Below are 57,671 nucleotides of genomic sequence, written 5' to 3' on the forward strand. Positions count from 1 at the left end.
TCTTAGTGTACTTTTGCTTCCTTTCTCATTTTAAATCTAACCATAACAAATCTAAAGGAGCGTAGTCGAAGGCCAAACCACATTAGCTATTAAATTACCCTGCGAGAAAATTAAAATGATATTAGAAGCAGCATTACTCCATGTAAAACCCAGCCACGAACAACAGTTCGAACATGATTTTGCCATTGCCGGCCAATATATAAGTGTCATTAATGGTTACAAAGGGCATAGCTTACATAAATGCATGGAGCAAGAAAATAAATACTTGTTGCTGGTCAACTGGGAAACTCTCGAAGATCACACGATCGGCTTCAGGCAATCAGCTGAATATTTGGAATGGAAGAAACTGCTCCATCATTATTACGATCCTTTTCCGGTTGTCGAGCATTTTGAAAAGGTATTGGAAAATTAACGAAAAAGCCATCCCTGTTTTCTAAGGACGGCTATTTCGTTAAACTCTTCTATTCAAAATTACTGATTCACTATTTTCATTCCTGCTTCATTATACCGGTCTCCGGCAACAGCGCCTTTTGGTAAAATGGCTTCTAATGTTTTTAAGTCCTCCGCAGTTAAATGCACATTCAGGGCTGCGACGTTTTCTTCCAGATATTTGATTCGTTTGGTGCCAGGTATAGGGAATATATGATCACCATGAGCCATTACCCAAGCCAAAGCCAACTGCGAAGGTTTACAGCCTTTTTCCATCGCCAATTCTTCAATTTTGAAGACGAGTTGCAGATTCTTGTCAAAGTTTTCTCCCTGGAAACGAGGCGAAACTCTTCGGTAATCATCTTTGGCCAGGTCTTCGAACTTCTTTATTTGTCCGGTTAAAAAGCCTCTTCCCAGCGGACTGTAAGCTACAAATGCAACACCCAGCTCTTTACAAGTTTCTAGTAACCCATCTTCCGGGTCGCGGCTCCATAGTGAATATTCGCTTTGTACAGCGGTAATTGGATGAACTGCATGTGCTTTGCGTAAAGTGTCTGCAGAAACTTCAGATAACCCTATTCCTTTGACTTTGCCTTGTTTTACCAGTTGTCCCATTGCTTCAACAGTCACTTCAATAGGAGTGGCCGGATCTTGTCGGTGCAAATAGTACAGATCGATCACCTCCACCTGAAGCCGTTTTAAACTTGCTTCACAAGCTGAGAAAACATAATCAGGTTTTCCATTAATGCCGCGTTTTGTTGGATCATTCGGGTCGCGTTGTATGCCGAATTTGGTTGCCAGCGTGATGTTATTTCTAATTCCTTTGAGTGCTTTTGAAAGTAATTCCTCATTATGAAATGGGCCGTACATATCAGCGGTGTCCCAAAACGTCACTCCTAAATCATAGGCTCTTTGTAGTGTTTTAAGCGAAGTTTCATCATCTTTTGCACCATAAAACTCACTCATCCCCATGCATCCTAGTCCCAGTTCAGAAGCTGTTAACCCTTGACTGCCCAATGCTTTTGTTTTCATGTTTAATGGAAGTTTTTAGTTTAAAACATAGTTAACAGCTGTCTCCTTTAATATGTTTTGGTATAGAATTAAATAAATGCTATTTCTTATTTTGAACTTTTATTGATTCTGATTAAATGAGAAGATCATTAGTTTACCTGTTAGTCGTGTTTACAATTCTGTCTGGGTGTAAAAAATCAAATGAGGATGGTAATAATTATATAGAGGCCAAACCATTGTTTTTTGCACTTCATAATGGTAGCTGGTTGGATAATAAATGGATTAGAGATCCTAAAAATCTCATTGCTATACATGAAACCCTAAAAAATGTGGGTTACATGAATCTGTTAGATGATGAATTTCTTTTTGATGAAAACATAAATATTCATGATATCTATATAAATAAACAATTCGGTCAATTGCTGGATAGCCTTCAGCTTACATATAGCCAAAAAAGTATTACTAAAAAATACTATCGCGAATTTTGGGAAAGACGTAAGAAAGAGAGAAATGACAGTATAGTATTTGTGATTATTAAAGACATAAACTTTGCACTAAAAAACAAGCTAGGATCAGGAGTCTTATCAATCGATTCGAAGCCAGAATTGGTCAACGATACTTTATATCATTTGTTAAATATAGAATATCGTTCCGACTCGCTTAATGAACAATTAGCATTGAAAGATTTTGAAACACTCCGAAAGTTGGGGTTTCACCAATCCGCTTATAACTTACTTTTTAATCGCTACAAGTATCAAGACCTTAAGTGGAATAGGGATAGTTTAAAGAAAACCTTAAAACATTCAAAGTCCTATTCCGAAGTATGGTTTCAGGATGATACTAAATGATATTGTTCTTATACCGTCATTGAAAATAAGCGTGTTTCAGGTTGTTTGCGAGTCAGCCTCAGGTCAAAGGCCATGCAAATGTTTCGTACAAAAGGAACACCTTCGGTGGTTATTGATAATCCATTCCGGGTAAAAGTAAGTAACCCGTCTTCTTCCATTTCTTTCAGCGACAGAATAACTGTAGGTAATTCGGGGAACTGCAGCTCATGGCTTTCCCAGGAAGTTTGGAGCGTGCACATCAGGTTTAGGATATGCTTCCGAATGATCAGGTCTTCGTTGTTAAGTAAATGTCCTCTATATATTGGGAGTTGGTTTTGTTCAATTAAGGCGTAATATTCTTCAAGCGTTTTTACATTTTGGGCAAAGGCAAACCATGAATCACTAATCGATGAAACACCCAAGCCGATCATTAATTGCGTTTTTGAAGAAGTATAACCCATAAAATTACGGTGAAGCTTTTTGTTTTGCAGCGAAGTATATAAGCTATCTGTTTTCAAAGCGAAATGGTCCATGCCAATTTCGGCGTAGCCATTTTCTTCAAGTAATAATTTACCAAGGTTATAGAGCGAACGCTTTTCGTCATCTTTTGGTAGGTCGTTTTCATCAAAACCACGTTGTCCGTTGCCTTTAATCCAAGGAACATGGGCGTAGCTGTAAAAAGCAATTCTATCAGGTTTTAATAAGTTGGTTTTCTCAATAGTTTCGGCTATGCTTAAGCGGGTTTGCTTCGGTAATCCGAAAACCAGGTCGTGGCCAATTGACTCATAACCAATTTCGCGCGCCCAGTTATGTACACGCTCTACATTTTCAAATGGTTGAATACGATGAATAGCTTTTTGAATTACCGGGTCGTAATCCTGAACACCAAAACTTACTCTCTTAAACCCAAGGTCATAAAGTGTTTGCAAATGCTCTCGAGTGGTATTATTCGGATGCCCTTCAAAACTAAAGTCCCATTCAGTACTTCTGTCGGCCAGTTCAAATAAACCGTTGATAAGTTTTTTTAGTTGCTCAGGAGCGAAAAAGGTGGGAGTGCCCCCTCCTAAATGAATTTCTTTAATGATAGGCCTGCCTCCAAACAAATCAACATATAGCTTCCATTCTTTGAGCAGCGCGTTAATATAAGGCGACTCGACAGTATGATTGGTGGTTATGCGTTTGTTGCAGCCGCAAAAAGTACAAAGGCTCTCACAAAATGGCAGGTGGATATAGAGGCTGATGCCTTCAGTTGAATTGCTTTGTTTAAATGCTTGATTTACTGATAATTTCCAGTCTTCAGCAGTGAATTGAAGTTCGTCCCAATAGGGTACAGTTGGGTAACTGGTATATCGTGGCCCTGGTACATTATATTTTTGGATAAGTTGATGATTCATAATACTTTATTAATATTCTTTCAAAAATCAGGCATCTGCAAAAAATAAAAACTGATAAAAATCATATTTAACGGTTTTTACAAATAAATGATTGTTAGTTGGACCAATACTCGAATGCATATTTTCCTTAAATTCGGCAGCTAGGTTAAAATCGAATGTTTTCATATATACTTAATAAATCTTTTTACGGCTTATTGGTGATGCTGGGCATTGTGGTGGCGGTCTTCTTTCTGTTCAATATTTTGCCTTCCGACCCTGCCCGTATGACTATGGGACAACGGGCCGATGTTCAGTCATTGGAGGCGGTGAGAAAAGAACTAGGACTCGATAAGCCAATGCCGGTTCAGTTTGTCTTGTTTTTAAATGATGTCTCTCCCATTGGGATTCATGGTGCTGATTCAACGAGTCAGGCTAAATATCATTATCAAAAACTTTTTTCGGTAGGTAAAGAGGATGTGTTGGCCTTGAAATGGCCTTACCTGCGCCGATCTTATCAAACCAAAAAGGAAGTATCTGAAATATTAAAAGAAGCGATTCCTAATACACTCGTTTTGGCGGTTACAGCGATGGTTTTCGCATCGGTTTTAGGAATAGCTTTGGGCGTGGTTTCGGCTATTAAAAAAGATACCTGGATTGACAAAGCCTCCATTGGTTTTTCGATCATTGGAATTTCAGCGCCTTCTTTCTTCGCTGGGATCATCATCGCCTGGCTGTTTGGCTTTGTTCTAAGCGATTACACAGGCTTAAACATGTCGGGAAGTTTACATAATTATGATCCGTTTAAAGGCGAAGTGTTAACCTTGAAGAATCTGTGGCTGCCGATGATCACCTTGGGTTTGCGTCCTTTAGCCATTATTGTGCAGTTAACACGCAGTTCAATGTTGGATGTATTGGCAATGGATTACATCCGAACAGCACGAGCCAAAGGGTTAAGCAATTATTCGGTAGTGGTAAAACATGCCCTTAGAAATGCGCTTAACCCGGTAGTTACGGCTATTTCTGGATGGTTCGCATCGTTAATTGCAGGTTCGTTTTTTATCGAATATATCTTCGGTTACAATGGCTTGGGGAAAGCTACCGTTGATGCCTTAGGACTGGCTGATTTTCCGGTGGTAATGGGGTCTATTCTTTTCTGCGGATTTATTTTCGTGGTGCTTAATATATTGGTTGATGTGCTTTACGGTGTGCTTGATCCGAGGGTGAGGGTGAGGTAAGAGCAATTTTAAAATTTAAAATCAAAATCAAAAATTGAAAATATTCTTAATTGGCTTTATGGGAGCCGGAAAAACCACTTTCGGCAAGCGACTGGCAAAAAAATTAGACTTCCCATTTTTTGACCTTGATCATTTAATTGAAGATATCACTGGCGGCTCGGTTGCCGATTATTTTGCCAAGAATGGTGAGGCGCAGTTCCGTGATTTTGAGAAGGAGGTTCTACAAAAACATGATTTCCCGGAAAACTTTGTGCTGTCGACCGGTGGTGGTGCCCCTTGTTTTCACGATAACATGGAGTGGATGAATAAAGCCGGCAAAACAATTTACCTGCAACTATCTCCTAAAGCTATAGCCGGCCGTTTAGAAAATGCCAAAGAAGAGCGTCCCTTAATTAAAGGTTTAAAAGGAGATGAACTGGTGCAGTTTATTGAACAACGGTTAGCTGCCCGCGAAGATTTTTATAAACAGGCCCATTTTATTGTTGATGGTTTAAGCGTTAATCCTGATGCCGTGATTGAGTTGTTAACGCGGCAGTGGTAGGGTAACAGGTTAACGGTGGTGGTATAAGTTTGTGGGACTTGAACGGAAGGCTGACTGACCTTCAGGTACTAACGGTTGGAACGAGAATCAACTGTGTCGAATGTCTTTAATTTGGTTACGCCGCATCGAACTATGTTAATGTTGTTTTCAATGAGCCTTTAACTAGTTTACTCTTTGCCAATAAACACTATGCTTAACTTTATGAAAAATACTTTACCTATATCTTTCATTTTTTGGTGACAATTTTGGCTCATGAAATCAAGCTGATAAAAAAGATCAACCTAAAAAAGAAAGCTCACAACCCAAAGAAAGGAGCCTGATGAAAATGATAATTCTGGGCTGCCAGAGCCACAATTTATCACTGACCCGGAACAAAAAAGATTGTTTTGGAATCTATCAAAATTTTAACTTAAAGTTCAATTGGCTTTTAAGGATTGAGCAGATAGTCGACAAGTGGTTGCTGAACACTCCTACTTCCATGCAAGGCCTAAAAGCAGTATATTTGATTAAAAGCAATAGATATATGTCCACTGTAGAATTGAGAAGACTGCTTATCGAGAAAATCAAAACAACTGAAAATAAGGAACTTCTTCAAGAGGTCTATCGACTGCTTGACCTTGAGGAAAGGGATATAGTGAAATACGATCTATCGGATGTTCAAAGGAACGCTATTAATGAGGCAAAAGAACAAATTAAGACAGGTCGGTTTTTGACAAATGATCAGGCCGATAATGAAATCGACGAATGGCTAAACAAGTAATATGGTCTTTTCGAGCACAATCAGATAGAAAGGAAATTTTGGATTATTGGCGGCAAAGGAACAAATCAACATCTTACTGCAAAAAGTTAAATCAGTTATTTAAAGAATCAATTAAGATTATCGCTGATTTTCCAAAAATCGGAAGGTCTACCAACGATTTCAATATCAGAGTGAAGATCGTTAAAGATTACTTGATCATCTACGAGGAAACTGCAACTCAAATATTGATCTTAACAATTTGGGATGGCCGTCAAGATCCCGAAAAGCTTCATAAAATTCTCAAGTAAAGACATTCTGCCTTAATCTTGTATCATTACTTGGATAAAATTATGGTGTCCACCCTAAACTGTCTTCCATGATCGCTGCATAAAAAACAATTCGCGTTCTGTTTAGGAGAGAGTAGCCATCCACTAAACAGAATGCGAATTTTATTAAGATTAACTGCGTGGTTTGAATTTTACTACTGAATTACTAATAGGCTTTATGGTACGCAAATATGCGTAGATAGCTGCCAGATCCTCATCTTTCATTTTCGCATACATGGTCCACGGCATCATAGAGTTGAAATCGGTTTCTGCAACTGGTTTTGCAATAGAGGAACTATCTCTAAACAACTTGAATTTATTCAAGAATTGCTCTTGCGTCCATGAACCAATTCCTGTTTTCGTATCGGGAGTAATGTTGGCCGTAGATAAAACCCCTCCTGGCATTTCAAATGTGCGTCCTCCGGCAAAGTCCATTCCTTCAAGATATTCGCCTTTAATAAGTTGTGTATGGCAATCGAAGCAGGATGCCGCAGTTACCAGGTACTTACCATATTTTATTTGATCGGCAGGTGAAGGCATTTTTTGAAGGTTCGCCTTAGCTGGAATGGTATTGATGATAAAGTTCATCGGGAAATCTGATTCCGATTCTGGAACAGAATTCTCAATAGACGGCAAAGTTCTCAGATAGGCAATGACCGATTTTATATCTTCTTCATCCAGTTTACCATAATTTGCATGAGGCATAACCGGGAAGATTGGCTTTCCATTTTTACGCACGCCTGTGGTTATGGCTCTGAAAACTTCTCCATCGGTCCAGTTGCCAATACCTGCAGGGGTAATGTTTGCGGCAAAATAGGTGCCTGGGAACCCCATTGTATGATTAAACTCATCACCACCTTGTCCTAAGGTGCCGGGAGTTACGGGACCCGAAAACTTGCTCCAATCACGTTTGCTGTGGCAATCCATACATACCATTACTGCGGTTGCCAAATACTCACCGCGTTTAATACGCTCAGGAGTAAGTTCAACTTTCATTTCTTGTGGCGGGCCAACGTTTGGTAAGGCCGTTTTTACATATACCCCCATACCTATTACTGCTACAACAACAAAGAGGAGTATAAAACCCAAGACTTTAAATACTTTTTTCATATAGATTGATTTATAGAAGTTTATGGAATTAAAATACAGTTTCAAGTTTAATATTCAAATTAATAGGCAGTTTTTTGCTCAATAGGATTATAATTTAAGTCGATAGACCATAGTCAATGGATCATACTGCTTGACTAATCTATAGATCATTGACTATCGACGATGGACAGTTAACTAGTGTTTAGAACCAGGCAGGCCATAACTTCTGACTCGATCAGGTCCATGGACTATCGACTATGGGCCAACAAATGCTTTATCTACAATCCTTCATTAAGGTTGAATAAAAGTGTTGTAAAACATCCTCGAATTCTCATTTTTGCACCATGATTGATACCGCCCGGGAAGTGCTGAAAAAGCACTTTGGTTATGATGAGTTCCGCCCGCTCCAAAATGAAATTATCGCTTCTATTCTAGCTAAAAATGATACGCTGGTATTAATGCCTACCGGAGGAGGTAAGTCCATTTGTTTCCAGGTGCCGGCATTGGTGATGGAGGGTTTGTGTGTGGTGGTTTCGCCGCTGATCTCGCTGATGAAGGATCAGGTGGATGCTCTTCGGATAAACGGGGTTGGTGCGGCTTATCTTAACAGTAGCCAGGAGTTTCAGGAGGAAGATCAGGTAATTGAGCAATGTTTAAACGGTGAAATTAAACTGCTTTATCTGTCGCCGGAGAAGCTGAAGTCAAGCATTCCGATGTTGGTCCGATTCAATATTCAACTTATTGCCATCGATGAGGCGCATTGTATTTCATCATGGGGGCATGATTTCAGGCCTGAGTATACCCAGTTGAATATTTTAAAGGAGCGTTTTCCTGATGTTCCCATTGTGGCCCTTACCGCTACCGCTGATAAGGTAACTCGCAAAGACATCATTCATCAGCTAAAACTTAAACGTCCCAACGTATTTGTGGCCTCGTTCGATAGGCCCAATCTTAGTCTTGAGATTAAAGGAGGTGTAAAAGGCAAAGAAAAGGATCGTGAAATTATCAGCTTTGTTCATCGTAAACGGCAGCAATCGGGCATTATTTATTGTCTTAGTCGACGTATTACTGAAGATTTATCGGAGAAACTGGTAGCAAGTGGCATTAATGCAGCAGCTTATCATGCCGGTATGAGTGCTGATGAGCGAAACGAAACCCAGGACGATTTTATCAACGACCGTATTCAAGTGGTGTGTGCAACGGTGGCTTTTGGCATGGGGATCGATAAGTCGAATGTTCGTTGGGTGATTCATTATAACCTGCCTAAAAATATTGAAAGTTATTACCAGGAAATAGGCCGTGCCGGAAGGGATGGGTTGAAAAGTGAAACCATACTTTATTACAGTTTAAGCGATTTGGTTTTGCTAACGCAGTTTGCCGAACAGGGCCAGCAGCGAGAGCTTAACATCGAAAAGCTACGCAGAATGCAGCAGTTGGCTGAAGCGGATATTTGCAGACGAAAGATCTTGATCAATTACTTTGGAGAAGCGTTTGAACAGGATTGTGGAAACTGTGACGTATGTGCTAATCCGCGCAAACATTTTGATGGAACAACTCTGATACAAAAAGCCTTGTCGGCTTTGTTCCGTATTAACGAACCGGTAGGCGTTAACATGTTAATTGATGTGTTGCGCGGATCACACAAGCAAGAATTAATAGAAAAGGGCTTCGATAAAATAAAAACCTATGGAGCGGGCAGTGAACTCAGCTTTAATCATTGGCAGCAATTTATTATGCAAATGCTGAATCTTGGTATCCTTGAAATGGCCTATGACGAAGGTTTTAGTCTGAAAAGCACAACCATGGGTAAAGAAATTCTGTTCGGAAAGAAAACCACCAATTTGGTTTATCCGGTGGTTCGAGAGGTGAAGAAAACAAAAGTGGTTTCGCTAGATGAACAAGAACGCTTACCTGCTCAAACGCCGGATGAGAAATTATTTGATGACCTGAGACGGTTAAGGCGTGAATTTGCCGAGAGGGAAGATGTGCCGGCCTATGCCATTTTTAATGACGCAACACTAGAACGCATGGTTTCTGAAAAGCCTCAAACGGAAACAGCCTTCTTAAGTATATCGGGGGTAGGGCAACGGAAACTGGAAAAGTACGGGCAAAAGTTTATGGAGGCAATTACGCTTCATATTAATCGTGGTCCCAGATCGCAACGTTCAAAAGGCGATACTTTTAAAGAAACCTTGCATTTATTACAACAACATTTTTCGCCAGAAAGAATTGCGATGGTACGTAAGATGAATATCCAAACGGTTTATTCACACATTGCGCAGTTGTATAAAATAGGGGCCGAAGTTGATCTCTTAAAGTTTGTTTCTATGGATGAAATAGAAAAGGTCCGCCTGGCTCAAAAAGCAATTGGAAAGTCAGAACAGCTTAAAGATTATTATGATTTTCTTAATCATGCAATTGATTATTATAAGATCAGATTGGCGTTAAGCTGGTTGGAAAGGAACGAAGATGTGTAAGTTGTTGAATAAAACCCTTTTTTAACGGGTTTTGCTTAAATTTAATTAACACCAATCTATCACTCTCTATGAAATCGCTCCGGTTGTTGTTCACAATTGTTGTATTATGCTATTACACCACCGTGTTTGCACAGCAAAAAACAGTGGATAGCGCCCAAACCTCCGCTATAAAAAGCCTTGAAAAACGACTAGACGAACAAGAAGAATTTAAGAAAAGGGTAAGTGAGGAGGTTAGTGATCAGTTTAAAGGCGAGCTATCCAAATGGTTGCTCATTATTGGCGGTGCTGTCACTGTTTTGGGTTACTTCGGAATAAAGGAATTTGATAAATACCTTACACGGGGCATCGAAAAGAAGATCGATATGCTCACTACGGAAAAGTTTAAAGAACAATTCGAATCACTCTCTGAACGTTTGGATCGTCTTTATAAACTTTTTACCCTTCGACTGAATCTTGATGAAATACGAAGAAGCGCCGAGGATAAGGAAAAACCCAAGTATCCTAAAATTGAAGAAACCATGGCCCTTGTTGATGAAGCGATGCAGTTGGGCGATGATACCTTTGCCGCATACGTCATCGATCGACTAGTGCCTATTCATTTTGCACAGAGTCAGTACGAAAGTCTCGATAAAATTTGGGTAAGATATAGCGATCGGATAAAATTCAGCGACTCAACCTATGCCAATATTGCCATAGCCTATATGGGGCTTTATATTGAAACCACGGTTCCACGTAATAAAGAACTATGTATAGTGGCTTGTGATAAAGCAAATGAAGTGATCTATGACTATGGTGTTCCTGTGGCTGTAAAACTTATGATTTATATGATTGATTATGATCGCAGTTATGTAGATGAAGAAAAGGAACTGGAGAAAACAAACGCCATAAAACTGTTGCGCCGGGTATCAACCGGTACACTTAATGTAATGGCCTATGAAACCTTCAACTATATCGATATTAGCAAGGATAAACCTTACTCAAAAAAATATGTAGAGCTTTTGTATAAGGTAGCTCCTGATGAAATGAAGGAACTTAAAGCAAAATATGAAGCTCATTTGAAGGCCTCGGGCATAACCCCTCCGGAGGCTGACAAGCAAATTGATGATGCTAATATCGAGAGTATTGTTTCGTCGATTACAAAAGGACAAAAACCAACGCTGGCTCAACTTGATACGCTGATTAACTCATTGTTAAAACTTGAAGATAAAGCGCAAATATTGCCTGCATTGCGAAACCTTGCGCAGTTGTTATATGTAAACTGGCATTATGATGAGCTTTACCATCTTTGGAAAAAGAATCTTCCCGAGTTAAATACTGATTTTCAAATTCTCTATTACTTTTCAGCTGCATTTATCGGAAAATACCTGAAAACAAAAGATAAAGTGTTCAGAAAAGAAACCTGGGATACCACCGAACGATGTCTTGTAGCTTTGCCTGATGCAGGTGGTCCAATGGCTATTAGAATTGCACTAGAGGCAGTTGATTACAAAAAAACAACCAGCAAAAAAGCTAAGGATGACCATCTGCTTAAAGCAAAGGAAATTGCTGCGGTGATAAACTCTTCAGCAGCCAAAGAGACTTCACAGGAGGCATTTGGGTATATCGAAGATTTGAATATTACCTATCCGGAAGAAAAGTTGGTAGAGGTAATATGGAAAATGATCCCGGATGAAATGGAGGCGATGAAGAAGCTCGCGACGGTCTGAAATTTTCATAATCGGGAGATGGGGCCTTTATTTGAGATAATCCCATTTCAAGTTTCATGCCTATTCATATGTTAAGTTGCTTTATCAACTCATTCAAAATGAACCGGACTTTGGAGCCTTCAGATTATTATATCCCGACTGGAAATAGATGGACTTGTTATCAATGCATTAGATAATGTAGTTGTTTAATAAAAACCATAAATTGGAAGAAAAATTGAAATATGAAAAGGGAAAAGGCATTGGAAGCTATCAGAGAACTTCCTCAAGAATTTGATTTGGAAGTGCTTATGGAAAAACTTGTTTTCATGGAAAAGGTTGAAGAAGGGTTAAAACAACTTGACAAAGGAGAGGTGATTGATCATTCAAAGGTTAAGGAAATGATCAAGAAATGGTAAAAGTTGTTTGGACGGATTTGGCATTAGCCGATTTAAAATCTATTCACGAATACATTTCAAAGGACTCAAAATTTTATGCTGATAGATACGTTGATAAACTCATCAAAAGGGTTGATCAATTAGAAAATTATCCTCAATCAGGAAGAATGGTTCCTGAGTTCAGTAAGGAATACATAAGAGAACTGATAGAAGGTAGCTATAGGATTATTTTTATAGTTGAGGCAGATCGGATAGGAATTATTCGAGTACATCATTCGGCTCAACAATTGAAAAATATCTAATGGTGGGCCAGCAGCTAACGATATAGATGTACTCCGTTGGCTGCGATAGACAACGGAGTACGTCTATCATAGTCCAGTCAGTAATATTTATGTACTGCTTACTGGAGACTGCTGACGGCAGTTACCTTATGCCTTTTCTTCCCAAACCTGGGCGATATTTACAATGGTTTCAACAGCTTTGTTCATATCCTGTATTGATACCCATTCGTGTTTTGAGTGAAATGCATGTTCACCGGCAAAAATGTTAGGGCAAGGCAATCCCATGAAAGATAATCGAGATCCATCAGTGCCACCTCTGATACTTTGTAACTTAGGATCCAATCCACTTCTGCGAATACCTTCCAATGCGTTCTCAATTACCTGTGGATGTAAGTCCAGCACTTCTTTAAAATTTCGGTATTGCTCGCTAATTTTTATCTCGTATTTTGAAAAAGGATAGTTGGCAATCACTTTATCAGCAATTTGCTTAATTACTTCTTCGTGTTTAGCCAGATTAGCCGTTAAATGATCGCGAATGATAAAGCTAATGCTTGCCTGTTCAACGGTCCCGCCAAACTCCACCGGATGAACAAAACCTTCTTTGTCTTCAGTAGTTTCAGGCGATAAATGATCTTTAGGTAAAGCTGATATTATTTCACCGGCAATTTTAATGGCACTTTCCATTTTGCCTTTTGCAAAACCAGGGTGAGAGCTTACTCCGTGAATGGTTATTTTCAATCCATCGGCGGAGAATGTTTCATTTTCTAACGAACCTAAAGTCTCTCCATCAATCGTATAACCAAAGTCGGCACCCAGTTTCTTCATGTCAACGTTATTCACACCACGGCCTACCTCTTCATCAGGTGTAAACAGAATCCTGATTTTTCCATGCTTAACTTCAGGATGAGTTATGAAATAGTTGGCAGCGTCCATTATCTCAGCAACACCTGCTTTGTTGTCGGCACCTAATAAGGTTGTTCCGCTGGCGGTAATAATATCATTGCCAATTTGCTCGGCAAGGTCAGGATGATCCGCTTTTTTAATTACCTGGCTTTGGTCGTCGGGTAATATTAAATCTTCTCCCTGGTAGTTTTTGTGGACAATTGGTTTTACTCCTTCGCCGCTACAATCAGGTGAGGTGTCAACATGTGAACAGAAACATAAAACAGGGACTGTTTTATCGGTTGTAGCAGGGATAGTGGCATAAACATATCCGAAGTCATCTAAATGAGCATCGTCAATGCCCATAGCTTTTAGTTCCTCTACCAAAATACGGCTCAGGTTTTTTTGCTTTTCGGTAGTTGGGGAAGCGTTTGAATGTGGATCAGATTGGGTATCTACCTGCACATAGCGCATAAAGCGTTCTGCTGCGGTGAATTTATAATTGTTCATAAGGTTATAAATTAGATTGAAGAAAAAAGAGCAAAGAAACAAGGTCTTATGGTAAATGACTTGTTCTTCACTCTTATTCTTTGATCAGTTAAAATTATTCTTTTAATATTTTGGAAGCAATTACGCTAAATACACAGCGTCTTCTTGTCCTTCAACTCCTAAAACGACATCAATATGCTCTTGCGCAACGGTTGAGAGTTCGAGTCCTACAAAGTCATTGTGAATTGGAAACAGTTTGTGACTGCGATCAACAAGTACAACCGTACGAACTTTTTTGGTCGGAATGTTTAAGAATAAACCTAAACCATAAACCAAGGTACGGCCAGTATTTAAAACATCATCAACAACGACAATCACTTTGTTTTTACATTCATCAATAGAAATATCGGTTGTAGCATTTAATGAGCTGCTGGTTTTCTCGAGCTCAACGTTTACCAATTGTACTTTCAAGCCACCAATCGACTCTATGACCTTTTTTAAGCGCTGTGCCAGTGTGTTTCCACGAGGTACAATTCCGGCAAGTACTATTTCAGTTTCTTCAAAATTATCTTCCAGAATTTGAATGGCGATACGATCGATTTTTTGCTGGATCTGTTTTTTGTCGAGAATCTTTATTCTTTCGGGCATATGTTCGATTTAAGAAATAAAAATAAAGGTTAAAAGGTCAATTGGCAACAGTGCTGATAAGTTACTATTTATAAGGATAGAATACGAAGTTGGCACCTTGTGGAACCACTACAAACAAGCACATGTATTGCTTTGGGTCCTTAAAATTGTTTACAAAGTATTCCTGACGTTCTTTGGCAATAACATTTTTCTCAATAAACTCCTCCAATGTTGAAGCATTGATATTCCATGAAGTTTTCAGTTCGTTCTTATCCAGGATTGTTTGTCCAAGACTTGCCTCATGCTGATGAGCCACAAATATCGGGAAGTCGGAAAGCTTTGCGTCGATAATGTCGAATGCTACTTCTCTGATTACCTCGTTGTATAATTGAAGATCTTTTTCCAGTCCTATTAATGGACTAGGACTTTGTGGTTGTTGTTCTTTTTCTAGCTCCATGTCAATTATTTTCTTTTTAGCAGTACCACGTTTTCAACATGTACTGTTTGCGGGAACATATCTACAGGCTGAATTTTTACAACGTCATATTTTTCGTTTAGCAAGGCCAGGTCGCGGGCTTGTGTTGCAGGGTTACAGCTTACATAAACCACTTTTTCTGGTTCCATCTCATTAATGCGGGCAACTACATCGGCATGCATTCCGGCTCTTGGAGGATCGGTGATAACAACATCAGGTTTTCCATGCTGAGCGATGAATTCAGTGTTTAACACATCTTTCATGTCGCCTGCATAAAATAAAGTATTATCAATGCCGTTTATTGCCGAGTTGATTTTAGCATCTTCAATAGCATCAGGCACGTATTCAACACCAATCACTTGTTTTACATTGCGAGCCACAAAATTGGCAATAGTACCAGCCCCTGTATATAAATCATATACTAATTCGTGACCTTTTAAGTCGGCAAAATCGCGAGTGATCTTATATAAATTGTAAGCTTGCTCTGAATTAGTTTGATAGAATGATTTTGGAGAGATCTTGAACTTTATTCCCTCCATCTCTTCAAAAATATGATCACGTCCTTTAAAGGTTATTACCTCCTGGTCGAAAATAGTATCGTTGCGCTTCTGATTAATAATGTATAGTAATGAAGTGATCTGTGGGAAAAGCTCATTTACATGATTCATCAATCCATTTATTTTCTTCTCGCTGTTTTCAGCAAATACAACGATAACCATCAATTCACCGGTGCTAGCGGTACGAATGATCAAGTTGCGAAGTAAGCCTTTATGCTCTCTTAAATCATAAAATGAAAGATGGTGTTTCAGCGCATAGCTTCTTACCTCATTTCGTATTTGGTTCGATGGTTCTTGTTGAAGGTAACAATGTTCTATATCAATGATCTTATCAAAACGTAACGGAACGTGAAAGCCCAATGCATCGGTCTGTTCAAGGTTGTCGCGGTTTTCCATATCTTCTTCCGTAAGCCAGCGCTTATTAGAAAAAGTGAATTCCATTTTATTGCGGTAATAGGAGGTTTTCTCTGAACCAAAAATAGGAATAAGATTTTCTGTACTAACACCACCAATGCGCTCCAAAGCATCAACAACCTGCTTTTGTTTAAACTTGAGTTGTGCTTCATAGCTTAAATGTTGCCATTTACAGCCGCCGCAAACACCAAAATGTGAGCAGAATGGTTCCGATCTGTATTCAGAAGCTTTGTGAAGTACATTAATTTTGCCTTCAAAAAGCTGTTTCTTTTTATAATTTACATTAATATCCACCACATCGCCTGGTACTGCCTTGTCAACAAAGATTACCCGGTCGTCATGTTTGCCTATAGCACGCCCATCATGAGCAATGTCTACTATCTCTACCCCTTGCGCTATGTAGGGTTCAAACTTCTTTTTTGCCATCAGGCTGCAAAAGTACGACTTCACCCCTAAATCCCCTAAAGGGGATGTCTATTATTTTATATAACCATCTCATTTGAAGGTTTATCGAATTCTTCTTTAGTGTTTTGGGCGAAAGTATCCAATTATGAATATGGAATAAAACGATCATAATTCTTATTTCAAGCGCGCAACACTCCAATAGGCGGTAAGCTACTCCCCTTTAGGGGCTGGGGGCAATAAAAAAACCCCGTCAACATTTCTGTTATACGGGGCTCAACCTAAACCAATTTATCTATGAAACTTTACAATTTGAACAGTTTAATTATGAAACGCCAAAAACCAACTTTTGGTTTGCTATAGAACTCAAATTTTTTTTCGAGTTCTAGCGAGAAGTCTTTAAGCTCGCGTTTCATAAGTTTGAACCTTAATTCATGATACAAAAATAGGGTATTTATACCGAAAACTAAAATGGTACAAAGGTAAAATTTATGTAAAACTTTGGCGATAAATGTAATAAAGCCTATACAAAGGCTCCTCTGATCAGATACGGGAGGATTTCATTCCGGAAAATAATGAAGTTTTTTTTCACATCAGCATCTGTTACAGAGGTGAATGCGAATGAAAACACGATGTTTTTACTAGCCGAAACTAAAAAATAGATACTTTTTGCGTGGTCGCTTCCAGCCTGAATATTTCTGACTTTCAGTACCATACTCATAATCAGGCTTTCTATTTCGGTAGAAAGATTTTTAAGAAAGGCCTGGGCATTTACTGATTCACGGATAAAACCCCAGCCGATAAACTCATTGCATGCAGTATAAGTTAATCGGCTGGTTTTTAATATTAAATCTGAAATTTCTTCGGTACTTAATCTGGGTTGACTAGCGTCAACGCTGTCGGCAAGTTCCTGAATATGTTTCTCAAGGTAATCCATAATGATCGCGTTGAGAATAAGTTCCTTGCTTTCAAAATATTTATAGATGGTGGCTTTGGCCAGATTAGCTTTGGCGGCAATTTCGTTCACGCTCGTTTTATGGTAACCATAACGGCGAAAAAGATGTTGAGCAGCGTTTTTTATGCTAATTGATATTTTATCTACGTCCATCTATTAAAATTTCCTTAAATAACTTCTGACTGGAATTGTTTAAGGAAACGAACATCGTTCTCAAAAAACAGTCGTAAATCTTTAATTTGATATTTGAGCATGGTGATGCGTTCAATACCCATACCAAAAGCAAAACCGGTATATTTTTTCGAGTCGATCCCGCAGTTTTCCAACACATTCGGGTCAACCATTCCGCATCCTAAGATTTCTACCCAGCCGCTGTATTTACAAACATTACAGCCTTCACCTCCGCAAATCATACAAGTTACATCCATTTCGGCTGATGGTTCCGTGAATGGGAAGAACGATGGACGGAAACGAACCTCGGTGCCTTTTCCGTACAGTTCCTGCACAAAATAGTATAACGTTTGTTTCAAATCAGCAAATGAAACATTCTCATCAACGTATAAACCTTCAACTTGGTGGAATATACAATGTGCACGAGCTGAAATGGCTTCGTTACGAAATACACGACCTGGCATAATGGCGCGGAAAGGAGGCTTTCCGTTCTCCATCATACGTACCTGTACCGATGAGGTATGTGTACGTAATGCAATATCTCCCTTGTCAGAACCGGTATCTTTTTTAATAAAGAAGGTGTCCTGCATGTCGCGGGCAGGGTGCTCTTCAGGGAAGTTCAAAGCAGTGAAATTATGCCAATCGTCTTCAATTTCCGGTCCCTCGGCCACGTTAAAGCCAATACGCGAGAATATCTCCGTAATTTCTTTACGCACCAATGAAATTGGATGGCGAGAGCCAATATTTACAGGGTTACCCGGTAAGGTTAAATCAATGCCGCTTTGTTGTTGCTGATGGTTTTCGAATTGTTCTTTAAAATCGTTCACCTTTGCTTCAGCAGCCTGCTTGCATTCATTTAATACTTTTCCTAAAGCGCGTTTCTCTTCAGGGGTGGTTTGTTTAAATTCTTCAAACAAATCACCAATAATTCCTTTTCTACCTAAAAACTTAATACGGAACTGTTCCAGTTCGTCGGCTGTTGTCGGAGTGAACGCGTTGATCTCCGTTATGTAACCCTCAATTTTCGATTGCATGCGGCAAAGATAAAATTTTTAAACATCCCTGTATAAATCAATAAGTCATAAAATAAACCAAATACTGAATAAGTACAGTTAATACAAGTTCATTTAACTGTACCCATATCTTAAAACCAGCGTAAACGGCTCACAAAGCTTAAATCAATATATTACCAAATTATTTCACATCATCTTTTTCTATGCCTTTTCCTTTCTGACTGGCAACCCGGCTTAAGCCAAAATTGTAAAACAATGAAAAACCTAAATTACCCTGACGGTTTTTGATAATCACATTTCTCACCAGTCCTTCAGCCTCATTTACGCTTTCAATTGTATTGTAAAATCTGTTGATATTGTTAAAGAAAATACTTGCGTTTACGTTTCCTTTGACATATGAAGCACTCAACCTGGTTGTAAAATACCCTTCATTGCGAAGCTGGAAATAATCACCTTTTGTATATTCAACTTTTGAACTTAATAAAACGTATTTTCCGGCATTATAATCAGCATCAATTTCGGCATTCCAGGGATAAGAGGTTGCAGTCAGCAACCCATTCTTAAACCGATTAATGCTTCCGTTTAGTGAAGGTGTAATCGTAATTCGAGGAAATGGTTTGTAGCTTACAGTGAGGGTCACAAAACCACTGTTAACTAAGCCAAGGTTATCATAGCCCGATACCACTACCGAGTCGTTTTCCACTTTACTATAGCCGGTAATTGCATCTTTTGTTCTATTGAAGCTGGAAGACAACGTAAATGTTAACTTCTGCAAATTCGCTAAATATAAGGCATTGACATACCAGTTACGTTCCGGCATTAAATTGGGATTACCTCTTATTATATTATTACCCGATTGAATATCATCAATTGGGTTCGTACTGCTTAAGCTAGGCCTTAACTGTTTATATCCTGTTGAAAAGCTAACATTATGGACTCCTTTATCATCAAGCTTTGCTTGAATGCTCAAATGAGGAGCATAGGTGAAAAAAGAATACTTCGTATTTGTAATGGCTGTAATTTTATCTTTACTGTAATCACTTTTCATACTGGCAAACATGGAAATCCGCTTTAACTTTCGGCTCCAGGTAAGAAAAAGGGCCGAAAAGTGATAGTTATTTTGCGATGCCCTTAACAGAAGTGAATCTGCCGAACCTTCTCGTTGCTTCAGATGATACTCGAAATTGCTTTCATGATTCCGGTTAAAGTACTTAAACCCGGCTTCAAAGGCTCCTAATTGTTTGTGAGTATACTCATAACTTAACATTGAGTAGAAATTCTTTTCTTCATCTTCACTCTTTTTAGAATAGTTGAATGTTGGCAAGGCGGGGCCGATTATTATCGACTCAAGCATTCTAGCATTATTATTTAGCGAACCATCCCAGTCAACGGAAAATTGTAATTTATGATCCTTTTGAGGTTGAAACAGATAGGTCAAGCCAGCTGAATATGCATTACCTGTTCCTTTTTTATTGTTTTGCGAAGTTATGCTTCTATAAAGGCTGATTTCTCTCCACTCTTGTTGCCCTCCATATGTTTCAGATGAATTATTGTTGGTTCTTAATCCAAATTCTGTATCCAGTATATGTTTTTTACCTAATTGATGGTTAGTATGAAGCCTGGTTGAAAAGGATTTGCTTTCGCTGTGGTTGCTATTTTGGGCTTGCAGAAAATTATTACTTTGCAAATAGGTAGTGCCACTTTCAGATTCAATTTTAGGCATGCTGTTAAAATTTATTGAGGTGAGCATCTCAAACAAATGCTGTTTTCTTTTTAAGAAAAGCGGAATACTAAGCAACTGGGTAGTTAAGTCAACCGAAGCATTTAGCGTTCCCCCTACACCGTCTTTAGCAGGGCTGTTTGAAACAAGATTAATAACTACTGCCCCATCCTGTTTAGGATCATAATACTCCAATTCTATTTGCGAAAACCTTACGGATGGCATTCGGAGGTAAGTTGACAAATTGGCCAGAAATGCATTTGATGCTATACCATTTATTTCAAAACCTACCCTTTTGCCCAAATATTTCACCTCCATCGATTGCTCATCAATCTCAATACCGGGTATTTGCTTTAAGGCTTCCCAAAGCTGCCAATGCTTTGCATTTTTTTCTTTCAAAAGATCCAGTTTTACTCCTTTTGCATCCTGCTTTAAACTTACAGCTTTTGCACTTACGGTTACTTCAGTAAGCGTTTGTTTTAAAGGGAGTAACCTAATTATGGCCGTATCTTTAATTGCAGCAAAATTGACAGTTATCAGGTTATTTTTATAATCGGCATGCCAACACACCACTTTAACCAATGGAGTTATTTTTAAAATCGAGTCCGGAATGAGTACGACTCCATATTCATTAGCCTCTACATCATGCAAAAGCTTATTATTCTCGGCCCTTATTAGTTTTACTATAGCTGCCGGCACGACCCTATTGGTGACTGAATCTTTCAGGCTAATGTATTTTTGGGCAAATAGCGCTGAGGATTGTAGAAAACCAAAGAAAAGCAGTAAAATATTTTTTTTCATTGAAATAATTAAAGATTTAGCCACCTATTAAATAGATGGCTAAAACATTAAAACTGTCTGAATTATTATTCTCGGCAACTACAAGGTTCTTCTTTTGAAATATCCCAACAATAGTTACAGGCGTCTAAAGATGCTTGATAAACCAAGCCTTGAGCACAATTTTGTTCATATGGTACGCCAGTAACACACTGCATATATTTTGTACAATCAGTTGGATGTGGATAACGTAAATGTTCGTTTTCATCCGTAAAAACCGGTATCACCTAATACTCTAGTCAGCCATTCTCCTCCAATTGCATTTTGATCAATTCTGGCAATTAAAAAATTTTCAGCAAGTTCATTTCTAAAGTTTGTTTTTCTAATCAAATCGGATTCAAACTCCTCACAAATTGAACAACCACTTTTATTTGATATTAATATTATACCCTTTTCTTCTTTTTTTGCTCGATCGACAATTCGGTTCCATGACTCGTTGTTTAAAACAATAAGTTGTCGATTTTCTTTACATGCATTAATGAATAAAATGATAAAAAGCAGCATGTACTTTAAATGAGTAATTTTCATAAACGTATTTTAGTAGGTGTCCTTATGTTTATCAGAATAGTGTGAGAAATTAGTTTTTACCCCATGTGTCATATTGTTTTTTTCAAAAACTTAACAGCTGATTGTCAACTATCCAGGAAAATACATTGTTGCAGAGGCCATTACTTTTCCACAAAATGGCTCTCAGCGTTCTGTTTTTCAGTAAAATACCTCATATTGAACCGCTATTCATTTGTTATATCATACATTAACAGAAAAACACATTACGTAAAAACTCTTATTTTTACCGATTGATTACAGCTATGGATAAAAGGTGGATTACACATTTGGATTATAATAATGACGTGGTAGACTTGTTGGAACAAGAACTGAATGTTTCGCCGGCTATTGCAAAGCTGCTTGAAAAGCGTGGCATTAGCACTTTTGAGGATGCAAAACAGTTTTTCAGACCTGATATAAACCATCTGCACGATCCGTTTTTGATGATGGATATGGAAAAGGCCATCGTCAGAATTGAACAAGCCATTAAAAACCAGGAGAAGATTCTTATTTATGGCGATTATGACGTCGATGGAACTACTTCTGTATCGTTGGTTTATAGTTTCTTCCGAAAGTTTTATAATCACCTCAATTACTACATTCCCGACCGTTACAAGGAAGGCTACGGGATTTCCTTTCAGGGAATTGATTATGCTAAGGAGAATGGGTTTACACTCATTATAGCGCTCGACTGTGGAATTAAATCAATTGATAAAGTTGATTATGCCAATGAGCGCGCGATTGATTTTATTATCTGTGATCACCACTTGCCCGGTGATGAAATCCCATCGGCTGTAGCGGTCCTTGATCCTAAGAGAAAGGACTGCGAATACCCTTACAAAGAACTTTCAGGTTGTGGAATAGGCTTTAAGCTGATTCAGGCATTTGCCGGGAAAAATCACCTTCCTTTCAGTTATCTGGAAGATTATCTTGATTTGGTAGCGGTAAGTATCGCTTCTGATATTGTGCCCATTACCGGCGAGAATAGAACGCTGGCCTTCTTCGGATTAAAACGTCTTAATGAAAATCCCTGTGAAGGACTAAAGGCTCTGATTGACCTTTCGGCGCAGAAAGAGGAGCTAACCATTACAGATATCGTTTTTCAGATTGGCCCGAGGATCAATGCTGCAGGGCGAATTGATGACGCCAAGCATGCAGTACATTTGCTTATTTCCGGTAACTCAGAACTGGCTACCGAAAAGGGACAAATTGTTAATCTGAAAAATACAGAGCGCAAGGAGTTTGACAACAGTATTACCGGGGAAGCATTGGCAATGATCGACAACGATCCTAGTTTGCAAAACCGTCGATCAACTGTTCTGTTTTCACCTAATTGGCATAAAGGAGTAATTGGTATTGTGGCTTCGCGTTTAATTGAGAAATATTATCGTCCAACCATTATTCTAACGGAATCAAACGGAAAAGCAACCGGTTCGGCTCGTTCAGTTAATGGATTCGATATCCATGAAGCCATCGGTGCTTGCAGCGATTTATTGGAACAATATGGCGGTCATAAATACGCAGCTGGACTAACCATCAGCTTAGATAACGTCGATGCCTTTATCGAAAAATTTGAGAACGTGGTATCATCAACTATTGAGGAACGTTCGCTATCGCAGGAAATCGAAATTGATGAATACCTCAAATTGGCTGATATAACGCCAAAACTGATGCGTATTATTAAGCAATTTGCACCGTTTGGTCCCGGTAATATGAAGCCAGTATTTTGTACTAAAAATGTTTGGTGCAAATTTGATCCGCAAATTGTAGGTAATAACCACCTTAAATTTACCGTTCAGCAGGCAGAAGGTTATAGTTTTGACTGCATCGGATTTAACCTTGGTCAGCATTATCAGCGTATTCGAAAAGGCATACCTTTCGATATTTGCTATACCATTGAAGAAAACAGCTGGAATGGAAAAACGACCATTCAATTAAGTGTAAAAGATATTAAATAACCCGTTTCCACTATATTTGGAGGCATAAATCAATAAATTCCTCGTAAGAGGTTTAGGAAAGCGTTCTATGCTTGAATTAAGAGCCGAAAATCTGGTAAAAACTTATAAAAAACGTACCGTGGTTAATCACGTATCGTTTAATGTTAAACAAGGTGAAATTGTGGGTTTGCTTGGTCCTAACGGTGCCGGTAAAACCACTTCGTTTTATATGATCACCGGTTTAATTAAACCAACTGAAGGCCATGTGTTTTTAGATGATCAGGAGATAACCTTTGATGCAATGTATAAACGTGCACAAAAAGGTATTGGCTACCTGGCACAGGAAGCATCGGTATTCAGAAAGTTAAGTGTGGAAGATAATGTGATGGCCATCTTGGAAATGACCGGATTGGGTAAAGAGGAGCGCCATGAAAAGCTGGAAAGTTTGCTTACCGAATTTAGCTTGCAGAAGGTGAGGAAGAATCGTGGCGACTTGCTTTCAGGTGGTGAACGTCGCCGTACTGAAATTGCCCGGTGTTTGGCTGTTGACCCTAAATTCATTTTGTTGGATGAGCCTTTTGCAGGGGTTGATCCAATTGCCGTTGAGGAGATCCAAACCATTGTAGCCAAATTAAAGACCAAGAATATTGGAATTCTAATAACGGACCATAACGTTCAGGAAACCCTTTCCATTACGGATAGGGCTTATTTGCTTTTTGAGGGATCGATATTGAAATCAGGTACAGCCGAAGAACTTGCGGCCGATGAACAAGTACGAAGAGTTTATCTTGGCAGGAATTTCGTATTACGAAGTAAAGTTTTGTAATTTAAGGCGTTTTAACCTGGGCTTTTATGCTGATCATTAATAATATTGTTTCATGGATAATGAAAAAGCGCATTCATCAGATTGAGCTTTTTATGAAATATCCGCATGAAGTACAAGAAGAATGGCTGTCGAACCTCGTTAACACAGCTCGCAGTACCGAATGGGGGAAACAATACGACTTTAGATCAATAAACACTCCCCAAGAGTTCAAACAACGCTTCCCAATCCAAAACTATGACACCTTAAAGCCATACATTGAGCGCATGATGCTCGGTGAAAAGAATATCTTATGGCCAAGTAATATCACCTGGTTTGCTAAATCATCAGGCACTACCAGTGATAAGAGTAAGTTTATTCCTGTAAGTGAGGAGTCGCTGGAAGAGTGCCACTTTAAGGGAGGCAAAGACATGCTGGCTATTTACTGCAACAATAGACCAGAAACAAAGATGTTTACAGGGAAAAGCCTCGTAATGGGCGGCAGTCATCAGATCAGCCACCTAAATGAGGAATCGTGTTATGGTGACCTTTCGGCAGTGCTCATTCAAAATCTCCCTATCTGGGCAGAGTTTCTTCGTGTGCCCGACCTTTCAATTGCTTTAATGGATGAATGGGAAGCCAAAATTGAAAAAATGGCTCATGCAACCATGAATGAAGATGTTACTAATATTAGTGGCGTTCCAACCTGGACAATCATCTTAGCCAAACGAATATTAGAACTTACCGGAAAAAGCAACTTGCTGGAAGTATGGCCAAATTTGGAATTATACGTTCATGGAGCGGTAAACTTTGCACCTTATCGCGAGCAGTTTAAGAAACTTATTCCTTCAGCCAATATGCATTACCTGGAAACCTACAATGCTTCAGAAGGTTTCTTTGGAATACAGGATCAAAGTGATAGCAGTGAAATGTTGCTGATGCTTGATTACGGCATCTACTATGAGTTTTTACCGATGGAAGACTATGGAAATCCATGGGCAAAAACACTTGATTTAAGTGAGGTGGAACTAAATAAAAATTACGCCATTATTATTTCTACCAACGGGGGATTATGGCGCTATTTGATTGGCGATACCATTAAGTTCACCAGCTTAAATCCTTTCCGAATACAAATTACCGGTCGTACCCGTCACTTTATAAATGCTTTTGGGGAAGAATTAATTATCGACAACGCCGAGCAGGCATTAACCGTTGCTACTAAAGCAACGAATTCGGTGATTAAGGACTATACCGCTGGGCCCGTTTATTTTTCGGAAGGAGAAAACGGTGGCCACGAGTGGATTGTTGAGTTCGACAAGCTTCCGGATAATATTGACAGGTTCCTAGAGCTGCTTGACGAAAACCTCAAAAAACAAAACTCCGACTATGAGGCCAAACGTCATAAGGATATAGCATTACGTAAACCAATTCTACACATTGCTCCACAAGGAACATTTTACAATTGGATGAAAAGTCGCGGTAAATTGGGCGGACAACACAAAGTGCCTCGTTTAGCTAATGACCGTAAATATCTGAATGAACTCTTGGAAATAATGGTTGAACAAGCAGTTTAGTCCTATAATGTGTTCAGAAATTTGTCAAACTGTAAAAATTAAAACCCAGAAATACTCAAGTTCAATAACTTCGATGTCTTTTGAAAATAGTTGAGCTTTCTCTCTAAGAAATTCAGCCGTTGGAAAGTTTTTCAGGATCAAATGAGTGCTTCCATCACTAAGACTTCGGGTTTGAAAAGTATTCCCTAATTCATCTGTTTTACTTACGGGAGTATTACTTCCCTCCACAAAATTATTGTCCATTAGCACAATCTTTCCTCCCTTCGCAACATTTCTACTTATTCTAGAAATAAACTTATCGAGTTCTTGTGTTAAAATATGGCTCCAGATAAATCCACCGAAAAGTGCTTCATATTGATTTTCACTCTTAAGGGAGTAAAAGTCAGCAGTTTTAAATTGGACATTATTTTGAGTATATGTCTTTGTTTTGGCAATGTCAATTACCGTTTGGTTGATATCTGTAGCAACGATCGAACAAGCTGTTTCTGCAATTGTTTCTGTCCAATATCCGGTACCGCATGCAATCTCTAAGATGGCCTTGTTCGTGAATAAAGTCTTTAGAAATTGTTTCGTTTTGATAAGATCTGACTGCCTTTCAGGCTTTGTATAAATACTTTCATACTCAGTTGCCCTTATTTTATAATAGTCTATCAAATTCTGGCTCATAGAATAAGAACTTATGAGAGAATAAACTCAACAGCTGCTGCTGAATGAATCAAAGTTGTATCAAATATTGGGACTGTTACATCCCCCTGTCTAATAATTAGAGGAATTTCGGTACAGCCTAAAATTACACCTTCGGCACCCTGCTGAATCAGCTCATTAATTATCGAGATATATCGTTCCCTCGTTTCGGGCTTAATCACTCCCTTTCCTAATTCGTAATAAATCGTATCCTGAATAAAATCTCTATCTGCGGCAGCAGGAATAACTGCATCGATAGAGCGTTCTGCTAATTTATTTTTGAAAAAGTCGAGCTCCATAGTGAATTTCGTGCCTAGTAAGCCGACTTTATTAAGACTTGCCTGTTCAATAACCTTAGCGGTTTCGCTGGCAATATGAATTACGGGAAGATCAATGTTTTTACCGAGCTGATCAGCAATTAAATGCATGGTATTGGCGCATAACACAATTGCCTCAACTCCGCCATTTTTCATGGTTAAACATGCCTTAGTAATCATTTTTTGCGTATTGTCCCAGTCATTATTGTCGTTGTTCTTTTTGATGTCGGCATAATTAAACGAGTAGATCAGGCATTCAGCGAAATTCAATCCTCCGAGTTTGGCATTTACGCCCTCGTTAATCAATCGGTAGTAATCTGCTGTCGACACCCAGCTGATGCCGCCTATTAAGCCTATTTTTTTCATTTTGGTTTCTGTGATAACTAGTGGATGCAAAATCGGCAATTCAAATTGAATTGCCGATTAAGTATTTGCAAGTGCTTAGACTATTTCTTAAACTCCAAAACTGTTTTTCGAATAATGGAAACACATTCCATGAGTTGCTCATTATTCATAACTAATGGAGGAGCAAAGCGAATAATATTGCCATGAGTTGGTTTTGCCAACAATCCGTTTTCTTTCAGTTGAACACAAAGATCCCAAGCTGTAGAACTGTCTTCCGAATCATTAACTACTATGGCATTCAGCAGGCCTTTTCCTCTCACTAAAATTAATAAATCAGTTTCGTTGATCAGTTTCTGCATTTCAGCACGGAAAATAACCCCAAGTTGTTCTGCGTTTTCAGCTAGCTTTTCATCGGTAACTACTTCAAGAGCGGCCATAGCAACTTTGTTGGCTAATGGGTTTCCTCCAAAAGTAGATCCATGGGTTCCCGGAGTGATCACTTGCATAATAGCATCATCACAAAATACAGCTGAAACTGGAAGAACACCACCTGAAATGGCTTTTCCTAAAATCAACAGATCAGGGTGAACGTTTTCGTGATCGCATGCAAGGAGCTTGCCGGTACGGGCAATGCCGGTTTGTACTTCGTCGGCAATGAACAGTACATTTTTCTCTTTACATAATGCGGCTGCTTTGCTTAAATAACCTTCATCCGGAACAAAAACACCTGCCTCACCCTGAATAGGCTCCACTAGAAAACCGGCTACATTTGGGTTTTTCAATGCTTTGGTAAGTGCCTCCAGATCATTGTAAGGAATTCGGATAAACCCTTCTGGGTATGGTCCGAAGTTTTTAGTTGAACCACTGTCGCTTGAAAAAGAAACAATAGTAGTGGTACGGCCGTGGAAGTTCTGCTCGCAAACAATAATTTGCGCCGAATTTTCAGCCACGCCTTTTACTTCGTATGCCCATTTTCTACAGATCTTAATCGCTGTTTCAACAGCCTCGGCACCTGTATTCATCGGCAGAACTTTATCATAACCAAAGTAATTGGTTACATATTTTTCATACTCGCCTAAAGTGCTGTTGTAAAATGCACGCGAAGTAAGTGTTAGTTTTTGAGCCTGTTCAACAAGGGCGTTGATAATTTTTGGGTGACAATGTCCTTGGTTCACCGCCGAGTAGGCCGAAAGGAAGTCATAGTAACGCTTTCCGTCAACATCCCAAACGTAAACACCTTCACCTTTATCTAAAACTACGGGTAAGGGATGATAATTATGAGCTCCGTATTTGTTTTCCAGCTCTATCATTTCAGCTGAAAGCGAACCTAAAACTGTTTCTGTCATTGTGGTATGAGTTGATGAGAACTCAAATATAGCCTTATTTTTATTGAACTTTAAACCCAAAATCGGCCTGTACGATGCCCAAATGCCATAAAAACAAGGAAAGCCCGAAGAAATCGGGCTTTAAATTATTTAAACTCATTTTTTGCTTCCTGCTACTAGTTTGATAATTTCTCTTTTTTTGGAAAAATTAATGAAGCAATAACACTAATAGCTAAAATCAGCAGTATAATTATCAGAGAATGTGAGGTATCGAATCCAATTTTATCCATAAAGTCGTGAGCCAGCATTTTTGCCCCGATAAATATTAATAAAACGGATAAGCCGATTTTAAGATAGTGGAACTTATGAATAATGTTTACCAACAAGAAGAACATCGATCGTAATCCTAAAATTGCAAAGATATTAGAGAAAAAAACGATGTAAGCATCTTTGGTAACGGCAAATATGGCCGGAATTGAATCAACTGCGAAGATTAGATCAGTGAATTCTATTACCAATAACACAATGAACAATGGAGTCACCAGGTTTTTGCCATTCTTTTTTACGAAGAAGTGATTGCCCTCATAATGTGGCCAAACAGCAAAAGCGTGCTGTGCCCAACGTACCACCGCATGATTTTGAGTGTCAATTTTCTCATCCTGGTTACGATTCTTGAACATCATCACACCAGTGTAAACCAAGAAGGCTCCGAAAATGTAAAGGATCCAACCGAATTTGGCAATCAAGGTTGCTCCCAAAAAGATGAAGATGAAACGCATAATAACTGCGCCTAAAATCCCCCAAAATAACACCCTGTGGTATAGTTTCTTTTCAACGCCAAAGGCTGTGAAAATTAATACGATAACAAAGATATTGTCGACTGAAAGAGCGTACTCAACAACATAACCCGTAATAAATTCAAGGGAAAGGTTATGCCGGTAAACGGCTAAGCTTGCTTCAAAATCGCCCGGGATCAGTTTTATATGATGCTTATTGAGTCTTACAATCTCCTCCAAACGGGCCATGTCGGTAATCCCATGCAGTAATTCTCCCTTAAAGTAAATGACAGCATAAAAGCCTAAGGCCAATGAGATCCAAATGATGCTCATGATCAGCGCTTCTTTCAGGCTTACTTCATGGTCTTTCTTATTGAATACCCCTAAATCGAGGCTCAACATTCCGATAATAAATAGCAGGAAACTTCCGAAATAAATAAGTTCGTTCGACATGATTGTATATGGAAATGCAGAACTCCAGAAAGAGATCTGTTTTGATTGAAAAATTAATGCAGCCTTTCGGTCCTTAGAACAAAAAGGGTTTATTTTTTACGTTCAGTTGTATAACGTACTAATTGTTCTAATGATAGGCGTTGTTCACTTTCAGGAAATGAATTTAATATTTCAAAAGCTTCATCCTGAAATTTAAGCATTGTTTGTTCGGCCAATTCTAAACCTCCGGTGCTCTTTACAAACGCAATTACTTCCTGCACTTTTTCGGGCTCCTCGTTGTGGTTCTTCACCAAGTTCATGATCCGGCGCTTTTCATCTTTGTTGCAGTTTCTTAAAGCAAAAATTAAAGGCAGTGTAACTTTTTTCTCTTTAATATCAATTCCACGAGGTTTACCAACATCGTCGTAACCAAAATCAAAAAGATCGTCTTTAATTTGAAAGGCAATACCAATTTTCTCACCGAACAAACGCATCCGTTCTATTTCTTCGGCATTGGCGCCCGAAGAGGCTGCTCCGCATGCACAACATGAAGCGATAAGTGAAGCCGTTTTTTGACGGATAACTTCAAAATAAATCTCTTCTTCAATGTCCATCCTTCTAACTTTCTCTACTTGTAAAAGCTCTCCTTCGCTCATTTCGCGTACAGCATTGGATACAATTTCGAGTAAGTTGTAATCTTTATGTTCCACCGAAAGCAATAGGCCTTTCGATAAAAGAAAATCGCCTACCAACACCGCGATCTTGTTCTTCCATAACGCATTAATAGAAAAAAAGCCACGACGCTCGTGGGCGTCGTCCACTACGTCGTCGTGTACAAGAGAGGCTGTATGAAGTAATTCTACCAATGCCGCCCCACGATAAGTAGCCTCTGTTATTCCTCCGCATACCTTGGCCGAAAAAAATACAAACATAGGGCGCATCTGCTTACCCTTGCGTTTATAAATATAGTGGGTGATACGATCGAGCAAAGGAACGGAACTTTGCATCGACTTCTTGAATTTCTCTTCAAAAAGGTCGATTTCGGCGGCGATGGGTTTTTTAATTTCGTCTAAAGTAGGCATTCACGTTCGGTTGCTTTTGGTTGAGAGGCAACGGCTCTGCTTTTAATATTTTTTCAGAATGAGGCCGTTAACCTGGCTTTATTCATGTTTTAATTTGATCCGTGTTGATATTGGTACATAAAAAAGGATATTCCGATTTCCGAAATATCATTATTATAATTGATCAAAGATTTCAAAACTTTCGAGCCAAATATACTCATTAGCCCTTATTAAACTAATTTATCAATAATAAATAATCAGTTTTAAACTTAATAAAAGGCATACAAACTAATCTTAACATCCTCCAAAGCTTAAGGTAATAATTATCAGTTCTTTTTGTTTTTGTATCTCTAACCAATTCGTTCGTCTCTCACTGTAGTTAAAGAAATTTAGTGATTTTGCATCGGTTTGACCATCACAGTAATTAAACGAATCCTTCTCTCCGTTTCTCGATAAAACCAATCCGAGCCACAATATTTACTGAATTGTTCCCTTCCTCAAAATGTAATTTATCTCCCTCTCTACTTGAACTATAAACGACTATATCTTGCTGATTATCAGAATAATTATTAACTTATAGTTGAGCAATAAATAAGAAAGTGATGCTCCATCTACTTTTGCAGACCAATCATTGCTCAATAAGCTATCGTGTCTTACTTCCATTCAACATTCCAGTTCGTTTTTCTAAATATTGGTTACTCTTAAAAAACTATAATTATGCAAACGGAAGATTATCTAAATTTTAATCGCTATCAAAACCAACCAGCCGCAGTAGAGTCTGGATTTTCATCGTTTTATGATGAAGATGCCAATAAGTATTATTTCAGTGTTTTAGATGATGACAATACCACGGTGTTATTTATCAGTGAGGGGTATACTTCGGAGGCGGGGCGTGATAATGGTATTGCGTCGGTTGTAACAAACCGCGATTTAGATGAACGGTATATGGTTAAGTCGACGGAGGAGGGCAGGTATTACCTAAGTTTGCGAGCCGCCAATAATCAAGAGATAGCCCGAAGTAATTACTTCAGAACTCAGGCTGAAGCAATAGCCCTATTGCCTTCGGAACGAAAAAAAGTAAAGCTTGCAGCAATGGCTGCAGTTGCTAACACGAATGCAAATGATAATTATCTGGACTGCATTGCCTATGAAAATAAACCTCTAAGCAGTTTTGAAGGATTTTCCGCTTTTCAGCATGAAACAAATGGGCAGCATTATTTTGCGATGATTGATAAAACTGGCAAAGTGTTGCTTAGGAGTGAGGGCTATACAACAACACAATCTCGCGATAATGGTATTCAATCGGTGATAAAGAATAGAGAGTTGCCCGAACGTTATTCAGTACGGGACTTTACTAGTGGTAAACGGATTGTTTTTCTTTTAGCTGCAAACCATAAAGAGATAGCCAGAAGTTGCCCGATTTCTGATGAGAAAGCTTTGTTTGCGCTGTTTCCTTTGTTGGCTCCTGTTGCGCTAGGCGCTGTTGGCGGCAAAGACGATGATTATTTGGGCTGTCATGAATATACCGGTTACGAACCGGACGCCAATGGTATTGCCCGATTTGAGAAGAATGGACAATATTATTTTGTTTGGTACGATGAGAACGGTAAGGTTTTGTTACGATCGGAAGGATTTGAAACCCAAAGCGCACTGCAGGAAGAGCTTGACCTGGTTTTAAAACACAGGCATTCGGACAGCAGGTACGAGGCCATTGAAAAGGCTGGTTACCGGATTAGGGTTTTGAAAGATGAAAAGGGCCGAGAAATAGGTCGTTCATGTGCAGAGAAATTCGTTGTAGCTCCTCCGCCTGTTGTGGCATCTCCACCGCCTGTTGCGGCTGCGCTTCCTGCAGAGCCGGTGGCGGCATCAGGAGGCTTTAACTGGTGGTGGCTGATTATTCCACTGCTTTTATTACTCCTGTTCTTCTGGTGGAGAAGCTGTAATAAAACACCAGAGGTCGTGCCTCCGCCTCCTCCTGTTGAAGCTCCAGTCGATACAACGAAAAGAGATACGATTGCCGAAGTGGCTCCTAAAACAGCTGAGGCCGAAGTAAGGATCAAGTCGATCTTCTTTGATTTTAACAGTACAAGTTTGCGCGCAGAGTCAGTTGCTGAATTGGACATACTGGTGAGTGTTTTAAAGAATAACCCTGATTATACAACGGTGTTAAATGCTTATGCAGATTCTAAAGGTTCGGATGTTTATAATGAAGCTTTGTCGAGGAAGAGAGCAAACGCGGCTAAGGATTATCTGGTGAGTAAGGGAATAGATGCCAAGCGTATTGCGGTATCGGTTTTTGGTAAAAAAGATCCTATTGCCAAGAATCAATTGGCCGATGGTACGGATTCAGAAGCTGGTCGTCAGTTTAATCGAAGGATTGAGATAGAAGTAAAGAATAATGCGCAAGAGGTTGAAATTGTTGAAAAGATTCAGGTGCCTGAAGACCTAAAGGAATAATGATTTAAGGATTTGAGATTTCCTAAGTGAAAATTGTTCATTGCGAATGGTGAGTTTATATTTCCATTCGCAATTTTTTGTCAATAGTCAGCACGAATGTTTCCTTTTATCATTTACCTTATTGCTGTTTAAATCTGTCGGCCTGCCTTCACGATAATTTCAGACCCTTCGGCCAACATTACAGAAAGCGGTTGTTCATTGGTTAAAGATGAAAAGGCGTTACCGTAAACGGCTCCGAAATCCACATTAATGGAGTAATCACGAATAGTATACATTTTCCATTTAGGGTGTTCCACTCCGTATTCAGAGGTTGTAAGTGAATTTAGTTGGGTGTAGCCCCAATAATGTTCGGTAATAAACTCTTCTTCACTGCCTTCGCTTATATCGATGGCTTTATTAAGTGCCCTTATTCTGAAATTTTGCCATTGCTCTTTCTTCCAGCTGTATTCCACATGCAAATGATCGTCAATTGTTTGACAGCTATGCGACATTGGCATTGTCTCATACTTTTCACCGTAAATAGTGTTGGCAACAAAAGTCAATGCAGGTTTAGTGACAATTTCTTTAATAAAAGTTACGCCGCGTTTCCACTCTCCATTCTCTTTATAGCGAACGTAAAAACGCAGATTCACTTCTTCAAAATCGGAATGAAACGGAATTCGGAAGCCTTTTAAACGTGTGTTGACGAATTTAAAACCTACCAAGCTAACGTAACAGGTGTCGTTCCATAAGTCGAGCTCGGTTTTCTTTGGCAGAAATTTAGTAAGCAAGTTTTTGTTTACTTCGTAGTTTGCAATGGCGAGTTTTCTCCACTCTGCAGTTAAAAATGATTTTGTAGGCATTGTGTTTTTCTGGTTTGGCTTGAAGTTACCTTTATGTTAATCATTTAATGTTCAATAAATCATTTGGTCTTTTTTATTGCCCTGAAGGTTCGTAATATAGCACGATGGCTCCTGAACCAAAGCTTTTTGTCTTTAAAAGTTTCAGCGTTATTCTGTCATTCATATTTTCAAACAAGGGCAAGCCGCTTCCTGCAACAACAGGGTGAATACAAAGTTGGTATTCATCAACCAAATTAAGTTTCATTAGTTGTATAATTAAACTCCGACAGCCAATAAAAATATCTTTACCCGGCTGTTGCTTGAGTTCTAAAACTTCTTCTTTAAGGTCTTTGCTTGCCAGCCTTGCACTTTTCCAGTCTACCTTCTTTAGCGTGTGAGAAAACACAATCTTAGGAGTCCTATCCATTACCAAAGCAAAGTCATCCATTGATTTTTCACCTGAAGGATTTTCTATCAACGTTCGCCAAAACTCCATAAGTTGGTAGGTTATCCTTCCATATAAAACAACACCTGCGTTATCTAACAGATCAGTGTAATGTTGGTGTATTTCTTCATCTGGGATTATTGCCGTATGGTCGCAAAATCCGTCAAGTGTCATATTGATTGCTGCAATTATTTTTCTCATACGATTTCGGATGAATTACTTGGAACTTGACAAGAATCGATTTATTAATCATTTCTCACAATAAAACCATTTAGACTTCTTCCTATATAAATTTCGTTTTCATTTATTGAGATTCAAAATGAGCACTGAAGGTTCAAGGTGTGGTGAAGTGGTTGTTTAGCAGGTGTCAATAATTTTTATTCCTCCGAGAATAATTAAACTTATTATCAATGCTTCGCTTCAATTCCATACCGTATTGCTGCTTCAAGTATATCAATGTTTATGTCTTTCAGTTTTTTGAACTTAATGCAATATCCAGTCACGTTCGCTTTACCGAGTTTTTCTCCATATGCATATTAAATTAATGGTGCTTTCTACGGTCTTTCTCCAATGCCTTTGTTGCTTATAGCAAAATAATTTAACTTTTATTGAGGAAAATCAATAGTGTTTTCAAAATAAAAAATCAAATTTGCGGACCCAGAACCAAAGTGACCGAAATCAAAAGGAATTATGAAGCCGGAGCTGCAAAAGCTTAATAAAAAAAACATTGAAGAATTGTTTCACGCTAACTATAGAAGACTTTGCGTGATGGCAGTTCGTTATGTGGATGATATTGAGGTGGCAAAAGATCTGGTTCAGGGTTTATTTGCACATTTATTATATAAATACGAGCAGATTCAATTGAAAACTTCCTTGGAGGCGTATGCTGTCCGCTCTGTAAAACATCTCTGCATTACCTACCTAAGAAGGCAAAAAAGCCAAAAAATTGTTTATCAAACAGATGATCTACCTGAAATGACATTTGACCCTTATGGGTTAATAGATGATCAAAATCAGCGATTAGAAATGTATGCAAAGTTGCATGCCGCTTTAAAAAAATTGCCTCCCGAAAGGTGCAAAATATTTTTGATGAGCAATGTTGAAGGATTCTCTTATGCTGAAATTGCTGAGAAAAATGGAATTTCAGTTAATACTGTAAAAACTCAAATTAAAAAAGCATACTCTACACTTCGAGCTGAATTGTCTGTAAATGCGATTGTTTGCCTAATATTATTTTTCAGAATTAACGATTTGTAAATTTTTTTTCTTTTTTTTTAATAAGCCAATCACCCTTTTTTGCACTAAGTGCGTCTTGCCTGTATATGAAAATAAAACAGGATAATTTTAAGGGCGAAAAATGGATTTTGGATGTTTTGGATGATCAGTCATCTGAAGAGCATGTATTTCCTACCAGTGATTTGGAAATCTTGGAAAGGGAAAAGGAAATACTCGATGATGCTATCTTGCATGCACAATTCGCTGATAAAATCGATGAAACGGCAGACTGGCAAAAAGTACTAGGACAACCGCGTATAATCACCTTAAAGTCATTCTTAAAATATGCAGCTATATTAGCAATCCCGCTAATTATAGGTGCCGCCTTCTTTTTAACCCAAAAACACTCAAAACTTAGTTTAACTGCAACATCAACTGTTCAGCCTGGGAAAAAGGTGATGCTAATTCTTCAGGATGGTTCAAATGTTGACCTGACGCAGGCTAAAAATGTAAAGGGCCTTTCAGGTGTTATTAATAACAATAGTACACTTGATTATACCAATACCGAGAACTCCTCCAATGCAGATAAACCGGTTTTTAACACCTTATTGGTTCCCCGCGGCGAAGATTACAAATTAGTGCTTGAAGACGGAACGGAGGTTTGGGTGAATGCAGATACCAAAATCAAGTACCAGGTTAATTTGAGCAAAACTCAAACGCGTGAAGTTTATCTGGAGGAAGGGGAAGCTTATTTCCATGTGACGAAAAATCCGTCAAAACCATTTATCGTTCATAATAATAATATGGCTGTACAAGTTTTAGGGACGTCCTTTAACGTAAATGCCTATTCCAATACCATTCTAACCACATTAGTTGAAGGCAAAGTGAAAGTAAGCGCTGGTTCAGACAAATTCTTGTTTTTAACTCCGGGAGAGCAAGCGAGCTTCACGAGTGCGAACGGTAACCTGCAAAAGCAGGACGTAGACGTATATCCATTTGTTTCATGGAAAGACGGACTAATCATAGTTGAAAATGAAACCATGTCCGAATTGATGGAAAAAATTGGTCGTCTGTACGATTATGACATTCAAATTAAAGACGAAGAAATTAAGAATTGGCATTATTCGATTTTAGCCAAAAGATCATCATCTGTAGAAGATATTTTAAATACTATTCAAAGTACATCAAAATTAAAGTTCACTGTAAAAGAAAGGAAAATTTTTGTTGAGAAAGCGATAAATAATTAACAAAAAAGGGGCGATGTTTCTGCATCGCCCGAACAGGTAAGTTGTTATAAATCAAATGCTCCCGGCTAAGTTGCAAGGATTTATATTTTACTTTTTAACCTAATCAAATCTAATGAAAAAAATTTACTCAAGATTTATTCCAATTAAGAACCTGAAAGGGTTAAGAAAAAAAGGGTTAACCGCCTTTCTGCTTTTGGCATTCTCCATGAATATAATGGCTCAATCAGCGCCGAAAGTGAGTTTAAATGTTAAAAACGCTCAGGTTTCAACTGTTTTTGAGTCGCTAAAAAAGCAGACAAAAATTTACTTCGTTTATAATCATGAAGAAGTAAATGCTTTACCTAAAGTGACCCTGAATTTAAAGGACCAACCACTTGAAACGGTGTTGGAACTGTTATTGACGGATTCTAATTTAGAATATTCGATACAACAAGAGTCTATTGTTATCAGACTAAAAAAAGCAAAAGAAAATAAGCAATCACGTAAAAAAATATTGGTTAGCGGAGTAGTGACTGATGACACTAATGCACCATTGCCTGGGGCGAGTGTAGTTGAAACAGGGACCAATAATGGTACAATGACCAACGACAAGGGCCAATTTCAATTGAATGTGGAAGAAAATGGCAGCATAACGGTGAGTTCTCTGGGCATGGCTACGCAAAAAATTCAGGTAGGGGGAAAAACCAGTTTCAAAATCTCATTGAATGCTACCAGCAATGGCCTGAAAGAAGTAGTGGTTGCAACTGGTATGTTCAAAAAGGCTACTCAAAGTTATACAGGTGCCGCTACAACCATTACCGCTAAAGAACTGGAAACGGCCAGCAACCGCAATCTTATCGCAGCCATCCGTAATATTGATCCATCGTTTAACGTGTTGGTTAATAACCAGGCTGGTTCTAACCCGAATGCAATACCGGATGTTACAATCCGTGGAGTTTCCAACCTGCCAAACGTAAATCAGGTGGGATATGATGATCAAGTGCGCGCCTTAAACGCTCCATATGTTATCCTTGATGGCTTTCCATCAACCATGCAAAAGCTGTATGACTTGAACGTGGATCAGGTAGAAACCATTACGATTTTGAAGGATGCTTCGGCAACCGCTATTTATGGCTCTAAAGCGGCAAATGGTGTAATAGCCATTACACTTAAAGCACCTAAAGCCGGAAAGCTTGAAGTAAGTTTCCGCAATAACATAAGTGTGGAAGCGGCTGACTTAAGCGCCTATAATCTTTTAAATGCCAGACAAAAGCTGGATCTGGAGCAAATAGCTGGGCTTTACAATGACTTTCGACCTGAAAACGATCTCACTAGAAAAAGCTATTATAACTTCTTACTAAATGAGGTAAACAGGGGAGTGAACACCTATTGGTTGTCACAGCCTATTCGTAATGGCGTAGGGCAGCAACATAGCCTTAATTTAGGAGGTGGTGACCAGTCGTTTCGTTATTCGGCCAATGTATCTTTAAATGATATTCAGGGGGCAATGAAAGAGTCGGGCCGCAAAACCTATTCTGCATCGATCAACCTTTCTTACACTTTTAAAAAAATAAAATTCAGCAATAATGCATCGTATTCTCAAGGTTATTCACAAGATTCACCTTATGGAAACTTCAGTGAATACGTGAGACAAAACCCTTATTGGAGAGCATTTGATGAAAATGGGAAGGTATTAAAATACTTGGGAGATCCTGGTGATGGTAGTTACACAGGTCGTTGGAATAAATTGCCGGTGAATCCTTTGTATAACGCCACGCTAAATACCTTTAATAAAAGAGAAAACACAGGTCTTACCAACAATACAAGTCTTGAATGGCAGGTTCTTAATGAATTGGTTATGAGGGGCCGTTTAGGTATTTCCAAAGGCACGAACCAAAGTGATATATACAGGCCTGCTGATCATACTGCTTTTGATGATTATGGTCCTGAGAATGTGTTTAGAAAGGGTGATTATCAGTTTGGAACTGGTAATAACATTAGCTATGATGCGTCGCTCAATATAGCTTTTACTAAAACCTTTGTTTCAAAACATACCGTTTTCGCCGGATTAGATTATAGTATTAATTCAAATACAAACTCGAGTTACGGATTTACAGCGGAAGGATTTAGCAATCCAAAATTTAATTTCCTCTCCATGGCATTGCAATATCCGGCAAACGGTAAGCCTTCCGGATCTGAAAATACAGCCAGGACAATTGGTTTGGTGGGCAATCTGAATTACATCTACGACAATCGCTATATGGTTGAAGGCTCCTATCGCTTGGATGGATCTTCTCAATTAGGTGATCAGAAAAAATTTGCTCCTTTTTGGTCAGTTGGCGCAGGTTGGAATCTTGATAGAGAAGCCTTTTTTCAAAACCAGTCGATCGTTAATCGATTAAAATTGCGTGGATCAGTAGGTGTTACCGGCGCTCAATTTTCAGCAGGTAATCAGGCCATGACTGCTTACCAATATGATATGGGAGACCGTTATTACAATTGGACCGGAGCTAACCTGCTTTCTTTGGGTAACGAAAATTTAAAATGGCAATCGACACTGCAGTCAGACATTGGAATAGACGCAGAATTCCTGAATAGCCGTTTAAAAATTAATGCGGACTATTACCAGAAACTAACCAAAGATCTGATTTCAGCCGTAAACCTTCCTGCTTCGAGTGGCTATGCAAGCTATGCTGAAAATATGGGCAATATGCAGAATAAAGGTTACGAGGTTAAGGTAACAGGCACCATGGTTCGTGACACCCACCGCCAGTTATACTGGAATTTAACGGTCGCTGCTATGCATAACAGCAATAAGATCACGAAAATTTCGGAAGCCTTAAAAAATGCACAAAAGGGCATGGAGGCAGCTAAAACCGCTACTCCTAATACATTATACCGAGAAGGCCAATCAATTTCTACCATTTACGTTGTACCATCCTTAGGGATTGATCCAAGTACAGGGAAAGAAATGTACAGAACTGCCGATGGAAACGCCACTTTCACCTGGAATGGAGCTGACATGGTGGCTTACGGCTCAACCGATCCTGATATTCTGGGAAATATAAGCTCAATGGTTAGATACAAGAAATTAACGTTTAATATTTCCTTTGGATATCGCACCGGAGGCCAGTTATATAACGAAACGTTAATTAACAAGGTAGAAAACGCCGATTTTAAATATAACGTAGATGCCCGTGTGTATAATGACCGTTGGCAAAATCCAGGGGATATTGTTGAGTTTAAAGGGTTAATGGTGACAACTGAAACCGGTAAAACTTCGCGCTTTGTAGAGAATGAGACCACCATTAACTGTCAGAACATCAATTTGGCGTATGATATCAGGTCAGACTACATACAAAAGCGTTTTGGAGTCAGGAGAATGTCTTTATCTGCAAGTTGGTCTGATCCATTCTATGTTTCGACCGTAAAACAAGAGCGAGGTACAAGCTATCCTTTCTCCAGAAATTTTTCATTCAGCCTTAATACAACATTCTAATTATCAAGATCCTTAGAAATGAAAAAAATTAAATACATAACGCTGGTATTGTTGGGTGTTTTATCGGTTTCTTCCTGCAAGGACTATTTAACCGTGGATCCACTAACCACCGTGGCTCAACCAACCCTCTATGAATCCGAAACCGGATTTAAGGATGCTCTTACCGGTATTTATATGCAAATGAAATCTACTCAACTTTATGGAGAAAACATGACCATGACCACCATGGAACATCTTGTTTCCAGTTGGGAGACCGACGTGAATTCAGTAGGATCAAACCTGAATTCTTTTAATTATACGGATGCGCAGGTACAAAACACTTTTGAAGGCGTTTTTGGAGCAGAGTATAAAGCTATTGCCAACATAAATGCCATTCTTGATCACATAGATGAGAAAAAGGACGTGTTTCAACCAGGTATGTATGAAACAATCAAGTCAGAATGCCTGGCACTAAGAGCATATTGCCATTTAGATATTTTACGTTTATTTGGTCCGATACCTACCAACCCGACCATAGGCAATAAGCTTCCATATGTTACTCATTTAAGCACTACACCAAATGCAGGAGTATCTTTTTCAGTTTATCAGGAAAAGTTATTAAAAGATTTGGACGAAGCAGCGGCATTAGCCCAAAATGTAGATCCTATTCTTAATTATTCGTTGGCAGAGCTCAAAGATCCGGGGCCGGCTAAAGCTTTTTATCCTTCAGACTACTATTTAGCCTATCGCTATCTGCGTATGAATTATTATGCCGTTAAAGCGCTTCAGGCTCGCGCTTATTTGTGGTTTGGCAATAAAGGAAAAGCCTATGAGTGTGCCCGAGTAGTTATTGATGCCAAAAACAGTAACGGTACTGAAAAATTCCGTTTAGGAACTAGCGCCGATTTGGCAAGTGAGGATTACGCTTTTTCTTCCGAACATATTTTCGGTTTGTTTGATAACGGACTTTTCAGAAGGAATGATGCTTTACTGAATATCTTGAAAAGAGGAGCTCCTGTTGATGAAACTCTATATGGTAAAACCGGAAAGGATATTCGTGAGATGAATGGTCTTTGGAAAACGAATAATGCAACTAAAAAAACAGCTCTTTATAAATTTAAGGTGAAGGAAGAGGCATCTACTTTGAAGCAAATTCCATTATTGCGAATCAGTGAAATGTATTTAATTGCTGTTGAAACGGGTCCGCAGGCAGAGGCTCAACAACTTTGGGATAAGTTTCGTATTGCCAGAAATATTGGCGCCCTTGCACTTCCAGCTGATGCCAAACTTCTACAAGACGAAGTTATTAAGGAATATCGTAAAGAATTATATGGTGAAGGGCAGGCCTTTTTCGCATACAAACGCGTAAATGCGCCCAGATCTATGATAACTTTTGCGCCAGCTACGGCTATCGTAAATTATCTATTACCTATGCCTAAAACAGAAACCGTTAACCTTGACCGATAAAAGAATCTACGAAGATGAAGAGTATTAAACGTTTAATAGCAGTTGCTTTGGTGTCAAGCGTCTTAGTTTCTTGCGAAAAAGAACAATTTCCGTTTACTGATGTGGCCCGGGTGCAATTTGGTCCGGAGCAGAGTCTGTTTTATAACCCCAATGCTAATCTTGCCGATACCTTAAAGAACTACACCTTTATTTATGCTGGAAATAAAACCATTGACACGGTTTATTTTGATCTCTATGCTACTGGAGGTGTGTCTGATCAAGACAGAATCTTTACGCTAAAGCAGGTGCAATTTGCCGGAGCTAATAATGCGGTTGCCGGCCAACATTACAAGGCCTTTGATAATGAGTTGATGAAAAATAAGTACTTCGTAAAGGCCGGTCAGGTGCATGCAAGGGTTCCCATCATAGTGTATCGTGACGCTTCTTTAAAAACCAAGGATGTTGTCTTAAAATTCCAGGTGCAGGAGAATGCAAACTTTAAACTGGGTGAAGCGACCAACTTATGGCGTAAACTAACTTTATCAGATCGTCTAGGCATTAGCCCTCAATGGAATACGGGTTTCTACAAATTTCTTTTGGGGGGTTATAGCACGGTAAAACACCAATTCTTGATCGATCATACTGGTCAGCTATGGAGTGAGGAATGGATGAAGTATTCTATAGAAAATGATCCAGGAAGTGTCATGAATTGGGTTGCTATAGCCAAAACGGCTCTGGTTGATTATAATAATGCTCATCCATTAGATAAATTAAAGGACGAGAACGGGGTATTAATTGTTTTTCCATAATTAGCGGATTTCATCAATGAAAAAAATATATACTATAGCATGGGCGGCAGTAGCCTTATTGGCATTAAGCTGTTCCAAAGATTTGGGTAATTATGACTTTAAGCCCAAAGAAGTTATTAGCATTGAAGGAGTGGAGAAATCGTATAGTATTTCTGGAACCGAAAGGCTTATGATTGACCCCTCCCTAAGTTCTTCTGAAGGGAATGCAAATTTTGATTGTTTTTGGGGAATTTATGATGGCGATTATCAAGGTTTAGACCTCCCAAAGATGGACACCATCTCTAAAACCAAAACCTTGGATTACCTGGTGACACAAAGGCCATATGACAAATGGAAACTCGTGTTTTGTGCAAAAAATAAGCAAACCGGCTTTGCGCAATATTGGCAAATTCCTTTAAGGGTCACTACTCCTTCAGCAGGAGGGTGGTATGTGTTAAAAGATGACGGAAGCCAAAGCGATATCGATTTATTTAAGACCCCTACTTCCATAATGCCTGCCAGTAAGCTTGAAAATATATATAGTAGCTACAATGGAAAAAAAATGGAGGGCAAGGCTTTATTTTTGGCTTATTCAACCGAATATCAACCGAGTTCAAAAACATTGTTTGTCGGAACTGATAAGGATCTTTCAGCACTTAGTATTTATACTTTTAAGGAGTTTAGAAACTTGGGCGGACTATTTTTTGAAAAGCCAAGTGTTAAGGCTCCCGGCTTTTTAATGAATACTGGTGCTAATTATTTTTTACTAAATGACGGTCAGCTTCATGGTCTTTCGACTATACTTCTGGGCGGAGGTTTGTTTAGTACACGAAAATTAATAGATAATGTGAATTCGCCCTACAAATTGTCGAAGTACTTTACTGTAGATGAAGTCTATAGGGCACCCTATTTCTTTGACGACATGAGCAGTTCGTTTTTTATGGCAGGCGATGCTACGGATGCTGCATTAACGGCAGTAACTGATGCAAAAGATAAGAATGGCAAGCTACTAACGGCTATGACAGCTAAGAACAATAACAAGAAATTGTTATTTATGGATGGACTATATGCCTATTTTCAGGATAAAACAGATGCTAACCTGAAAATTTTATCCAACTTAACATTAAATAGCAGCGCATTTCAAATGGTGAATGATACGGTTAAAACCATGGATAAATTTTTCAATGCCACCAATATTGCCATTTTGCAAGCAGGAGATGAAAACATGGTTTACTTTGCCAATGGCAATGAGGTTTGGTCTCGTAACTTATCAAACAAACAAGAAACAAGGCAGTTCATTGTTCCTGCCGGTGAGGAGATTACATTTATCAAACATCGCAAATCAGAAGATGAGCCGTACGCTTACAATTATGTAATGGTTGGCACCAAGGTAGGGGGGAATTATAAAGTACGCATGTTTGAGAAATCGTCTGGTGACTTAAAGCCTACTCCTAAATTCATCCTTGAAGGTACAGGTTCAGTAGGGGACGTATATTTTGTTAAGTAGTGTTTAATTATTCAAGCGCCTTTTAAATAGAAACCGGCAGCTTTCCTGCTGCCGGTTATCATAATCAAAAAAATATAGGATAGCGTATTTCGTCTGCTAAAAAATTAGTGGAATGGGATGGCTAGTTCCTATGAGAATTACCAATTTTTAAACCACAATGAAGAAAAAAATTTTAGCAGTTGCCCTTTTGCTTGCGAGCTTCAGTGCATTTGCGCAGGTGAGCATCGTGAAGGGTGTCATTAAGGCGGAAACAAAAGAGGGCGAAAGGTCACTCTTCAAGATAAATACACCGGTTTCGGAAAACGACAACGCTTTTTATTTTGTTAATGATATTTCACTTTTAAAGTTGGAGGACGGTGAATTTAAAGTTGCAGCTACCACTCAACTGAATGAGGATGGCAGCTTTGCCTTTAAGTTTAAACCAACTTATGAAGGATTTTATGCGATTGGATATGGTGGCAGGGAGTGGGACAAGGGCCAGTTTCCCTTGTATTTGAAGCCTGGAGATAATGCTGAGGTTTCCGTTAACATGAATAAATTCCATGTTGATCTGGTTGGGAAAAATACCCCGGAAAACCAAGTGTTGGTCTCATGGGCCAACTTAATCGAAGAGGTTAAAAACATGGCAGTATACTGGACCTCTTTTTCGGGAAAAAACTATCGTGATTTCTTCCCAGTTTTTGAAACAGTAGTACCTAAAGCTGAAGCATTCAGAAAAAACATCAATACAAAGAACGCCACCTTTAATACCTTAATGAAAGAGCTTACAGGTTACGAAATGGATGGTTTTGCTCTTCGATTTATTTATACACCCCGTTCTGTGCATCCGAAAAAGGAGGATATGCCGGCTTACTATGATGGGATAGTTGTTAAGAATAAATTCCCTAATAACGATATTTTTTCATTGCCATTAGGTAAGGCCTTTTTGCCACTATATGTTATATATGCTACACGTAACATGAATCCAAGTCCTTCTTTTGAAGATAAGCTGGCCTGCTTAGGCACTGATCTGCAAAAAGGCGAATTTCTTTTATTAGAGAAAACTCCCTTTTTTAAATATACCGATGAGCTGGATGACATGGTAAGTAAGTATGGTAATTATTTGCAGACGGCCAGCCAAAAAAAGCGTATTGAAGAACTGCGTCCGAAATTAAAAGTACCTGATAAAGGATTTAAAGCGCATGATTTTACGTATCCTGATAAGGATGGAAAAATGGTTTCATTAAGCGATTGCCTGGGTAAAGTGATAGTGGTTGATATTTGGGCAACTTGGTGCGGCCCTTGTAAAAAGGAAATTCCTTATTTGAAAAGTCTGGAAAAAGAGCTGCATGGCCAGGATGTCGTTTTTATGAGCGTTTCAACTGATAAACTAGAAGATAAGGACAAATGGTTGCAAATGGTCAATGAAATGGAGATGACCGGGGTTCAACTGCTGGCCGGACAGGGTACCAAAATCAGCCAGGATTATAAAATAAATTCAATACCACGCTTCCTGGTGATTGACAAGAAGGGAAATATCGTATCACAAGATGCCCCGACTCCTTCCGATCCGAGATTGAAAGAAATGGTTGTGACCGCACTTAAAAACTAGGGTTTTAAACGTAACAGAAAATGAAAAAACAATTCTTAATAGGCTCATTATTACTTTCAAACGTTTGTGCTTTTGCTCAACTAAGTGAAATAGAGGGAGTAGTGAGTTCAAACAACAAAGATAAGGCAGCTGGCGTATCGCTGGTAAAAGTTGTGGATGGCCAGTTTGAGGTTCTTGCTACTACCCAATTAAATGCGGATGGTTCTTTCGCTTTTTTAGTAAAACCATCAAATGAAGGTTTCTATGCTATACAAACAAAAGATCAGGGTCGTCAATTCCCTATTTATTTAAAGCAGGGAGATCATGTACAGGTGACAATTGATGATAAAAATAAGGTTGAATTAGCAGGGAAGAATACTCCTGAAAATCAGGTGCTGGCCTCATGGTCAAAAATGACAGAAGAATTAAAAGCCAGATCAATTAATGCTGAGGGATACCAGGGAAACATGAACGATTTTTCGAAATGCCTTGCCCAGGTAGCTGATAAAACCGAAACCTTTAAAAAAGGCATAAACACCAAGAATGCAACGTTCAATGGGTTAATGAAGAAACTTACCACCTATGATCTGGACATCTATGCACTTTATTATTTAGCTAGCCAAAAGGAAATGCCAAGCAGAGAGGGACTTTCTGCTTACTACAAGCAAATAGTTGTAAAAGATAAATTTTCCAATGATGATATCTTTTTAATGGGAAATGGGAAAATGCTGATGAAAATCTATCCTTACTTCGCAGGTGGTTTTGATAAGCAACCTACTCTTGATGAAAGGCTTCAGTATTTAACAACCAATCGTCAAAAAGCTGAGATGGTTTTGGCCGAATATAAGGGCATGAAAACCTATGAGCAGTTTGAAGACATGATGGCCAAATACGGGCAGTACTTACAGGCCCCAAATCACAAAAGGATTGTTGAGGCCCTTGATAAAAAGCTGCTTATTACTAAAACCAAATTTAAAGCACCGGGCTTTACCTACCCTGATCTGAACGGGAAAATGGTTTCATTAAGTGATTTTACCGGAAAAGTAGTGTTAATGGATATTTGGGCCTCATGGTGTGGACCTTGTAAACAAGAGATTCCTTATTTAAATGCACTTGAAAAAGAGATGCATGGTAAGGATGTAGTATTCTTGAGTGTGAGTATTGATAAGCTGTCAGACAAGGATAAGTGGTTAAAAGCTATTGCCGATAATCAGGCGGGCGGCAATCAGCTTTTTTCGGGAAATGATTCCCAATTCGCAAAAGATTATATGATCACTACGATTCCACGTTTTGTGATCATTGATAAGAAAGGAAATATGGTTCAAATGAATGCACCGCGTCCTTCTTCTCCTGATTTAAAGCAATTACTCCTGGAGGAACTAAAAAAATAGACCTGTTAACAACGGGTAATTATTCTAAAAGAAGCTGATTCTGACAAAAAAATATTCAAATGCGTAAAATAGTCTATTTGTTGTTGTTTGGTGTATGGGCCCTTATTGGCCCTCTCCATGCACAAACGGTGAAATCTGATTCAGTTTTCACAAAGCTTCAACAAGCATTTATTGCTAAAAGTGCAGGCTTATTGGAGCCTGTTCTTAGCAATGATTTTTCAGTAGGTGTTTATAACAGCCCTATTGCAAAATATATGTTGCAAAATATAGTAAGCCATTATGCGGTTGATTCAATGAAATTGAAAGCAGTGGAAAGGGTTTCCGGCAAAAACTCAGTGCTGTTTATTGTCTATCCCCATGGAGAACCGGCAATCACTACCAGAGCCTGGTTAAATGATAGCCATAAGTTGTTATACGTTGATCTGTTTGATCAATTGTGCGGTTTAAACCGTTATAAGGCATCTACCTTACAAGCCACCATACCCATAGAGGTAAAAGACGGCTCTATTTTTTTAATGGCCACTATTAACGATAGCCAGAAGCCTTTGCGTTTTTTGTTTGATACAGGTGCCGATGGGATGGCTATGCGAAAAACGCTGGCTGACAGTTTAGGCTTGAGAGTAGCACGTGAGCAAAATACTTCGGTAGTAGGCGGCAATATGCAAATTCAGGTTTCAACCGGTAATACCATTCATTTCGACAACTTTGCTGTGAATAACCAAAGCGTGGCGATTTTTGAGCACGTGCGGGAAGGTACCGCGGGAATCATTGGGATAAATTTGGCCTACCAATATATCGTAAAAGTTGATTTCGATAAAATGATCATGCAGCTCTACAGCATGGGTAATTATAAAGAAGAAGACAAGCAAGGAACCACCTTGAGCATTAAGAACGGAAAAGGTATTCTTGAACTTCCCCTTAATTTAAAAGTGGGCCAAAAAGAAGTAACCGGTAATTTTATTTTCGATACAGGTGCAGGTTATTATGTGATAGGTTTTGGCGATTTCGTGAAAAGAAATGAGCTTTTAAGCAGTGGGTTCAAACCTTATTTCAGCTCTACAACAGTAAGTATGGGTGTGTCATCGCCCACCTTTACCGGGAATTTTGAAAAAATGACGGTAGGCGCAATTGACCTTCGCAATGTTCCGGGAACGTTAAAAAAATATCGTGAGGGTGATGAGAATGCCACAATTGAAGATGGCTCTTTTGGAGTAAAAACCATCAGTCGCTTTAATTTTACGATTAACCTTGCCGAGAAAACCATTCATTTAACTCCTAACCAACGATTTAATACCCCAATTGATTTTATGCTTGGCGATAAAATGTTCAGTTTCAAAGAAAGCGGGCAGCTAGCTGTGATTGTTGACATTACAGCAGAACAGCTATTCAAGCAAGGAGATGTGGTTTTATCTATTAATGATATTGAATCGGAAACATTAAAGAAAGAACCTGCAAGAATTCTGAAACTTCAAACAATGCCCTCTGGCTCCAAACTTTCATTTAAAGTGTTGAGGGATGGGCAGGTAGTAAAAATTTCAGCCTAAAAATCAAAGGACGAATAATAACCATTAGACATTTTTGCCGAAATAAAAATAAAAGCGGCTGTTAGGATTGAAAACAGCCGCTTTATTCGGCAGAGGTTTCGTCAAACACATTGCTTTCGGGGTTAATATTTTTCTTAAATGGCGGCCATTAAAATATTATTTCGTTTTTTTTAAAAAACCAATCACCCTTTTTTGCACTGCAAGCGTCATGTTCTTGTAATAAAGAAAACAAGGCCATCACGTTGAGCATTTAGAGCAGGTGATAAATATTTCAGCCTAAAGTTTGACAATAAATTCATTGAAGTTAACCGAATAGAATTGTACGCTAAGAAATCGAATCAATGACCAAAATCAATTCAATAATGAAAAAAGTTAAAATCGGGTCTATAGTAAGGACTTTACTTCTTATGATACCAATCCTGGGGATTGCTCAAATTTCATTTGCCCAAAAAAATAAAGGCAAAAACAAAGAGGTGCCTGTGTGGGTCAGGATGATGGACGAGCCGGGAGTAAATTATAACCAGGCCATTGCGGAGTTTGAGAAATTTTGGGCAGGGCGCCAAAGGCCTGAGGTGGAAAATGAATTATTTGAGAGCGCAGGAAATGAGGAACGTGAACGCGAATTAGAACGTAAGCAAAAGCGTTTGAGTAAAAACGATCCGGCTGTCATTTATGCAAGTGAATACAAGCAATTTATACAGTGGCAAATTGATATGGCCGGTCTTGTAAAACCGGATGGCACGGTGATGACGATGGAGGAGCGTTTGGGTGAGTGGAAAAAGGATCAAGAGTTTCGTAAGGCCTATCAATATAAACCTCACAGAAAAGATAAGGAGCCAGGTAAAGATCGTCCGGTTGATCCTCAGAAAAAAGAAAAAGAGGTAGGTAAAGACAATCCTGCTGATCCTGAGAAAAAGGAGAAAGAGGTGCCTAAAGACCAGCAACCTGCACCGATCAAACCCATTAAGGGCAAAAACTAAAAGTAACTCTATTACCAGATACTAAAAGCAAAAAATGAAAAAAATATACTTTTTCTGCATTCTATTGCTCTCCATATTCCTCGCCTTTTCCGCGAAGACCTATGCACAAAACTATACATGGAGAAATGTAGGGCCCCAAGCTTTTCCTATTGATGCAGCCCAAGCGATTGCCGGGCAGGGGAGGGTGACCCATTTCAAATTCGATCCAGTAAATCACAACCGGATATATGCCATCTGTGGTCTTTCGGCCTGGGTAAGTGACAATAAAGGCGATAATTGGAAAACTTTGGGTACGGACAAAATGCCCTATCTCTTGACCAGTTCCTCTATTTGTATCGATTATACTGATAATAACGTACTGTATTTGGGTACAGGTGAACCGTGTTACTATGGGGGCGGAAATGGTGTGTGGAAATCGACCGATGGCGGCGCTACTTTTCAGCCTTCTAATACAGGTATGACTGGTGGATGTGTCAGGGAGATTTTAATGGATCCTACCGACCATAACACGCTTGTTGCCGCTACAATGGATGGTATTTTCCGTACAACTGATGCCGGTGCCACTTGGACCAAAATTGTTAATGATAAGTTTGTCGATATGCGCTTCGCGCCGGAGCCGGGTTCAACAACGCTTTATGCGGTAACCTATAACAACGGTATCTTTTACAAATCGACCGACATGGGCCTAAACTGGACCTCTCAGACTATTAATACACTACCAAATACTAATAATACCGCAAGGGTAGCCGTAAGTGATGCCGATCCAAATGTGGTATATGTGTCTTATTTCGGTAGCAATAACGGTGCTATAAACATACCTTCAGCATCAAACTATGGAGGTGTTATCTACAAATCAACTGACCGAGGGGCAACGTTTACGCTGAAAAAAGGGGATAATCAGCCTAACCTGGTTGGATATGCCAGAAACGCGGCCGGTCAGGGGACTTACAATTTCGACTTGGTAGCCGATCCGAACAATGCAAACACGCTGTACGTGTGTGCGCACGTTATCTGGAAAAGTACTGATGGAGGAGTGAATTGGGCTCAAAGCTATCAAACCACCTGGCAAAAAACCATTCATACTGACATGCACTGGTTAAGGTTTAACCCTTATAATTCCTCAGAGATGTACTGTGCTACTGATGGCGGTTTCTATTTGAGTAAAGATAATGCCGTAACCTGGACACCAAAAACCCAAGGTATGGCTAACACTCAGTTTGCCAGCATAGCCAATAGCCCAATAAGTAAGCATTTAATTGCTGGCGGTACTCAGGATAATGGAGAGCTATTTTATTATAATGGTGTGTGGACGAGTAGCTATCCTGGTGATCAAAACTCTGTTTACTATCACGATAACTTTTCTGACTTTGTCTATTTAGCCGCCCCCGGAACCGTCTCCGCCCCTGTCAACGCAGCTAAGAGGGATTATAAGCGTTGGCCTAACTCAAATTTCGTATGGGACATCGGTATTGATCCTAATACTATGGCTCCTACTCGAACAAATTCTGACATATTGGCATTTTCTAAATTTAAACCAAATCAGGCTTTTTGGTCATTTAGAGAAGTGTGGCGTTCAAACAACATTGATGCTGGGCCTACCCCTAACAACACTAGCCTTCCCAAGCCAACCTGGACCAAAATTTACACCAAAGTACCAAACACATTGGCAATGGCCCAATCACCGGCAGATAGTAATGCGCTGTTTGTACTGGGTCAGGATAAGAAGATTTACCGTAGTTATAATGTCAATGCAGCATCACCATCTTTTTCGGCAGGTGTGAGCGCTCCTCAGCCTTCAGGGAATGCCAGTACCGGCGCATTGGCGGTATTTAAAAACGGTGTAATGTACATGGCGAGTAATGGTTATGCGTATAGAACAACTGACGATGGCACTACCTGGACAGCGATAGGTTCAGGCCCTGTTACCACCCGTCTGAATTCTGAAAACATAGAGAATATGGTGGCAGATACCACCCGCCAGGATATTGAAGCGATATATGCTCAAACCGGAAGAGCCGTTTATTATAAAGATAATACAATGACCGATTGGGCCCTTTATTCAGATGGTTTACCAAGTTTGGTGGCTTTAAAAGGTTTTGATATTTTCTATGATAAGGACAATAAAGAGAATAGCTTATTAAGACTGGGCACTTATGGCCGTGGGGCCTGGGAATGCTTCCTGGTTAATAGTACTCCTGATCAAACAAATACTCCACCCGTTGTTAACATCTCGTCAATGGTAGATGGGGAAAGCTTGTATGCAAATCAGTCAATAAAACTTACGTCGAAAGCAACTGATTTAGATGGCCACATTGTTAACGTTGAATATTTTTATAATGGAAAATCAATTGGTAAGGCATCCCAACTTCCATATGCGGTACCATTTACCGTTCCAAATTTAAGCGGTGAACAGCTGACCATTACGGCGGTAGCTACAGATGATAAAGGCCTGCAAGGTGTTTCTGCTCCGGTTAAGGTTACTTTAACAGAGCCGCTATGCGGAAGCTCTTCATTTATTGCACCACAATCAAAATTAAAAGTACATTCTTTTGATAATGAGCTCTTTTTTAGTGGTATACATACAGCACCTAGGGTTATAGATAATAATAAAACCTTGGCTTGGAATACAAATTATCCAATTGTACCAACGCAGCCAGGTCCTTATCCTCCTTTTCCGCATTGGATTGCACTTGATCTGGGAGCAGACTATTCAGTAAATCAATTTATGGCCACTTGGGCTGCTGCTGGAGACGGAAGGGTTAAGGATTACGAGTTTTATGTTTCCATGGATCCCAACGATTGGGGCGAACCGGTAGCCAAAGGGTCATTTGAAAACACTGCTGATGATAAGCTGGTTACTTTTGCCGATAAAAAAGGAAGATACGTTAAGTTTGTAGGACTTTCAGGTCACACTGCTGTGCCACAAATAGCACTTGGTGAGCTTTATGTAGGGGGGTGCCCTTATAACGAGCCTCCTGTTGTATCCATTTCTTCTCCATCAGATAATCAGAAATTCGGTCAGAGTACAGGTGCTACAATAGAAGCTTCGGCTACTGATGCGAATGGTTCGGTTGCTAAAGTAGAATGGTTCGAAGGAACAACTATACTTGGCGAATCATTAACATCGCCATACACCTATACGTTTAACAGCACTGTACCAGGGACATATAAATTAAGAGCGGTTGCTACAGATAATTTAGGTGCAAAAGCAGCTGCATATATCAACGTAACTATTTTTGATGATATCCTTCCGGTTATTAACACAGTAGCAGGTGCATTAGACGCTACACTGCAATGTAGCGATGCAACAGGCTTAACCGCAGCTTCGGCCATGGTTCCTGTGGCTACAGATAACGTTACAGTAAATCCGGAACTTCATTTAGTGAGTGATAACACTGTTAGGGCTAATGATGTTGAATTTGTTCGTACCCGCGTATGGAATTTCACTGACGAAGCAGGCAATGTTTCGGATAACTATACACAGGTTATTAAAGTAATTGATGATACTTTCCCCGTGTTAACAGGAACTCAACAAGTTCACCATAATTTCTCTGGCTTAGGAACTTACACCGTGCCAGCTATTACTTCAACTGATAACTGCGGTATTAAAACATTAACCTATGAGATAACTGGTGCCACCACCAGAAGTGGTTCAGGGTTAAATGCCAGCGGTAATTTCAATGAGGGAGAATCAACCATTATTTGGACCGCTGTAGATAATGCAGGTAACGAAAGCACTTTTCAAACTGATATTTCGATCGGTAGTAAACCTGGTCAAACTATTAATTTCGCTGCCTTAACTGCAAAAACATATGGAGATCTAAGTTTTGATTTAACAGGAACTTCCACCGCGGACTTGAGCTTGACCTATTCATCAAGCGACGCTTCTATTGCTTCTATCAATAACAATACGGTAACTATCCATAAAGCAGGAACTGTTACCATTACAGCCAGTCAGGACGGAGATGCATACTATAAAGCGGCAACTCCTGTATCGCGCACCTTAACAGTAGGCAAAGCCAACTTAACGGTAAGTGCAGATAATATGTCAAAAACTTATGGCGATGTTAATCCGGACTTAACAGTATCATACAGCGGTTTTGTAAACGGCGATAATGTTTCAAACTTAGCAAGTGCTGCAACAGCTTCGACCAGTGCAATAGCTACAAGTGCTGCAGGCAACTATGTGATCACAGCCAGTGGAGCTGCTTCTTCCAACTATACTTTTGTATATCAGAACGGTACTTTAACGGTAAATAAAGCGAACTTAACAGTAATTGCGGATAATAAGTCAAAAACTTATGGTGCAGCCAATCCAGCTTTAACGATATCGTACAGCGGTTTTGTGAACGGTGAAAATGTTTCAAGCTTAACAAGTGCTGCAACAGTTTCTACCAACGCAACAGCAGCAAGTGGTGCAGGCACCTATCCGATTACAGTTAACGGAGCCGCTTCTTCAAACTATATGTTGATATATCAGAACGGTACCTTAACAATCGATAAGGCGGTATTAACGGTAAATGCTAATAATCAGCAGATGTGCCAAGGTAATAGTTTACCAGCCCTTACCATCAGCTATAGCGGTTTCGTGAATGGTGAAAATCCGGCTAATTTGCAAACAGCGCCAAGTATAAACACTACTGCTAATGCAACGTCCGCAGCAGGAACTTATTCCTTAACGCCGGCGGGTGGAGTTTCCAATAATTACATCTTTAATTATGTAAACGGAAGTTTAACTATCAATGACAATCCTCAGCTAAGCATCAGCAGCAACAGGTTACAAAGAATTTATAAAGGAGATATCGTGGAGTTGAAGGCAGAAGGTTCGGCTACGAAATATGAGTGGGATGAAGCTGCCGGAATACTATCAGGTAGAAACTCGGCGGTTTTGACTGTTCGCCCTATGCAAACTACAACCTTTATGGTTAGAGCATATAATGCCTCAGGCTGTTATGTAGAGCAACTTTATACAATTGAAGTGCTGGATGGGTTCAAAAAAGAGGATGTATCCAATGTTTTAACGCCAAACGACGACGGCAAAAATGATAAATGGATGGTGCGCAATATTGAGTTGTATCCGAATAACATGGTGAAAATCATAGATAAGACAGGACGACTCATTTACACTAAAAAAGGTTATCTGAACGAGTGGGATGGTACTTTTAATGGGTCAAGATTGCAGGAAGGTACCTATTATTATGTTATTGATTTAGGTAACGGAATGGAGCCAGTAAAAGGCTTTATCTCTATCGTGCGCAACTAATTGAATATTAAAAAAGCCAGAATCAATGAAAAGAATTCATAAAAAGTGTATTTATAGCCTAATGATAATTGTATTGTCATTAGGCACCATCCTGCCGACAATGGCGCAAATGAGCTCGATGCCGGGTCAGTATTTTTTCAACCAGTATCAGGCTAATGCAGCCCTTGCCGGTGCTGATTCCAGCCTAAGTATGGCCATGTCATACAGCAAACAAAACACAGGCTTACCCGGAGCTCCCGTTAACGCATTTATCAGTGTCGATGGCTTTTTGGGAAAACGTGTTGGTTTGGGTTTAAACATTTTGAATCAGAAAGCCGGTTTGTTTAATCAAACCCGAGTTGCCCTGTCTTATGCCTATCACTTGCCGGTGGCCGAGGGGAAACGTCTGAGTTTTGGACTTTCTGCAGCGGTAGGTAATGGGAACATTTATTTAGATGAGGCAATCGGCGATCAGGATGATGGATCGCTAACCGACTATAATGCAAGGAGTATCTATTGGGATTTTGACTTCGGATTAGCTTATGTCGCCAATGGATTGACTGTACAGGCCGTTGTTCCTTCCTTTCGAAATCACCTCATAAAGGATAGTTATCAAACCGCCGACCGACCGTCTTTTTTCAGCTCGGCATCCTATAAATTTAATTTGGGCGAACAGGTTAACAGTATCGAGCCCAAGTTATGTTATACACAATTCAAAGATTATCCTAACGTTTGGGACTTCGGGTTCGATATGAGATTTGCAAAGACGGTGAATTTACAGGCCCTTTACCACACTACAAACAACTATTCCCTAGGTATGGGGGTTGATGTTTTATCAAGATTTAAGGTATTGGCCATGTATACTTCACAAGCCGGTGAACTCAAAAAGTATAGTGATGGAGGTTTGTCCCTTAATTTGAGAGTTAAGTTATATAAAGCCAACTAAAAATAACCTTTACCGGAAGGCTTGCAAACCAGCAGGCCCTCCGGTAATTCAATTATATCAAAATCTAATGAAAGTAAAATTACTGGTGCTTTCGGCCTTATTAATGTCTGGCGGAACCCTTTCTGCCCAGAATAGAAATTTTGTGCTGAACGGGAAAATTAAAGAATTAAAGGATGGGGAGAAAGTGATATTGCTTTACCGCAATTATAAAGAAGTCGATACCATTAGTACCGCTGTAGTTAATAATGGCAGTTTTACTTTAATGGGATCACTTGCAAGTCCAACTTACCTGAAGTTGAACGTGCCTGGGAAAGAAGAGATTCCTTTATTTATAGAAAATACCTCGATGACCATAGCCGGCGAGTCTCTGATGTTGGCCAAAATCGAGGGCTCAAAATCAAATGCTGAATTTGAATTATTCCAGAAATCTATGCAAGCAATTCTACTAGAAATGCGCAAAATTGGGGACTCAGCACGATTGGCTTATGAGCAGAAGGATCAGGTTAAAGTGGATAAAATACTAGCCAATCTTGACGCCTTGGAAGTCAAAAGAGTTCAGTTGGCGCGTACTTTTGCTACTGCAAATCCAAACTCTTTTGTTTCTCCTGTGGTTATTTTAACTACAGATAAATATGATTTGGACCCTGCGGTTTATCAGCCTATTTATGAAAAGTTTTCACCCGCAGTGAAAGCCGGTATTGCCGCCCAAACGATAAAAAGTCGTTTAGATGCCGCGTTAACAATCAATGTTGGAGATAAAGCCCCTGCTTTAGCCGCTAAAACTCCGGATGGAAATGATCTTTCGCTAGCCGAGGTATTAAAAAAAGGAGAGCTAACCCTGGTGGATTTTTGGGCCTCTTGGTGCGGGCCTTGTCGCAGGGAAGGTGCTGAAATCCTAAAACTCTATAATCAATATCATGAGAAGGGCTTTAATGTATTAGGTGTTTCATTAGATACCAATGCAGACGCATGGAAAAAAGCCATCGCAGAGGACAAAACAAACTGGAATCATATCGCTGAACTTAACAATACAAAACTTAAAGCTGCTTTTGGTATCATTAAAATTCCAGCCATCTTTTTGCTGGATAAAGATGGAAAAGTAATCGCCAAGGATCCAAAAGTTGAAGAGTTGGCACAGATTCTTGCTCAAAAATTAAATGTGAATTAGGTAAAAATTGACCTGGATAAGATGAAAAAGCGATTATTAACAATAGCAGCCTTGTTAATTGGGGGAGGGGTTTATGCTCAAACAAATCCAAGTTTTGTGCTAACAGCCAAGGTTAAAAATTTGAAAGAAGGTTCAAGGGTTATTTTATTGAATTACAAACTTTCAAAGGGAGAAAAAAGTGACACATTAGGCTCAGCAATTGTTCATGATGGTAAATTTCAGTTGAAAGGATCTGTTTCAGGTCCTACGTATGCTAACTTGCTTATTAACGGAAATTTGCCTTATCAACTATTTGTTGAAAATTCAAAAATGGAGCTCGTTGGCGACTCTGTTAAATCTGCAAATGTTGTCGGCTCAAAATCTCAAACCGATTATATTGCTTTTAAAAAAATGGTGGCGCCAATAGAAGAAGAAATTCTTGCTATGTCAAAACCATTGGCAAAGAAACAAACAAATGAAGAGCGTGAGCAATTCATTAAAAAAGCAGAGGCATTAGCCGCTAATCGGGTAGAAAAGGCTTGCTCCTTTGCAACTCAGCATCCTAATTCATTTGTTTCGCCGGTTGTTCTTTTAACCACTGCACAATATAAACTTGATTTTCCGGTGGATGCTTACCTTCCGATCTATAACAAGCTCTCTGATGCGGTAAAACGTAGTTATGCAGGTAAATTGCTTAAGTATCGCCTTGATAATGCAAA

Annotated in this window: 48 protein-coding genes (1 of these 48 running past the window's edge); 28 read left to right on the forward strand and 20 right to left on the reverse strand. The window is 39.2% G+C overall.

Going from position 1 to position 57,671, the window contains the following annotated elements; translation table 11 throughout:
* Positions 1 to 115 precede the first annotated feature (115 nt).
* Positions 116 to 412, forward strand: a complete 297-nt coding sequence (locus NF867_RS14220; RefSeq protein ID WP_252588813.1) for an antibiotic biosynthesis monooxygenase family protein — start codon at positions 116 to 118, stop codon at positions 410 to 412.
* A gap of 59 nt (positions 413 to 471) precedes the next feature.
* Here the strand turns inward: NF867_RS14220 and NF867_RS14225 are convergent, their stop codons facing one another.
* Positions 472 to 1,461, reverse strand: a complete 990-nt coding sequence (locus NF867_RS14225; RefSeq protein ID WP_252588815.1) for an aldo/keto reductase — start codon at positions 1,459 to 1,461, stop codon at positions 472 to 474.
* A 116-nt stretch (positions 1,462 to 1,577) separates the two neighbouring features.
* On the opposite strand from NF867_RS14225, the gene NF867_RS14230 reads away from it, so the two are divergent.
* Complete coding sequence (locus tag NF867_RS14230; protein ID WP_252588817.1) at positions 1,578 to 2,288, forward strand: hypothetical protein; 711 nt, start codon at positions 1,578 to 1,580, stop codon at positions 2,286 to 2,288.
* A gap of 8 nt (positions 2,289 to 2,296) precedes the next feature.
* Here NF867_RS14230 and hemN read toward each other — a convergent pair whose 3' ends face one another.
* Together hemN and NF867_RS14240 are read right to left on the reverse strand one after the other, a co-directional pair.
* Positions 2,297 to 3,661, reverse strand: a complete 1,365-nt coding sequence (gene hemN / locus NF867_RS14235; protein ID WP_252588819.1) for an oxygen-independent coproporphyrinogen III oxidase — start codon at positions 3,659 to 3,661, stop codon at positions 2,297 to 2,299.
* A 27-nt stretch (positions 3,662 to 3,688) separates the two neighbouring features.
* Positions 3,689 to 3,826: a hypothetical protein gene (locus tag NF867_RS14240; protein ID WP_252588821.1), complete on the reverse strand. Its 138-nt coding sequence runs from the start codon at positions 3,824 to 3,826 to the stop codon at positions 3,689 to 3,691.
* On the opposite strand from NF867_RS14240, the gene NF867_RS14245 reads away from it, so the two are divergent.
* The 4 genes from NF867_RS14245 to NF867_RS18505 all read left to right on the forward strand — a co-directional run bounded on the left by NF867_RS14245 (position 3,817) and on the right by NF867_RS18505 (position 6,463).
* Complete coding sequence (locus tag NF867_RS14245) at positions 3,817 to 4,875, forward strand: ABC transporter permease (RefSeq protein WP_252588823.1); 1,059 nt, start codon at positions 3,817 to 3,819, stop codon at positions 4,873 to 4,875. The two genes, NF867_RS14240 and NF867_RS14245, sit on opposite strands and share 10 nt — an antisense overlap.
* A 34-nt stretch (positions 4,876 to 4,909) precedes the next feature.
* Positions 4,910 to 5,416, forward strand: a complete 507-nt coding sequence (locus tag NF867_RS14250; RefSeq protein WP_252588825.1) for a shikimate kinase — start codon at positions 4,910 to 4,912, stop codon at positions 5,414 to 5,416.
* A gap of 523 nt (positions 5,417 to 5,939) precedes the next feature.
* Positions 5,940 to 6,176 (forward strand): hypothetical protein, encoded by a 237-nt coding sequence (locus NF867_RS14255; protein WP_252588827.1) that lies wholly within the window; start codon positions 5,940 to 5,942, stop codon positions 6,174 to 6,176.
* Positions 6,161 to 6,463, forward strand: coding sequence for a type II toxin-antitoxin system RelE/ParE family toxin (locus tag NF867_RS18505; protein ID WP_380725418.1), 303 nt, complete (start codon positions 6,161 to 6,163; stop codon positions 6,461 to 6,463). Before NF867_RS14255 ends, NF867_RS18505 begins: the two co-directional genes overlap by 16 nt.
* A gap of 150 nt (positions 6,464 to 6,613) precedes the next feature.
* Here NF867_RS18505 and NF867_RS14260 read toward each other — a convergent pair whose 3' ends face one another.
* Positions 6,614 to 7,591, reverse strand: a complete 978-nt coding sequence (locus tag NF867_RS14260; protein WP_252588829.1) for a c-type cytochrome — start codon at positions 7,589 to 7,591, stop codon at positions 6,614 to 6,616.
* A gap of 323 nt (positions 7,592 to 7,914) precedes the next feature.
* On the opposite strand from NF867_RS14260, the gene recQ reads away from it, so the two are divergent.
* The 4 genes from recQ to NF867_RS14280 all read left to right on the forward strand — a co-directional run bounded on the left by recQ (position 7,915) and on the right by NF867_RS14280 (position 12,429).
* The gene (gene recQ, locus NF867_RS14265; protein ID WP_252588831.1) at positions 7,915 to 10,047 is read left to right on the forward strand and encodes a DNA helicase RecQ; all 2,133 of its coding nucleotides are present in this window, start codon (positions 7,915 to 7,917) and stop codon (positions 10,045 to 10,047) included.
* Between the two features lie 68 nt (positions 10,048 to 10,115).
* Positions 10,116 to 11,753: a hypothetical protein gene (locus NF867_RS14270; RefSeq protein WP_252588834.1), complete on the forward strand. Its 1,638-nt coding sequence runs from the start codon at positions 10,116 to 10,118 to the stop codon at positions 11,751 to 11,753.
* Positions 11,754 to 11,974: 221 nt separating this feature from the next.
* A complete protein-coding gene (locus tag NF867_RS14275) occupies positions 11,975 to 12,148 on the forward strand; it encodes a hypothetical protein (protein ID WP_252588836.1) in 174 nt (57 codons plus the stop codon).
* Positions 12,142 to 12,429, forward strand: a complete 288-nt coding sequence (locus tag NF867_RS14280; RefSeq protein WP_252588837.1) for a type II toxin-antitoxin system RelE/ParE family toxin — start codon at positions 12,142 to 12,144, stop codon at positions 12,427 to 12,429. Before NF867_RS14275 ends, NF867_RS14280 begins: the two co-directional genes overlap by 7 nt.
* A 126-nt stretch (positions 12,430 to 12,555) precedes the next feature.
* Here the strand turns inward: NF867_RS14280 and pepT are convergent, their stop codons facing one another.
* From pepT to NF867_RS14320, 9 genes are all read right to left on the reverse strand, one after another.
* Positions 12,556 to 13,800: a peptidase T gene (gene pepT / locus NF867_RS14285; protein ID WP_252588839.1), complete on the reverse strand. Its 1,245-nt coding sequence runs from the start codon at positions 13,798 to 13,800 to the stop codon at positions 12,556 to 12,558.
* Between the two features lie 120 nt (positions 13,801 to 13,920).
* Entirely contained in the window at positions 13,921 to 14,427 is a 507-nt protein-coding gene (locus tag NF867_RS14290; RefSeq protein ID WP_252588841.1) for a phosphoribosyltransferase family protein, read from the reverse strand.
* A gap of 64 nt (positions 14,428 to 14,491) precedes the next feature.
* Complete coding sequence (locus NF867_RS14295; RefSeq protein WP_252588842.1) at positions 14,492 to 14,863, reverse strand: hypothetical protein; 372 nt, start codon at positions 14,861 to 14,863, stop codon at positions 14,492 to 14,494.
* Positions 14,864 to 14,868: 5 nt separating this feature from the next.
* A complete protein-coding gene (rlmD, locus tag NF867_RS14300; protein WP_252588844.1) occupies positions 14,869 to 16,278 on the reverse strand; it encodes a 23S rRNA (uracil(1939)-C(5))-methyltransferase RlmD in 1,410 nt (469 codons plus the stop codon).
* Positions 16,279 to 16,777: 499 nt separating this feature from the next.
* Entirely contained in the window at positions 16,778 to 17,362 is a 585-nt protein-coding gene (locus NF867_RS14305) for a TetR/AcrR family transcriptional regulator (protein WP_252588846.1), read from the reverse strand.
* Positions 17,363 to 17,376: 14 nt separating this feature from the next.
* Positions 17,377 to 18,414 carry a phenylalanine--tRNA ligase subunit alpha gene (gene pheS, locus NF867_RS14310; protein ID WP_252588862.1) on the reverse strand — a complete coding sequence of 346 codons (1,038 nt, stop codon included), beginning with the start codon at positions 18,412 to 18,414 and terminating at the stop codon, positions 17,377 to 17,379.
* 160 nt (positions 18,415 to 18,574) lie between these two features.
* The gene (locus NF867_RS14315; protein ID WP_252588864.1) at positions 18,575 to 20,914 is read right to left on the reverse strand and encodes an outer membrane beta-barrel protein; all 2,340 of its coding nucleotides are present in this window, start codon (positions 20,912 to 20,914) and stop codon (positions 18,575 to 18,577) included.
* 65 nt (positions 20,915 to 20,979) lie between these two features.
* Positions 20,980 to 21,177, reverse strand: a complete 198-nt coding sequence (locus NF867_RS18510; protein WP_380725430.1) for a chitin binding peritrophin-A domain-containing protein — start codon at positions 21,175 to 21,177, stop codon at positions 20,980 to 20,982.
* On the reverse strand, positions 21,155 to 21,478 hold the full coding sequence (locus NF867_RS14320) for a hypothetical protein (RefSeq protein WP_252588866.1): 324 nt from the start codon (positions 21,476 to 21,478) through the stop codon (positions 21,155 to 21,157). Before NF867_RS14320 ends, NF867_RS18510 begins: the two co-directional genes overlap by 23 nt.
* 281 nt (positions 21,479 to 21,759) lie before the next feature.
* On the opposite strand from NF867_RS14320, the gene recJ reads away from it, so the two are divergent.
* From recJ to NF867_RS14335, 3 genes are all read left to right on the forward strand, one after another.
* A complete protein-coding gene (recJ, locus tag NF867_RS14325; RefSeq protein WP_252588868.1) occupies positions 21,760 to 23,454 on the forward strand; it encodes a single-stranded-DNA-specific exonuclease RecJ in 1,695 nt (564 codons plus the stop codon).
* Positions 23,455 to 23,521: 67 nt separating this feature from the next.
* Complete coding sequence (gene lptB, locus NF867_RS14330; RefSeq protein WP_252588877.1) at positions 23,522 to 24,259, forward strand: LPS export ABC transporter ATP-binding protein; 738 nt, start codon at positions 23,522 to 23,524, stop codon at positions 24,257 to 24,259.
* A gap of 26 nt (positions 24,260 to 24,285) precedes the next feature.
* Positions 24,286 to 25,809: a GH3 auxin-responsive promoter family protein gene (locus NF867_RS14335; protein WP_252588879.1), complete on the forward strand. Its 1,524-nt coding sequence runs from the start codon at positions 24,286 to 24,288 to the stop codon at positions 25,807 to 25,809.
* A gap of 24 nt (positions 25,810 to 25,833) precedes the next feature.
* Here NF867_RS14335 and NF867_RS14340 read toward each other — a convergent pair whose 3' ends face one another.
* The 5 genes from NF867_RS14340 to NF867_RS14360 all read right to left on the reverse strand — a co-directional run bounded on the left by NF867_RS14340 (position 25,834) and on the right by NF867_RS14360 (position 30,770).
* Positions 25,834 to 26,475, reverse strand: coding sequence for a class I SAM-dependent methyltransferase (locus tag NF867_RS14340; protein WP_252588880.1), 642 nt, complete (start codon positions 26,473 to 26,475; stop codon positions 25,834 to 25,836).
* Positions 26,476 to 26,486: 11 nt separating this feature from the next.
* Positions 26,487 to 27,176 carry an aspartate/glutamate racemase family protein gene (locus tag NF867_RS14345; protein WP_252588881.1) on the reverse strand — a complete coding sequence of 230 codons (690 nt, stop codon included), beginning with the start codon at positions 27,174 to 27,176 and terminating at the stop codon, positions 26,487 to 26,489.
* An 80-nt stretch (positions 27,177 to 27,256) separates the two neighbouring features.
* Positions 27,257 to 28,501, reverse strand: coding sequence for an ornithine--oxo-acid transaminase (gene rocD, locus NF867_RS14350; protein ID WP_252588884.1), 1,245 nt, complete (start codon positions 28,499 to 28,501; stop codon positions 27,257 to 27,259).
* A 155-nt stretch (positions 28,502 to 28,656) separates the two neighbouring features.
* Entirely contained in the window at positions 28,657 to 29,709 is a 1,053-nt protein-coding gene (locus NF867_RS14355; protein ID WP_252588886.1) for a TerC family protein, read from the reverse strand.
* 89 nt (positions 29,710 to 29,798) lie between these two features.
* Complete coding sequence (locus NF867_RS14360) at positions 29,799 to 30,770, reverse strand: polyprenyl synthetase family protein (protein ID WP_252588888.1); 972 nt, start codon at positions 30,768 to 30,770, stop codon at positions 29,799 to 29,801.
* A gap of 696 nt (positions 30,771 to 31,466) precedes the next feature.
* On the opposite strand from NF867_RS14360, the gene NF867_RS14365 reads away from it, so the two are divergent.
* Entirely contained in the window at positions 31,467 to 33,206 is a 1,740-nt protein-coding gene (locus tag NF867_RS14365; RefSeq protein ID WP_252588890.1) for a DUF1508 domain-containing protein, read from the forward strand.
* A gap of 128 nt (positions 33,207 to 33,334) precedes the next feature.
* Here NF867_RS14365 and NF867_RS14370 read toward each other — a convergent pair whose 3' ends face one another.
* Both NF867_RS14370 and NF867_RS14375 read right to left on the reverse strand, forming a co-directional pair.
* Complete coding sequence (locus tag NF867_RS14370) at positions 33,335 to 34,048, reverse strand: YqjF family protein (RefSeq protein WP_252588892.1); 714 nt, start codon at positions 34,046 to 34,048, stop codon at positions 33,335 to 33,337.
* 73 nt (positions 34,049 to 34,121) lie between these two features.
* Entirely contained in the window at positions 34,122 to 34,673 is a 552-nt protein-coding gene (locus tag NF867_RS14375; protein ID WP_252588894.1) for a dihydrofolate reductase family protein, read from the reverse strand.
* 489 nt (positions 34,674 to 35,162) lie between these two features.
* On the opposite strand from NF867_RS14375, the gene NF867_RS14380 reads away from it, so the two are divergent.
* The 14 genes from NF867_RS14380 to NF867_RS14445 form a co-directional block, all read left to right on the forward strand.
* Positions 35,163 to 35,729, forward strand: coding sequence for an RNA polymerase sigma factor (locus tag NF867_RS14380; protein ID WP_252588896.1), 567 nt, complete (start codon positions 35,163 to 35,165; stop codon positions 35,727 to 35,729).
* Between the two features lie 65 nt (positions 35,730 to 35,794).
* On the forward strand, positions 35,795 to 36,934 hold the full coding sequence (locus tag NF867_RS14385) for a FecR family protein (protein WP_252588898.1): 1,140 nt from the start codon (positions 35,795 to 35,797) through the stop codon (positions 36,932 to 36,934).
* 112 nt (positions 36,935 to 37,046) lie between these two features.
* Complete coding sequence (locus NF867_RS14390; RefSeq protein ID WP_252588900.1) at positions 37,047 to 40,412, forward strand: SusC/RagA family TonB-linked outer membrane protein; 3,366 nt, start codon at positions 37,047 to 37,049, stop codon at positions 40,410 to 40,412.
* Between the two features lie 18 nt (positions 40,413 to 40,430).
* Positions 40,431 to 41,858 (forward strand): RagB/SusD family nutrient uptake outer membrane protein, encoded by a 1,428-nt coding sequence (locus NF867_RS14395; protein ID WP_252588903.1) that lies wholly within the window; start codon positions 40,431 to 40,433, stop codon positions 41,856 to 41,858.
* A 14-nt stretch (positions 41,859 to 41,872) separates the two neighbouring features.
* Positions 41,873 to 42,646, forward strand: coding sequence for a DUF4843 domain-containing protein (locus NF867_RS14400; RefSeq protein ID WP_252588905.1), 774 nt, complete (start codon positions 41,873 to 41,875; stop codon positions 42,644 to 42,646).
* A gap of 16 nt (positions 42,647 to 42,662) precedes the next feature.
* Positions 42,663 to 44,132: a PKD-like family lipoprotein gene (locus tag NF867_RS14405; protein WP_252588907.1), complete on the forward strand. Its 1,470-nt coding sequence runs from the start codon at positions 42,663 to 42,665 to the stop codon at positions 44,130 to 44,132.
* Positions 44,133 to 44,289: 157 nt separating this feature from the next.
* Positions 44,290 to 45,723: a TlpA family protein disulfide reductase gene (locus tag NF867_RS14410; RefSeq protein WP_252588909.1), complete on the forward strand. Its 1,434-nt coding sequence runs from the start codon at positions 44,290 to 44,292 to the stop codon at positions 45,721 to 45,723.
* A 20-nt stretch (positions 45,724 to 45,743) separates the two neighbouring features.
* On the forward strand, positions 45,744 to 47,093 hold the full coding sequence (locus NF867_RS14415; RefSeq protein ID WP_252588911.1) for a TlpA family protein disulfide reductase: 1,350 nt from the start codon (positions 45,744 to 45,746) through the stop codon (positions 47,091 to 47,093).
* 59 nt (positions 47,094 to 47,152) lie between these two features.
* Positions 47,153 to 48,637: a retropepsin-like aspartic protease gene (locus NF867_RS14420; protein ID WP_252588913.1), complete on the forward strand. Its 1,485-nt coding sequence runs from the start codon at positions 47,153 to 47,155 to the stop codon at positions 48,635 to 48,637.
* Between the two features lie 407 nt (positions 48,638 to 49,044).
* A complete protein-coding gene (locus NF867_RS14425; protein WP_252588915.1) occupies positions 49,045 to 49,617 on the forward strand; it encodes a hypothetical protein in 573 nt (190 codons plus the stop codon).
* 34 nt (positions 49,618 to 49,651) lie between these two features.
* Positions 49,652 to 54,880, forward strand: coding sequence for an MBG domain-containing protein (locus NF867_RS14430; protein WP_252588917.1), 5,229 nt, complete (start codon positions 49,652 to 49,654; stop codon positions 54,878 to 54,880).
* A gap of 25 nt (positions 54,881 to 54,905) precedes the next feature.
* Entirely contained in the window at positions 54,906 to 55,805 is a 900-nt protein-coding gene (locus tag NF867_RS14435; RefSeq protein WP_252588919.1) for a PorP/SprF family type IX secretion system membrane protein, read from the forward strand.
* 67 nt (positions 55,806 to 55,872) lie between these two features.
* Positions 55,873 to 56,973: a TlpA disulfide reductase family protein gene (locus NF867_RS14440; RefSeq protein WP_252588922.1), complete on the forward strand. Its 1,101-nt coding sequence runs from the start codon at positions 55,873 to 55,875 to the stop codon at positions 56,971 to 56,973.
* Between the two features lie 21 nt (positions 56,974 to 56,994).
* A protein-coding gene (locus tag NF867_RS14445; RefSeq protein WP_252588925.1) for a TlpA disulfide reductase family protein crosses the window boundary here: on the forward strand, positions 56,995 to 57,671 show its 5' portion. The gene runs 430 nt beyond the window's last position; only the first 677 of its 1,107 coding nucleotides appear in the window; the start codon lies at positions 56,995 to 56,997; the stop codon falls past the right edge of the window.

Origin of the sequence: Solitalea agri, assembly GCF_023914155.1 — a bacterium.
In the GTDB taxonomy this organism is placed as follows: domain Bacteria; phylum Bacteroidota; class Bacteroidia; order Sphingobacteriales; family Sphingobacteriaceae; genus Solitalea; species Solitalea agri.

Coding starts and splice junctions, on each gene's coding strand:
- NF867_RS14220 (WP_252588813.1), top strand. CDS start 116: ATGATATTAGAAGCAGCATTACTCCATGTAAAACCCAGCCACGAACAA.
- NF867_RS14225 (WP_252588815.1), bottom strand. CDS start 1,461: ATGAAAACAAAAGCATTGGGCAGTCAAGGGTTAACAGCTTCTGAACTG.
- NF867_RS14230 (WP_252588817.1), top strand. CDS start 1,578: ATGAGAAGATCATTAGTTTACCTGTTAGTCGTGTTTACAATTCTGTCT.
- hemN (WP_252588819.1), bottom strand. CDS start 3,661: ATGAATCATCAACTTATCCAAAAATATAATGTACCAGGGCCACGATAT.
- NF867_RS14245 (WP_252588823.1), top strand. CDS start 3,817: ATGTTTTCATATATACTTAATAAATCTTTTTACGGCTTATTGGTGATG.
- NF867_RS14240 (WP_252588821.1), bottom strand. CDS start 3,826: ATGAAAACATTCGATTTTAACCTAGCTGCCGAATTTAAGGAAAATATG.
- NF867_RS14255 (WP_252588827.1), top strand. CDS start 5,940: ATGTCCACTGTAGAATTGAGAAGACTGCTTATCGAGAAAATCAAAACA.
- NF867_RS18505 (WP_380725418.1), top strand. CDS start 6,161: ATGGCTAAACAAGTAATATGGTCTTTTCGAGCACAATCAGATAGAAAG.
- NF867_RS14260 (WP_252588829.1), bottom strand. CDS start 7,591: ATGAAAAAAGTATTTAAAGTCTTGGGTTTTATACTCCTCTTTGTTGTT.
- recQ (WP_252588831.1), top strand. CDS start 7,915: ATGATTGATACCGCCCGGGAAGTGCTGAAAAAGCACTTTGGTTATGAT.
- NF867_RS14270 (WP_252588834.1), top strand. CDS start 10,116: ATGAAATCGCTCCGGTTGTTGTTCACAATTGTTGTATTATGCTATTAC.
- NF867_RS14275 (WP_252588836.1), top strand. CDS start 11,975: ATGAAAAGGGAAAAGGCATTGGAAGCTATCAGAGAACTTCCTCAAGAA.
- NF867_RS14280 (WP_252588837.1), top strand. CDS start 12,142: ATGGTAAAAGTTGTTTGGACGGATTTGGCATTAGCCGATTTAAAATCT.
- pepT (WP_252588839.1), bottom strand. CDS start 13,800: ATGAACAATTATAAATTCACCGCAGCAGAACGCTTTATGCGCTATGTG.
- NF867_RS14290 (WP_252588841.1), bottom strand. CDS start 14,427: ATGCCCGAAAGAATAAAGATTCTCGACAAAAAACAGATCCAGCAAAAA.
- NF867_RS14295 (WP_252588842.1), bottom strand. CDS start 14,863: ATGGAGCTAGAAAAAGAACAACAACCACAAAGTCCTAGTCCATTAATA.
- rlmD (WP_252588844.1), bottom strand. CDS start 16,278: ATGGCAAAAAAGAAGTTTGAACCCTACATAGCGCAAGGGGTAGAGATA.
- NF867_RS14305 (WP_252588846.1), bottom strand. CDS start 17,362: ATGGACGTAGATAAAATATCAATTAGCATAAAAAACGCTGCTCAACAT.
- pheS (WP_252588862.1), bottom strand. CDS start 18,414: ATGCAATCGAAAATTGAGGGTTACATAACGGAGATCAACGCGTTCACT.
- NF867_RS14315 (WP_252588864.1), bottom strand. CDS start 20,914: ATGAAAAAAAATATTTTACTGCTTTTCTTTGGTTTTCTACAATCCTCA.
- NF867_RS14320 (WP_252588866.1), bottom strand. CDS start 21,478: ATGAAAATTACTCATTTAAAGTACATGCTGCTTTTTATCATTTTATTC.
- recJ (WP_252588868.1), top strand. CDS start 21,760: ATGGATAAAAGGTGGATTACACATTTGGATTATAATAATGACGTGGTA.
- lptB (WP_252588877.1), top strand. CDS start 23,522: ATGCTTGAATTAAGAGCCGAAAATCTGGTAAAAACTTATAAAAAACGT.
- NF867_RS14335 (WP_252588879.1), top strand. CDS start 24,286: ATGCTGATCATTAATAATATTGTTTCATGGATAATGAAAAAGCGCATT.
- NF867_RS14340 (WP_252588880.1), bottom strand. CDS start 26,475: ATGAGCCAGAATTTGATAGACTATTATAAAATAAGGGCAACTGAGTAT.
- NF867_RS14345 (WP_252588881.1), bottom strand. CDS start 27,176: ATGAAAAAAATAGGCTTAATAGGCGGCATCAGCTGGGTGTCGACAGCA.
- rocD (WP_252588884.1), bottom strand. CDS start 28,501: ATGACAGAAACAGTTTTAGGTTCGCTTTCAGCTGAAATGATAGAGCTG.
- NF867_RS14355 (WP_252588886.1), bottom strand. CDS start 29,709: ATGTCGAACGAACTTATTTATTTCGGAAGTTTCCTGCTATTTATTATC.
- NF867_RS14360 (WP_252588888.1), bottom strand. CDS start 30,770: ATGCCTACTTTAGACGAAATTAAAAAACCCATCGCCGCCGAAATCGAC.
- NF867_RS14365 (WP_252588890.1), top strand. CDS start 31,467: ATGCAAACGGAAGATTATCTAAATTTTAATCGCTATCAAAACCAACCA.
- NF867_RS14370 (WP_252588892.1), bottom strand. CDS start 34,048: ATGCCTACAAAATCATTTTTAACTGCAGAGTGGAGAAAACTCGCCATT.
- NF867_RS14375 (WP_252588894.1), bottom strand. CDS start 34,673: ATGAGAAAAATAATTGCAGCAATCAATATGACACTTGACGGATTTTGC.
- NF867_RS14380 (WP_252588896.1), top strand. CDS start 35,163: ATGAAGCCGGAGCTGCAAAAGCTTAATAAAAAAAACATTGAAGAATTG.
- NF867_RS14385 (WP_252588898.1), top strand. CDS start 35,795: ATGAAAATAAAACAGGATAATTTTAAGGGCGAAAAATGGATTTTGGAT.
- NF867_RS14390 (WP_252588900.1), top strand. CDS start 37,047: ATGAAAAAAATTTACTCAAGATTTATTCCAATTAAGAACCTGAAAGGG.
- NF867_RS14395 (WP_252588903.1), top strand. CDS start 40,431: ATGAAAAAAATTAAATACATAACGCTGGTATTGTTGGGTGTTTTATCG.
- NF867_RS14400 (WP_252588905.1), top strand. CDS start 41,873: ATGAAGAGTATTAAACGTTTAATAGCAGTTGCTTTGGTGTCAAGCGTC.
- NF867_RS14405 (WP_252588907.1), top strand. CDS start 42,663: ATGAAAAAAATATATACTATAGCATGGGCGGCAGTAGCCTTATTGGCA.
- NF867_RS14410 (WP_252588909.1), top strand. CDS start 44,290: ATGAAGAAAAAAATTTTAGCAGTTGCCCTTTTGCTTGCGAGCTTCAGT.
- NF867_RS14415 (WP_252588911.1), top strand. CDS start 45,744: ATGAAAAAACAATTCTTAATAGGCTCATTATTACTTTCAAACGTTTGT.
- NF867_RS14420 (WP_252588913.1), top strand. CDS start 47,153: ATGCGTAAAATAGTCTATTTGTTGTTGTTTGGTGTATGGGCCCTTATT.
- NF867_RS14425 (WP_252588915.1), top strand. CDS start 49,045: ATGATACCAATCCTGGGGATTGCTCAAATTTCATTTGCCCAAAAAAAT.
- NF867_RS14430 (WP_252588917.1), top strand. CDS start 49,652: ATGAAAAAAATATACTTTTTCTGCATTCTATTGCTCTCCATATTCCTC.
- NF867_RS14435 (WP_252588919.1), top strand. CDS start 54,906: ATGAAAAGAATTCATAAAAAGTGTATTTATAGCCTAATGATAATTGTA.
- NF867_RS14440 (WP_252588922.1), top strand. CDS start 55,873: ATGAAAGTAAAATTACTGGTGCTTTCGGCCTTATTAATGTCTGGCGGA.